The 57,671-nt window shown below is 44.2% G+C and carries 26 protein-coding genes (1 of these 26 running past the window's edge); 6 read left to right on the top strand and 20 right to left on the bottom strand.

Annotated features, from left to right (window positions below; translation table 11 throughout):
- The 10 genes from POF51_RS30015 to POF51_RS29970 all read right to left on the bottom strand — a co-directional run.
- Positions 1–6,575, bottom strand: partial view of a non-ribosomal peptide synthetase gene (locus tag POF51_RS30015; RefSeq protein WP_271756685.1) — the 5' portion only. The gene continues 2,188 nt to the left of window position 1, outside the view; the window shows 6,575 of its 8,763 coding nt (coding positions 1–6,575); it begins with the start codon at positions 6,573–6,575; its stop codon lies beyond the left edge, outside the window.
- Positions 6,576–6,593: 18 nt separating this feature from the next.
- The gene (locus tag POF51_RS30010; RefSeq protein ID WP_069851610.1) at positions 6,594–8,621 is read right to left on the bottom strand and encodes a condensation domain-containing protein; all 2,028 of its coding nucleotides are present in this window, start codon (positions 8,619–8,621) and stop codon (positions 6,594–6,596) included.
- Positions 8,622–8,700: 79 nt separating this feature from the next.
- A complete protein-coding gene (locus POF51_RS30005) occupies positions 8,701–18,267 on the bottom strand; it encodes a non-ribosomal peptide synthetase (RefSeq protein WP_271756684.1) in 9,567 nt (3,188 codons plus the stop codon).
- Between the two features lie 10 nt (positions 18,268–18,277).
- A complete protein-coding gene (locus POF51_RS30000; protein ID WP_271756683.1) occupies positions 18,278–25,393 on the bottom strand; it encodes an amino acid adenylation domain-containing protein in 7,116 nt (2,371 codons plus the stop codon).
- A gap of 936 nt (positions 25,394–26,329) precedes the next feature.
- Complete coding sequence (locus POF51_RS29995; RefSeq protein ID WP_271756682.1) at positions 26,330–31,288, bottom strand: Ig-like domain-containing protein; 4,959 nt, start codon at positions 31,286–31,288, stop codon at positions 26,330–26,332.
- 233 nt (positions 31,289–31,521) lie between these two features.
- Positions 31,522–32,049 carry a hypothetical protein gene (locus tag POF51_RS29990; RefSeq protein ID WP_069851600.1) on the bottom strand — a complete coding sequence of 176 codons (528 nt, stop codon included), beginning with the start codon at positions 32,047–32,049 and terminating at the stop codon, positions 31,522–31,524.
- Entirely contained in the window at positions 32,030–33,814 is a 1,785-nt protein-coding gene (locus tag POF51_RS29985; RefSeq protein ID WP_271756681.1) for a sensor histidine kinase, read from the bottom strand. The genes POF51_RS29990 and POF51_RS29985 overlap by 20 nt, the downstream gene beginning before the upstream one ends.
- Positions 33,811–34,491 carry a response regulator transcription factor gene (locus tag POF51_RS29980; protein WP_017251702.1) on the bottom strand — a complete coding sequence of 227 codons (681 nt, stop codon included), beginning with the start codon at positions 34,489–34,491 and terminating at the stop codon, positions 33,811–33,813. The genes POF51_RS29985 and POF51_RS29980 overlap by 4 nt, the downstream gene beginning before the upstream one ends.
- 251 nt (positions 34,492–34,742) lie before the next feature.
- Positions 34,743–37,313 (bottom strand): LuxR C-terminal-related transcriptional regulator, encoded by a 2,571-nt coding sequence (locus tag POF51_RS29975; RefSeq protein WP_271756678.1) that lies wholly within the window; start codon positions 37,311–37,313, stop codon positions 34,743–34,745.
- Positions 37,314–37,552: 239 nt separating this feature from the next.
- Positions 37,553–38,671, bottom strand: a complete 1,119-nt coding sequence (locus POF51_RS29970; protein ID WP_069851594.1) for a hypothetical protein — start codon at positions 38,669–38,671, stop codon at positions 37,553–37,555.
- A gap of 137 nt (positions 38,672–38,808) precedes the next feature.
- On the opposite strand from POF51_RS29970, the gene POF51_RS29965 reads away from it, so the two are divergent.
- A complete protein-coding gene (locus POF51_RS29965) occupies positions 38,809–39,882 on the top strand; it encodes an RDD family protein (RefSeq protein ID WP_069851592.1) in 1,074 nt (357 codons plus the stop codon).
- Positions 39,883–39,990: 108 nt separating this feature from the next.
- Here POF51_RS29965 and POF51_RS29960 read toward each other — a convergent pair whose 3' ends face one another.
- The 4 genes from POF51_RS29960 to brnQ form a co-directional block, all read right to left on the bottom strand.
- Positions 39,991–42,312 carry a S9 family peptidase gene (locus tag POF51_RS29960; protein WP_069851590.1) on the bottom strand — a complete coding sequence of 774 codons (2,322 nt, stop codon included), beginning with the start codon at positions 42,310–42,312 and terminating at the stop codon, positions 39,991–39,993.
- Between the two features lie 204 nt (positions 42,313–42,516).
- Positions 42,517–44,109 carry a sensor domain-containing diguanylate cyclase gene (locus tag POF51_RS29955; RefSeq protein WP_069851587.1) on the bottom strand — a complete coding sequence of 531 codons (1,593 nt, stop codon included), beginning with the start codon at positions 44,107–44,109 and terminating at the stop codon, positions 42,517–42,519.
- Between the two features lie 166 nt (positions 44,110–44,275).
- Positions 44,276–44,923 carry a 2OG-Fe(II) oxygenase gene (locus tag POF51_RS29950; RefSeq protein WP_271756677.1) on the bottom strand — a complete coding sequence of 216 codons (648 nt, stop codon included), beginning with the start codon at positions 44,921–44,923 and terminating at the stop codon, positions 44,276–44,278.
- A gap of 175 nt (positions 44,924–45,098) precedes the next feature.
- The gene (gene brnQ / locus POF51_RS29945; RefSeq protein ID WP_271756675.1) at positions 45,099–46,445 is read right to left on the bottom strand and encodes a branched-chain amino acid transport system II carrier protein; all 1,347 of its coding nucleotides are present in this window, start codon (positions 46,443–46,445) and stop codon (positions 45,099–45,101) included.
- 778 nt (positions 46,446–47,223) lie between these two features.
- On the opposite strand from brnQ, the gene POF51_RS29940 reads away from it, so the two are divergent.
- The 3 genes from POF51_RS29940 (at position 47,224) to POF51_RS29930 (ending at position 49,923) form a co-directional block, all read left to right on the top strand.
- Positions 47,224–48,702: a hypothetical protein gene (locus POF51_RS29940; protein ID WP_271756674.1), complete on the top strand. Its 1,479-nt coding sequence runs from the start codon at positions 47,224–47,226 to the stop codon at positions 48,700–48,702.
- A 184-nt stretch (positions 48,703–48,886) separates the two neighbouring features.
- Entirely contained in the window at positions 48,887–49,303 is a 417-nt protein-coding gene (locus POF51_RS29935) for a DUF6220 domain-containing protein (protein ID WP_106836126.1), read from the top strand.
- Positions 49,300–49,923: a DUF2306 domain-containing protein gene (locus POF51_RS29930; protein ID WP_271756673.1), complete on the top strand. Its 624-nt coding sequence runs from the start codon at positions 49,300–49,302 to the stop codon at positions 49,921–49,923. The genes POF51_RS29935 and POF51_RS29930 overlap by 4 nt, the downstream gene beginning before the upstream one ends.
- Positions 49,924–50,213: 290 nt before the next feature.
- On the opposite strand, the gene POF51_RS29925 is transcribed toward POF51_RS29930, so the two are convergent.
- The 4 genes from POF51_RS29925 to POF51_RS29910 form a co-directional block, all read right to left on the bottom strand.
- Entirely contained in the window at positions 50,214–50,510 is a 297-nt protein-coding gene (locus POF51_RS29925; RefSeq protein WP_271756672.1) for a hypothetical protein, read from the bottom strand.
- The gene (locus POF51_RS29920) at positions 50,504–50,851 is read right to left on the bottom strand and encodes a hypothetical protein (protein ID WP_271756671.1); all 348 of its coding nucleotides are present in this window, start codon (positions 50,849–50,851) and stop codon (positions 50,504–50,506) included. The genes POF51_RS29925 and POF51_RS29920 overlap by 7 nt, the downstream gene beginning before the upstream one ends.
- A 483-nt stretch (positions 50,852–51,334) precedes the next feature.
- A complete protein-coding gene (locus tag POF51_RS29915) occupies positions 51,335–52,675 on the bottom strand; it encodes a serine/threonine protein kinase (protein WP_271756669.1) in 1,341 nt (446 codons plus the stop codon).
- Between the two features lie 44 nt (positions 52,676–52,719).
- On the bottom strand, positions 52,720–53,319 hold the full coding sequence (locus POF51_RS29910; protein ID WP_271756667.1) for a hypothetical protein: 600 nt from the start codon (positions 53,317–53,319) through the stop codon (positions 52,720–52,722).
- Positions 53,320–53,485: 166 nt separating this feature from the next.
- On the opposite strand from POF51_RS29910, the gene POF51_RS29905 reads away from it, so the two are divergent.
- Positions 53,486–54,709 carry a DNA-methyltransferase gene (locus tag POF51_RS29905; RefSeq protein WP_271756666.1) on the top strand — a complete coding sequence of 408 codons (1,224 nt, stop codon included), beginning with the start codon at positions 53,486–53,488 and terminating at the stop codon, positions 54,707–54,709.
- A gap of 195 nt (positions 54,710–54,904) precedes the next feature.
- Here the strand turns inward: POF51_RS29905 and POF51_RS29900 are convergent, their stop codons facing one another.
- Together POF51_RS29900 and POF51_RS29895 are read right to left on the bottom strand one after the other, a co-directional pair.
- A complete protein-coding gene (locus POF51_RS29900) occupies positions 54,905–55,765 on the bottom strand; it encodes an SIR2 family NAD-dependent protein deacylase (protein WP_271756665.1) in 861 nt (286 codons plus the stop codon).
- A complete protein-coding gene (locus tag POF51_RS29895) occupies positions 55,755–56,789 on the bottom strand; it encodes a ParA family protein (protein WP_271756664.1) in 1,035 nt (344 codons plus the stop codon). The genes POF51_RS29900 and POF51_RS29895 overlap by 11 nt, the downstream gene beginning before the upstream one ends.
- A 447-nt stretch (positions 56,790–57,236) precedes the next feature.
- Here POF51_RS29895 and POF51_RS29890 point away from each other — a divergent pair, with 447 nt between their 5' ends.
- On the top strand, positions 57,237–57,647 hold the full coding sequence (locus tag POF51_RS29890; RefSeq protein WP_271756663.1) for a hypothetical protein: 411 nt from the start codon (positions 57,237–57,239) through the stop codon (positions 57,645–57,647).
- The last annotated feature ends 24 nt before the right edge of the window (positions 57,648–57,671 follow it).

Raw genomic sequence — 57,671 nt, 5'->3', positions numbered from 1 at the left:
TTGACGCCTCGATTATAAGCCTCATAACCTGTCTCGGTTTGGCGGAAAATCATTCGCAGTGCATCATGGTGCTGTACGAGCTTATCAATGACTTTGCTAACCATCTCCTCGTCAAACCGCTCTTTGCGGTACAACACAAAAGATTGGTTATAGTGATGGAGATACTGACTGTGTTCTTGTATCAACCAATGCTGAATCGGGGTCAGCGGTACAACGCCTTCAATATCCTTCTGGTCAATTTTCCTATTCATCAGTTTCAGTTTTGTACTGAGTTCTGCGATCGTTGGATATTTGAAAAGATCTCGAATCTCCATCTTGTATCCCAAAGCTGCTAATTGCGATGAAACTTGAATCGATTTGATAGAGTCGCCACCAAGTTCAAAGAAATGATCCAAAGTCCCAATCTTTTTCTCATGTAAAACGTCTTGCCACACAGCTACCAATATCTTCTCGTTGTCCGTTTGGGGCTCCACATATTCCATTTCACTCTGCAAGACGATGTTGATATCCACTAACGCTTTTCGATCAATCTTTCCATTCGGCGTTACTGGTATTTCATCTAGCTGAACAAAATGGGCTGGGACCATAAATGCCGGTAACGACTTCCGCAACGACTCTCTCAATACGTTCGATTCCACAGCTTTTGCAGCTACATAGAATGCAACCAGCCTTTTTTGACCGGATTCATCCGCTCTTGCGATAACGACCGCGTCGCGAATATCGCCTATCTTTCGTAATTCCGCTTCGATTTCTTCTAATTCGATTCGATTCCCACGTATTTTTACCTGATTATCCAATCGCCTTAAAAATTCAATATCTCCGCTGGGGAGCCATCGAGCCATATCCCCTGTCTTATACATGCTTTCACCGATACAAAACGGATTGGGAACGAATTTTTCATTCGTCAAATCTGGCCGCTTGAAATATCCTTTTCCTACTCCCAAGCCTCCAATATACAGTTCTCCTGGGACACCCACAGGCTGCACATGAAGATTGGCGTCCAGAATATACATCTTCACCCCTGGCAAAGGCTTGCCAATCGGCAAAAATTTGTAATCTTGCTGTTTATCTCTTTCAAAATAGGAGGAATCAATGGTAGCCTCCGTCACTCCATAGCTGTTTAAGATTCTCATTGTGCTTCCGTATCGATCAACAAGCTTGTGAAAGGCATGTAACGGGCATTGATCCGAGCCAAGAATCAATATTTTCATGAAGTCTATGTTGAGCCCATTTTCATAGAGATAGTCCATGAAAGGAATCACCAGGACGGGAGTCGATTCAAACAGATTAATCTCATGCTTTTCCATCAGGTGGTAAAGGCGCTCCAAATCCACTCTCGCATCTTTTGGGCAAATAACCAGTTTCCCACCGTTTAACAGACATCTTATATAATCACCCGTAAACACATCAAAAGAAAAACTTGCCCATTGCAAACTCCTGACGGGGAATTCATCCAGCTTGTATTCTTGTTTCCATGCCTGCGCAAGCGAATGAAGCTGTCGGTGTTCAATCATGACTCCCTTTGGCGTTCCCGTAGTGCCTGATGTATAAATCACATAAGCAAGCTGATCAAACGGAACAGGTAACCCCAGATTCGTATTCTCCTGATGATAGGACTCCTCATCGTCAAGCATGATCATTTTTTTGTCAGCATTCACTTTGTTGCGTACCGACTGATGCAACAGTAAAACTTCTGCTCCCGAATGTTCCAGCATGTACCGTATGCGCTCTTCCGGATAATCAGGGTCAATGGGGACGTAGGCTCCACCCGCTTTCACAATCGCCAATACGCCAACGATCATCTCTATGGACCGTTCTGCGATGATCCCCACCATTTGATTTGCATGGACGCCCGCAGCTACCAATGTCCGCGCCAGCTGATTCACCCGTTTATTCAGTTCTGAATAAGACAGTTCTTGCTCTTCAAAAGCGAGAGCAATGCGATCCGGGGTTTTCTCTGTTTGCTCCTCGAATAGCTCGATGATTGTTTTATGCTCATCCCCATTGGTAAAAGAAACTTCCTTATAGGCAGAGATCATTGCCTGTTTTTCTTCCACTGACAACAATTCGATATGCTTGAAATGGATATCTGGTTGATTGGCTACCTGTTCGATGATGTTGCCCAAATATTTGAGCATCCGTTGAACCGTTTCTGGCTTACATAAATCCGTGCGATATTCGACAGTCAAACCCGTTCCATTTTCTAGGTCCATGCATACGAGCGATAAATCGAAATTCGTCATGGAGTTATAGGATTGAACAGCTGTCATTTCCAAGCCATTTATTTCATTTTCCTCTTCCGTTTTTTCAATATATTGGAACATGAAAGAAAAAATAGGATTGCGGCTAACATCTCTTTCCGGATTAATTTTTTCGACCAATTTATCGAATGGATACTCATGATGCATGTAAGACTCCAGTGCTTGCTGGCGCCAAACCTGCAACGCCTCGATAAAGGTATGCTCCTGATTGACTTCTAGTCTCAACGGGAGTGTGTTAATAAAAAATCCAATGACCTGTTCAATATCCATGTGGTTCCGGCCAGCCTCCGGAGTACCGATGATGATATCCTGTTGATTGGTCAGCTTGGACAGCCAAATGCCTATCGTTGATAAAATCACCATAAACATGGATGCATCATGTTGCTGAGCAATCTCTTTCATGCGGCTAAACGCTTTTTCCGGAATTTGATAAGATTCCGTTGCCGAAAAATACGTTTGTACAGGCTGTCGCTGGAAATCTGTCGGCAAGTCCAATACTGGGATCTCTTTTTCGAATGTCTTCAGCCAATACGCTTCTGATTCTGCCAGCTCTCCATGATGAATCGACTGATTTTGCCAGACTGCGTAATCTTTATACTGGATGCTCAACTCCGGCAATTCGAGGTCTATCCCTTGATGCAAGGATTCGTAGATGGTGCCCAAATCCTTCATCAATATCCCCCACGACCATTGATCACTGATCATGTGATGCATGTTCATTAACAATACGTATTTTTCTTTCGCAGCCTTGCATAACTTCACCCGAAACAATGTATCCCTGTCAAAATCAAAGCTGGTTTCCGTCTCTTTTTGGATAATCAGATCAATCGCTTCTTGCTTCGACGCTTCTGACTCCTTGGAAAGATCGACAAATGCATAGGTGAAGTCATTGCTCGGCAGCACCTGTTGAACGGGGCGTCCGTCTCTTAACAGGAACTTTGTTCGCAGCACTTCATGTCTTTTTACGAGCAACCCGAATGCCTGATGCAGGACACGCTCCTTCAATGGTCCCGTGATATGGTAGATCGTCGGCATATTATAAGCCGTATTCTCAGGCTCTAGCTGCTGAATGAAAAACAGTCTCCTCTGCGCATGTGACACCGGGTAATACGCTTGCTCTGTTGCCTTGGGGATCGTTAATCGATCATGTTGCGTATGGAGCTCACCTGCGGACAGCGCTTCCTCGTGATGAAACAGGGAGGATAATTCCCGAATGGTTCGATGCTCGAATAAGTCCTTGATGGTAACTTCTATGCCCATCTCTCTTTTCATGCGCAAGCGAACCTGAATCGTTTTCATAGAATGCCCGCCAAGCTGGAAAAAGTCATCGTCAATCCCAATGTCCTCTATGTTTAGTACGGTACGCCAGATAGCTGCCAAGCTTCGTTCCAGATCGTTGCGCGGAGCGACGAATGCTTCAGACTTCTTTTGAATCACGTCTGTCTCTGGCAATGCTTTTTTGTCTACTTTTCCGTTGCGATTCAGTGGCATTGCATCCAGAATGACGATTCGCTCCGGAATCATATACTCCGGCAAGATCGTTCTGAGATAGGCTTGCAGCTCATGCTCACTCTGCTGTTCATGCATGACCACATAGCAAGCAATTCCGTTCTGCCCATTTTCATCTTCCCGTGCAACCGCTACACACTGTCTCACCAGCGTGTGACGTAAAAGGGCATTTTCTATCTCGCCGAGCTCTATGCGATGTCCGCGTACTTTCACCTGAAAATCAGCACGCGTAACAAATACGAGTCTCCCATTTGACAAATAACGTCCCAAATCGCCTGTTTTATATAGCCGTTCTTTTCTACCCTGCAAAAATGGATTTTCTGAAAATGCTAGCTCAGTGCGTTCAGCATCATGGAGATACCCCCGCCCTACGCCAGTTCCAGAAATGTAGATTTCCCCGACACAACCAACCGGAACGGAGCGCATCCATTTGTCCAGCACATAGTGCTTCATATTGGCGATCGAGCTTCCCAAGGCCACATAAGGATAATCATCATGCGAATACGAACGATCAATGATTTCATGCATCGTATCATCTGAGCACTCCGTAGCTCCATACGTGTTCACTACAATCACATCGGGATACAGGCTTTGCCACTTTTGGCACAGGGTTACCGGCAATCCTTCACCAGTAGAAATCATGTATTGCAATTGAGGTAACACATGCTGTTCCGGTGGAAGAGTCAGTGCAGCATTGTGCAATGCTTCTATCATCGCCGGTACCATTTGAATTACGGTGACACCGTCTCGATTCAAGGCTTGGAGCAATGCATCCGGATCAGTAGCCGTCTCGTTGTCGTAAATCACTAGCTTACCCCCTGCCATCAAGGGAGCCAGGAATTGCCACACCGATATATCAAAGCAATGAGAAGCATTCTGCGCTACGATGCTATCTTCATTCAGTCCAAGGACATCCATTTTGGCGTAAAGATGATTCAGCATGCCGCTATGCTCGATCATTGCCCCTTTTGGCATACCAGTGGAGCCTGAGGTAAAAAAGACGTTTGCCAAATCAGCATGCGCATGGATGATCTCTGGATTCGATGTATCCGACGCTTGCAAGGAAGAAATGTCCGAGCTTGTCCCGTCCCCCTTGTTCAGGCAAAACACAACTGGCTTGTGCTCCAATCTGTCTGCCAAGGCCATGCTACGCGATTGGAAACGCGCCTCGGTCAGTAAAACCTTCGCCTTGCTGTTATCAAGAATCGTAAGGAGTCGTTGATCGGGATGGGCTGTGTCAAGCGGGACATAGGCCCCTCCTGCTTTCAGTACAGCCAGAATGCCAAGCAGCATGTCGACGCTTCTCTCAGCAAATAGGCAAGCAAGATCATTTCGGCCAAATCCTTGTCTTCGCAACCAATGCGCCAATCGGTTCGAATCCTCATTCAATTCCCGGTAGGTGATGGATTGCTTCCCATCGATAGCAGCAACAGCGTCAGGATTGCGCTTGACCTGCTCTTCTATGATATGGTGCGCAAATTGCTCCATATTGCGATTCGACATGGCGAAATTGCCCATCACCTTCGTCATGATCTCTTGTTCTTCATCCGTCACGATGTTCAGATCGCTGATGTTCCTGTCTGCCTCTGAGCAAATCTGCTCGAGCATATGGATGTAATGGGACTGCAATCGTTCCAGATCGCTCGTAGTGGACGCATTCATATGGAAAATTTGAATTTTCATGAGCTGCCCGACCGTCACCACTATCTCCACTGTTTGGAGACCGCCGCGATAAAGCATGGCAGATTCCTGGTGATCTTCTGCACCATTCCGTATCGTCAATGTCGTTCCAAATATAAGATCAGTTTCTCGGATGCCTGCATAGTTACGGACCATGTCTAGTGTGGCCATATCATTTTGCTGTAGTTGTTCCCAGCTTTCCTCGACATCCTTTACGACATCACGCACTTTTTGATTCGCGTGCACGGTCTGGAAAACAGGTAAGCTGTGAGCCAGTGGCCCAATAATGGTATTCGCCTCTTTCCATGTTTCCGGTCTGCCAGAGACGGTAACCCCAATGACCAGCTTGTCCTCGCCACTGTACATATTCTCCAAGAGGAGCCAAGCAGCCTGAAAGATGGCCTCTATGGATACTCGCTGCTCGAATGCCATCCTTCTGATGGACGTGGTTACCGCTTCGGAAAGAACAGCGTTGCAAGTGATCGGATGGCTCGCATCCTTCTGTGCCCCTTGTACTGGATAAAACACATTCTCGCTTTCATAGCCTTGGAATTGATCTGCCCAAAAGCTTTTGACTTTGGAGCCATCTTGGCTTGACTCCCAAGCAACGTACTCTTTGAATGAGGCCCGCTGGTCGGCAGATGGCTGATTACCCCGTACCCGTTTCAGCCATTCCGCTACAAGAAGCTCGCGACTGGCATCGTCCATACATAATGCATGATGAGTCCAGATGAGGACGGATTGATTGGCGTCCATCTGCAAAATCGATACCCGGATTAATGGCCCCTCCTCATACGGAATGGGCTCCTGATGGGATGTAAGTGTAGAGAGATACACTTGCTCTTGCTGTTCAGGAGATAATTCCCGTACATCGTGCCAGTCAATAGGAATGGGTAGCTCCTTCAATACGACTTGTACATGTTTATTTTTAAGCTGGCGGAAAACTGTTCGCATCACCGGCGTCTGGCTGACTAATTCCTTCCACGTTTCTTGAATGCGTTCCAGTTCGAGACGGTGCTCGATGAGATAGCGCATGGTTGTCATCTTGTCAGGACGTAATAATTGCTTTTGCACCATGGAAAGCTCTATGACTTCCAGTACGTTCTCTTTTGTTAAATGCTTCAAGCCAGTGCACCTCTTTCGCTACAGAAATAATTGTTCAAAATCATCACTGGTTAGAAATTGGCTGTTCAGATGACTGACAATCTCGCGGATTCTTTGATGCGACTCGGCTGTCACACTTTCCAACAAGTATTCATATTGGGTGCAGATCCGTTGCACTGTCTCCCTCTTGAATACATTCGATTTATAGGTAATGGTGCCATGTATGTGATTGTTAGATTCATGGATGCGGAGTTGAAAATCAATCGTGGAGGGATATTCATTCTTACTCATTTCAAATAAGAGTTGAGGCTCGTGAGTTTTAGGAAAGGACGCTTGATGATAATGGGCTTCTTTTAACTTGCTTTGTATTTGCAAAACCAAATCGCCAAGTAGTGGATTGCCTGTCAGATCAGCTCGTAAAAGCAGGGCGCTTGGGACATCCTCGCTCTCGTCCCACCCCGCACGAAATGCCAAAGCCAAACCCTCCTTCTCGGTTTCTGCATACAAAAGTACGAGAAATACGGTCATGAATATCGCATAGGAAGAGGCATCCCAAACTTTAGCCAGATGAGATATCCCAGCCTCCCGCAAGCATGTCCATTCAAACGTCACTTCCTCGAACTTTATTGAGTCGGTAGAGAGTGGGATGACGTCCTCTGGCAATATCTTGAGGGAAGGCAAAGTGGAAAGACTCTCCATCCAATCAGCGGGCTTGCCTGCAAGTGCAGGGATGTTTTCACCATCATTTTTCAAAAGAGAAAGACTGGTGCGTTCAAAGTCGGAAACCCATTTGGCAATGGTTTCTTCATCCAAAATATCCGAATTGTATTCGAATCCTGCCAGTATGTCATGATGGTTGTCCTTTTCAACGACCAAACATAAATCATACTGGGACACATCTTTGCCAATCGGATAGGTGCTTACGGTAAGATCATTGCTATGAAAAGTATTTTGCGCATTGCCCAGCATAATCGCTGCATCTTGCTTAATCGCTTTTTGATGGACGAAAGCTGTTGAAAAAAAGGAAGCATATTTTTTATCGCGCTCATATTGCAATTCAGCTGTAATCAAAGAGATTGGATAGTTTTGATACTGTGAACATAAAGACAATTCTTCATGAATCTGCTTTGCCAACTCACGAAGCGAGCTGTTCTTAGGAATTTTGATTCGCAGGGGAAGCATTACCATACACGGTCCCATGATCGTATGAAACTCTCTTTTTGGCCTGCCGTATCTCGGTACGCCAACAATGAGGTCGTCTTGCCCAGTTATCCGATAAAGAAAAGCACTAAAAAGGGATAAATAAATGACATCCGTAGGATATTTGTGATGTTTATGATAAGCAATCAACTCATCCCGGAGTTGGCGGGTAAACGTAAAGAATGATATCCCCCCTTTAAACGAAGGGGTACTCGGACGCTTTTTATCTGCCGGTACTTCTACCCTCTCAAGAGTCCCACCCAATTTCTTTTTCCAAAAACCTCTCGCAGCTTCGCCTTCTGGGCTCGCTATGTAATTCTGTTCCCACTCCACAAAGTCCGCGTATTGGTGTATTTGTGGTTGCAACTCGTGATCATTGCCCTTGATCAGTAGTTGGTAGATCATCGTAAATTCATCGAGCGTGAGCGAAACACTCCACCCATCAAAGCAGATATGGTGATACTTGAAATATAAAATACTGCCGCTTTCTTTATAATCCAGCAATCTGCAACTGAATAACGGCCCCTCTTCCAGCGTAAAAGGCTTGCTGAACTCCTCATTGAAATATTCTCTAATCATCGTGTCGTCCCAGGTCGTGGAAGACACATGTTCAAAATCCAATACGGGTTCGCTATATACTTTTTGGATGGGCTCATCTTCCAAAACAAAAATGGAACGATAGATTTCGTGGCGTTTCACGATCTCGTAAAGTGTACGAATCGTAACCGATACATCCAATCGGCTTTCGAAGTGGAACAGATACTGCTCCTGATAATATGGACTCATTGGATAGACTAAATAGTGTAGATAGTAATCTTTTTGAGCCTCAGACAGAGGGATGGTTTTGATAAAAGTTTTATCCATCATTCGTAGTCTCCCCGATACGCAACTGCGTAATGGTTGGGCATGCGGCTCTCACCAGCATGCCCCAACAGCCATAAACTAGTTAGCTGAATAGTTCATTGAAATCATATTCTTCCACCAAGTTTATTTGAGACAAGCGCTGCATTGGATTGTCAATCATTTGGCAAATGACATGCTTTAACTGATCCAGTAACGTATCCATGGCATATTCACTGAATGCTTCCGTGTTGTAATGTGCAGTTAACGTCAGTTGGTCATGACGCGTGGACAAAAATAACATCATATCCAATTGATCGTCTTGAACAAAGTGACTGCCTTCATATGCTTTGATAATCGTTTCATCCAGAAAACGACGTAACGGACATTCTGTAAAGGTCATTTCATCTGATTCAGGCTGATTGTTCGATACATGTTGTCCAATAAAAACAAGGGAATACAAACTCTTCTTATCGCCTGTGGCAGCTAGTTGATCCTCTACAACCAAATTGTACGGATACTCTTGATTCTCGTACGCACCATATGCGGTTTCTCTTGTTCTGTTCATCATTTCCAATACAGTCGGGTTGCCAGACAAGTCTGTACGCATGGCGACCGGATTGATTAGCGGACCAATAATTCCTTCTAGATCCGTCTGCGTGCGGCCAGATAATGTCGAGCCGACAGTTATGATGGTTTGATCTGTGAGGAGTGACAGCCAAATGTTGATCGCCGCAAGCAAGCTCGTATAGACGGTACCACCAGTCATTCGAGTCAATTCTAAAAGCGATTGTCCCTTCACTTGCTCGATTGGAAGCGAAGCTACGTTTGAAATTCGGTTGCCGTGTGCGAACGATTGTGTCTCTCGCGGTATGAACGGTGCATCTACATTTTGTTGCAGTTGTTTTAACCAATAGTCCCGTTGTCGGTTCAGTTCTCCATTTTGCAACCGTGCTTGCTGCCACAAGGTGTAATCCATATAATCCAATGGTTTGGAAAACTCCTGTTGCACCCCACTCTTTACTTGTTGATAAATGCCCGCGAGATCATTCATAAACACATCTAACGACCAGCCATCAAATCCAATATGATGCGCGCTCAAAATGAAGAAGTGCTTCGTTGATGAGATTCGATACAAAGTCATCCGGAAGAAAGACTCTCGCGAAAAATCAAATGGTTTGTACAGAGCGGATTGCAAATCCATTTTGATACGCTGCTCGCCTTCCGTCACAGATAACGAAGACAAATCTACAAACTCATTCTCCACCTCAAGGTCGTCATGCACCTTTTGATACAATTGCCCTTCGTTTTCTATAATCGTCGTGCGCATGATTCTGTGACGTTCAAACATGAGGCCCATAGATCTGTGCAGAGAATGACTATCAACGGGACCGTCTACTTCAAAGAGGTACACCCCTCCTACTGCTTCTTGGTCACTGAATTTTGCATGGAACCATTGTCTCCTTTGCCCGTGGGATACTTCGAATAAGGAGACATCTGTCTGATTTTCCACGCGCGATACTTCATGGATGCGGGTATTCGTCTCACTGCCTTGCTTAATCTCAGAAATACGGGCGGCAATCGCTTCAATGGTTGGAAACTCAAAAATCGTGCGCAAAGGTATGTCCATCCCCAAAACATTTCGCATGCGGGAAATGACTTGCGTAGCCAATAAGGAATGTCCACCCCTATCAAAGAATGAGTCCTTGATCGAAATCCGATCCACCTGTAATATATCGCACCAGATGGAGTGGATAAGTTCTTCAGGTATCGTGCGCGGCTCAATGATCGAGCAATCGCTTGGTTTCATGACTGGTAATTTCAGTCTATTTCGGTCAATTTTTCCACTCGTGGTTTTAGGAATGCTGTCCAACTTCATGAAATAAGTTGGAATCATATAAGCAGGCAAATGCTCCTTCAGGAATGCCCGCCATTCGTTTACATCCCCGTCCCCCACGATATAAGCAGCCAATTCGGTAGCTGACCTGTCGTTTTTCACAGAAATAACGGCTGCTTCACGAACGGACGGATGCCTGCTTAATGTGGATTCAATTTCACCCAATTCAACCCGCATGCCTCTAATCTTGATTTGATTATCTTGTCTGCCTACGAATTTAATGTTGCCCGAAGGCAGGAAGTACCCCTTGTCGCCGGTTCGATATATTCTTTCCCCAGGTACAAACGGATTCTCCATAAATACTTCTTGGGTTTTCTCGCTATTATGCAGATAGCCTCTGGCCAATCCAAGGCCACCAATATAAAGGTCGCCAATGACGCCAATTGGGACAGCCTTCCTATTTTGGTCAAGAACATAGACTCTGTTGTTATCAATCGGCCTGCCTACACTCACACAATCCTTTTCCAGCACGTCCATTGGTGAGCATGTGTAAATGGTGGAGTCGATCGATACTTCTGTGGCCCCCCACGTATTATGGAGTTTGGCATTTAGCTTTTTAAAGAACTTGCCTACTGTTTCGGGTAATAGCGCCTCACCACTGGAGATGACATTTTTTAATTTGTGCAATTTAGATGCATCTTCTGGAGTAAGGGCGTCCACAAACATATTGAGCATGCTCGGTACAAATTGAATGCACGCTACCTGATAGTGAATAGCAGCCTGGATAATCGCCTCAGGGTCCCGATGCAGCCATGGTTCCAAGAATGATATCCGTCCCCCTACAGACAATGGCCAAAAAAACTCAACAGCTGCATCATCAAATGTTAAGGTTGTTTTTTGCAGTACAGACTCGCCCTGCCCCAAGCCATGTTGTCGCTGCATCCATAACATGCGATTTACCCAACCATAATGGAGGTTTTCAACGCCTTTCGGATTTCCGGTCGAACCTGACGTGTAATAAATCGAAACTAAATCTGTCGGTTTTACGGTTTGCTCCGGCAATCCCTCCGGCATGCTTGCTATTTTTTCTTTTTCCGCTTGGGAATCTATACATCTCACATGAGTGGCTTGTCCAAACAGGTTCATGAACTCCAGCTCGGATATACAAATGTTGGTTTTGGAGCTTTCCAACAGTTTCGCCATCCTCGCTTGTGGCATTTCGGTATCCAAGGGGAGAAATGCTCCGCCAGCCTTTACGATGCCGAGAATCGAAATGACAAGCTCGATGGAGCGATTCATACATATCCCGACAGGCGTATTGGGTCCAACCCCCAGCATAATCAGGTAGTGCGCCAACTGGTTAGAACGTCTGTCCAGTTCTCGATAGGTCATCTTTTCACTGCCATATTCAGCTGCAATGAGTTCCGGTGTCTTTTTTGCTTGTTCGATAAACAAATCATGCAGGCATGTATTCTCTGGAATGGCGACTGCTGTATCATTCCACTCCACGAGGATTTTGTGACGTTCTTTCTCGCTCAACAATTCTAGCAAGGCCATCGGCACGTCCGGTGCATTCACAAGCTCTTGCAACCAATTTGCGAAGTGCTCTGTCATTTTTTCAATCGTGGATGCATCAAATAAATCCGTGTTGTAGATCATGTTCATCACGAGACCGTCCTCAGACTCACCCATAGATAACTGAAGATCAAATTTCGCCACATTGATCTGAACCGGCATTTTTTCTAATTGCCCACTGAACGAATGATAGACATCCTCTTTCATTTCTGCCCATGTGAACACTGTCTGAAATACCGGGGAGTAGCTTGTATTGCGTTCCAGTTGCAGCATTTCTACGATTTTTTCAAACGGGACATCCTGGTACTCCTGTGCCTGTAGAGCTTTTTCTTTTACTTGGGCAAGTAATTGCTGGAACGTTGGATTGTCTTGGAAGTTCGTCCGGTAGACGAGCGTATTGACGAAAAAGCCAATCAATCCTTCGATTTCCTTTACATGTCGATTCGCTATGGGGCTTCCCACCAAAATATCGGTCTGTCCGGTATATCTGGATAAAAAGCCTTGGTAAGCGGCCATCAGGGTCATAAATAAGGTGGTATTCTCTTGCCGACTAAACGCTTTCAGCTTCTCAAGCAATTCGGATGTCAGCACCATCTTATGCATACTTCCAGCGTAGGTTTGAATGCTTGGTCTTGGTCGATCAATCGGCAATTGCAAGACAGGAAGCTCTCCAGACAACTCCGCTTTCCAATAGTCCAGTTGTCGGCCCATCACTTCATCCGTCAGCCATTCACGCTGCCATACCGCGAAATCAGCGTATTGAATCGGCAATTCTCTCAGCTCCGTACGTGTTCCACTTTCTACTTCCTCGTAAAAGGCCAACCATTCTTCCAATAAGATATCCTCAGACCAGCCATCCGTAATGACATGATGCATCGTGCACAGCAAAAGGAACTGATCCTCTTCGACGACGATTAACTTTGCTTGAATCAAGGGTCCCCGCTGTAGATCAAACCTTCTGTCTGCTTCCTGCATGATAATATCGTGAATTTGCTCTTCTTTTTCGGCGGCAGGTCGATCGCGTAGATCAGTCACTGGCAACGTTCGAGAAGCATGGGGTTCAATGACTTGGAAAGGTTGACCCCCTTCATTCGAAAACACAGTGCGCAAGATGTCATGGCGTTGAAGAAGCGCATTCCATCCCGTTTCCAACGCCTGCGCATTCCACTGCCCTGTTAAGCGCCACATGTGAGGAACATTGTACGCCGTACTCTCCGGTTCTAATTGATGTAAAAACCATAGACGCTGCTGGGCATGCGATAACGGCAGCTTTTCAAGATGCGAGGCTTTCACAATAGCTGGTGTCCGTTCTTTTTTTCCATCCCGGCCAAGCTCCATCATTTTGGCATCTAGACTTGCGATTGTCGGGCATTCAAACAGGATGCGCAACGGGATCGACAGATGAAAGGCTTCCTGCAAGCGGGATATGACCTGCGTCGCAAGCAACGAGTGTCCACCCAAATCGAAAAAGGAATCGTGGATACTCAATCGTTCCGTTTCCGTTTTTAAAACTTCACGCCAAATCTCTGCGATCTTATTCTCTGTATCCGTACGTGGTGCGACAAATTCGTCCTTCATCGTGCGCATTTCTGGAAGCGGCAATGCTTGACGGTCCACCTTCCCGTTAGCTGTAAGTGGGAAAACGTCCATTTTCACAAAATAGGAAGGGACCATGAAAGATGGCAATTGTTCACTCGCATACCGTTTCCATTCATCGACATCCCCGTCTCCCGCGATATAAGCAATCAGACGTTTATCGTCCGCTCCATATTCATGTATAAGGACGACGGCGTCTCTTACGCTCTCATGATGACTGAGGACAGCTACAATCTCACCGAGCTCAATCCTGTTCCCTCTTATTTTCACTTGATTATCTTTTCGACCGATAAATTCGATTCCTCGCCCCGGCACATATTTCACCAGGTCGCCCGTCCTGTATAATCTCGCTTCAGAGTCTTGTTGAAAAGGATGCGGAATAAACTTCTCTTGGCTCATTTCCGGTCGGTTCCAGTATCCGAAAGCTAGTCCCTTGCCTCCCACATACAACTCCCCCACGAGACCGTCAGGAACTACCTTTAACATTTCGCTTAAGATATACACCTCCGTATCATTGATCGGTCGACCGATCGGAACGGAGTGCTGGATTTCGCTCTTATTTTTTATAGGATAATAGCAAGTAAATGTCGTGTTTTCTGTCGGGCCATACCCGTTAATCACCAATGTATCTGGTAACATATCCAAGGCACGTTGCGCATGCTTGGCAGACACGATGTCGCCGCCAGCCAACAATTGACGCACCCCTTTTAAATACTCGATCCGGTAATCGATCATTTGATGAAAAACGCCTGCGGTTAGCCATAACGTGCTGATTTCCTCGTCACGCAGCACTTGTCCCAACTCTTCAAGAGACAGGCCGTGAAATGGATAAATCACCAATTTCGCGCCATTGAGCAAGCTCCCCCATATTTCGAAGGTAGCTGCATCAAATGAGATCGACGCGAGTTGCAGCATGGTTTCTTCCGGTGTGAGTGATACATAAGAGGCATGCTTCGTAAGTCGGATCACCCCTCGATGAGGGATGAGTACCCCCTTCGGATTTCCTGTCGAACCGGACGTATACATCAAATAGGCAAGGCTTTCCGAAGTCGTACTCTCGCCTAGATTTGTATCTGATTCCTTGTTGATCTCACGAGCTTGCAGGTCGGGACAAACGATTTTCAATCCATCTGGCAGTCTGGACATCAAGCTTTCTTGTGTAAGTACAATCGAGATGCTTGCATCTTGCAGCATATAAAGCAAGCGTTGCTCAGGGTAAGCAGGGTCAAGCGGAACATAGGCACCGCCTGCCTTTAAAATAGCGACCATACTGATGATCATTTCAAACGAGCGATCCATGTACAAACCAACTCGGCTATCTGCGCCTACTCCGCACGATTTTAAATAATGCGCCAATTGATTCGCTCTGCTATTAAGCTCTCTATAGGACAAGCTCGTGCCTTTGTATGCTAATGCAGTGGCGTCAGGATGAAGCTCCACTTGTTCTTCAAATAATGTGGAGATGGAATCTTGCATAAAGACTGTAGCCCCATCATTTTTTCCAAAGTCACCACTAGTATGATTCCATTCGAGTAAGAGTTTGTGACGTTCTTCCTCAGTCAACAATTCCAGCAAGGCAATCGGCACATCCGGTGTGTTTACAAGCTCTTGCAACCAATGCGCGAAGCGGGCTGTCATTTTTTCAATGGTGGATGGATCAAATAGATCCGTGTTGTAGATCATGTTCATCACGAGGCCGTCTTCGGACTCACCCATGGATAACTGAAGATCAAATTTCGCCACATTGATCTGAACCGGCATTTTTTCTAATTGCCCACTGGACGTGCGATAGACATCCGCTGTCATTTCCGCCCATGTGAACACCGTCTGAAATACCGGGGAGTAGCTTGTATTGCGCTCCAGTTGCAGCATTTCTACGATTTTTTCAAACGGGACATCTTGGTATTCCTGTGCCTGTAGAGCTTTTTCTTTTACTTGGGCAAGTAATTGCTTGAACGTAGGATTGTCTTGGAGGTTCGCCCGGTAGACGAGCGTATTGACGAAAAAGCCAATCAATCCTTCGATTTCCTTTACATTACGGTTCGCTATCGGGCTGCCCACCAAAATATCGTTTTGCCCGGTATATCTGGATAAAAAGCCTTGGTATGCGGCCATTAGGGTCATAAATAGGGTGGTATTCTCTTGCCGACTGAACGCTTTCAGCTTCTCAAGCAATTCGGATGCCAGTACAATTTTATGCATATCTCCGGCATAGGTTTGAATGCTTGGTCTTGGTCGATCGATCGGCAATTGCAAGGCAGGTAGCTCCCCGGACAACTCCGCTTTCCAATAGTCGAGTTGTTGGCTCATCACTTCATCCGTCAGCCATTCGCGCTGCCATACCGAGAAATCAGCGTATTGAATCGACAATTCTGGTAGTTCCGCACGTGCCCCGCTCTCTGCTTCCTCATAAAAGGCCAGCCATTCTTCCAATAAGATATCTTCAGACCAACCATCCGTAATGACGTGATGCATCGTGCACAGCAAAAGGAACTGATCCTCTTCGACGACGATTAATTTGACTTGAATCAAGGGTCCTCGCTGTAGATCAAATCTTGTGTCTGCTTCCTGTTTGATATAGTCGTGGATTTGCTCTTCTTTTTCGGCAGCAGGTCGATCGCGTAGATCAATCACTGGTAACGTTTGATACACATAGGGTTCAATGGCCTGGAAAGGTTGACCCCCTTCATTCGGAAACACAGTACGCAAGATGTCATGGCGTTGAAGGAGCGCATTCCATCCCGTTTCCAACGCACGCACATTCCACTGCCCTGTTAAGCGCCACATGTGAGGAACGTTGTAGGCCGTACTTTCCGGTTCCAATTGATGCAAAAACCATAGACGCTGCTGGGCATGCGATAACGGCAGCTTGTCTCGATGAGAGACTCTCGCAATAGCTGGTGTCCGTTCTCTTTTGCCATCCCGGCCAAGCTCCATGATTTTGGCATCTAGGCTTGCGATTGTCGGGCATTCAAACAAGATGCGCAACGGGATCGACAGATGAAAGGCATCCTGCAAGCGAGATATGACCTGCGTCGCAAGCAGCGAGTGTCCACCCAAATCAAAGAAGGAGTCATGGATGCTAAGACGCTCCACCTTTAAAATTTCATACCAAATCTCTGCGATCCGATTCTCGTTACCCGTACGTGGTGCGACAAATTCATCCCTCATCGTGCGCATTTCTGGCAACGGCAATGCTTGACGGTCTACCTTCCCGTTAGCTGTAAGCGGGAAAGCGTCCATTTTCACAAAATGGGAAGGGACCATGAAAGGCGGCAATTGTTCATTCGCATACCGCTTCCATTCATCGACATCCCCATCTCCCGTGATATAAGCAATCAGGCGTTTATCATCGGATCCATATTCATGTACAAGGACGACGGCTTCCCTTACGCTCTCATGCTGATTGAGAACAGCTACGATCTCACCGAGCTCAATCCGGTTTCCTCTTATTTTTACTTGATTATCTTTTCGACCGATAAATTCGATTCCTCGCCCTGGCACATATTTCACCAGGTCGCCCGTCCTGTATAATCTCGCTTCAGGGTCTTGTTGAAATGGATGCGGAATAAATTTCTCTTGATTCAACTCCGGTCGATTCCAGTATCCGAAAGCGAGTCCCTTGCCCCCCACGTATAATTCGCCCACAAGTCCAACAGGAACGAGCTTTTGCTTATCGTTTAGGATAAAGACCTCGGTATCATTGATCGGTCGGCCGATTGGAACGGAATGTTGAATCTCACTCTTCTCTTTTATGTGATAGTAACACGTAAATGTCGTATTCTCTGTCGGACCATACCCATTAATCACCAGTGTTTCTGGTAACATGTCTAAAGCTCGTTGCGCATGTTTGGCGGACACGATGTCGCCACCAGTCAACAATTGACGCACTCCTCTTAAGTCTTCGATCCGATAATCGATCATTTGATGAAAAATGCCTGCGGTTAGCCATAGCGTACTGATTTTTTCGTCACGCAGCACTTGTCCCAACTCGTCAAGAGAAAGGCCGTGAAATGGATAAATCACCAATCTCGCGCCATTGAGCAAGCTCCCCCATATCTCGAAGGTAGCCGCATCGAATGAGATCGACGCTAGTTGCAATATCGTTTCTTCCGGTGTGAGTGATACATAGGAGGCGTGCTTCGTAAGTCGGATCACCCCTCGGTGAGGGATGAGTACTCCTTTGGGATTTCCTGTCGAACCGGACGTATACATCAAATAGGCTAGACTTTCCGAAGTCGTACTCTCGCCTACATTCGCATCTGATTCCTTGTTGATCTTGCTAGCGTCCAGATCAGGACAAACGATTTTCATTCCGTCCGGCAGTCTGGACTTCAAGCTTTCTTGTGTCAGCACAATCGAAATGCTTGCATCTTGCAGCATATAAAGCAAGCGTTGCTCAGGGTAGGCAGGGTCAAGCGGGACATAGGCCCCGCCTGCCTTTAAAATAGCGACCATACTGATGATCATTTCAAACGAGCGATCCATGTACAAGCCAACTCGGCTCTCTGCTCCAACCCCGCACGATTTTAAATAATGTGCCAATCGATTCGCTCTGCTGTTAAGCTCCTTGTAGGTAAGGCTTGCATCTTTGTATACCAATGCAATGGCATCAGGATGAAGTTCCACTTGTTCTTCCAATAATGCGGTAAGGGAATCTTGCATACAGCACCTCCTAATGATTACTCCACATTTCCAGCAGTTGTTTTTCTTCCTCTTCTGAAATCAATCGCAAGCCTTCTATTGACTCCTCAGGATATGCCATCACTTGTTCGAGCCAATTCACAAAATGTCCGATCATTCGTTCTATGCTGGACGGATTAAATAGGTCTGTATTGTAGCCGAATGAAATCGTCAACGAGTGCTCTGAATGGACTTCTATTGAAATGGACAAATCAAATTTGGCAACCTTGATGGTGCTTTTCACTGGCTCAATTTTTCTATTTGGCCATTGCTTTACGTTTCTCAGGTGGGTTTGCATCGTAAAAATCGTTTGGAAAACAGGGGAGTAACTTGCATTTCGCTCTGGCTGGAGAGCCTCTACTATTTTTTCAAAGGGCACATCCTGATTTTCTTGTCCGCGCAACGTTTTTTCTTTGACTTGGGCGACCAATTCCCTGAAGCTTGGATTGTCTTCGACGTTCACTCTGTAAACCAGCGTGTTTACAAAGCACCCGATTAACCCTTCCATTTCTTTTCGAGTGCGATTCGCAACCGGGCTTCCTACTAAAATGTCTGTTTGTCCGGTATACCGAGAGAGAAAGCTCTGATAGGCAGCCAGTAATGTCATGAATAGGGAAGCGCCCTCTTGCTTGCTGAAAGCTTTTAGTTTTTCTAATAATGAAGGGGCCAAATCGATATGCTGCATGTCTCCTGCATACGTTTGAATGGCTGGTCGTGGACGATCGAATGGCAACTGAAGCACCGTAAGATCGTCTGCAAGTTCATTTTCCCAATACGCCACTTGCTCTTTCATCGTCTCGTCTGATAGCCATTGTCTTTGCCAGACAGCAAAGTCCCCGTATTGAATGGATAACGGTGGCAGATCAGCAGGTGTTCCGCTGACTGCTTCTTCATAAAATACCATCCACTCGTCCAACAAGATATCCTCTGACCAGCCATCGAATACAATATGATGTACGGTACAAAGCAGAACATACTCCGATTCATCCTGCCTAATCAACTCGGCTTCAATCAACGGTCCTTGGCTCAAGTCAAATACGCGATCAGCACTCTGTTGAATATAATGCTGGACCTGCTTTTCACTTTCATCCGCGGAGAGACTACTTACATCTATGACAGGCAATGATCTTGATTGATGCGGCTGAACGAGCTGTACAGGAACGCCATTTTGTTTTGCGAATACGGTACGAAGCATTTCATGACGTTCAACCAATTGGTTAAATCCTTTTTCTAATCCGGCAACATCCCATGAACCGCTTAAGCGCCATACATAAGGAATGTTATAGACGTTGCTTCCTGGCTCCAGTTGGTCAAAAAACCACAACCGCTGCTGCGCAAAAGATAACGGAATGGTTTCCGTTCTATCCACTTGCAGGAGCGCAGGCAGTTGAACCATTTTTTCGCCTTGTCGCAATTCGGTTAGCCGCTTAGCCAACCCCTCAATGGTCGGGCAATCGAAGATCGCTCGGAGAGGTAGATGTTGACCAAACACTTCTCGTATGCGCGATACAACCTGTGTTGCCAACAGGGAATGCCCTCCCAATTCAAAGAACGAATCAAATACCCCTATTTGGTTTACTCTTAAAATTTCACTCCATATGAGTGCGAGCAATTCTTCCGTTGAGTTTCGCGGCGCTGTGTAGTGATGGCTTACTATGTGGATCTCAGGCAGTGGCAATGCTTTACGATCCAATTTGCCACTCGATGTGAGCGGCATTTCCCCCACCCGTACAAAATAAGAAGGAATCATATAAGGCGGTAACTGTTTCTGTAAATGGCTTTTTACTGTCTCTGCCTCTGATGCCCCACTGTAATAAGCAATTAATCGTTTATCCCCCGGCTCATATTCATAGGCAATGATTGCCACTTCTCCTGCCCCTTGCTGCTTCCTCATAACCGCTTCGATTTCACCTAATTCAATCCGATAACCGCGAATTTTCACTTGATTATCCATACGGCCGATGTATTCAATATTGCCGTCTGGCATCCACCGAGCGTAATCACCTGTCTTGTATAACCTTTCAGATGGATTGCCAAAAGGATTCGGGACAAAACGTTCAGCTGTTAACTCAGGCTTTCCGATATACCCTCGTGCAAGACCAATGCCCCCAATAACCAATTCGCCCATCACGCCTATTGGTTGCAGGTCCCCTTCCTTATTGAGGATGTAGGCTTGAATATTATCCATAGGCTTACCAATGGGGATTACCTTGCTATCGGTCTGGCAATCATAGTAGGTCACTTCAATGGTCGTTTCCGTAGGACCATACAGATTAATAAGAGTCGTATGATTCCTTTGCCCGATTAATCGATGAAAACGTTGAACCTGTTCCGCACTCAAAGCTTCCCCGGTTGTATAGACTCGCTGTAAAGTTTTGATTTCCTCTGCGCAATCCACGTTTTCCAAATGGTCTAAAAAGATGCTGAGCATAGATGGAACAAAATGAATATAAGTTATCTGATGCTGGGCAACCGTTTTGACAATAAGCTCCGGGTCTTTCTCTGCATGGGGTGCGAGGAAACATAATTTACTACCAGTGAAAAACCATAGGACTAATTCCGTTACGGAAACATCAAAACAATAGGGAGTCTTTTGCAAGATGGTGTCATGCTCGTTCATAGGGTAGCGATGAACCATCCAGTTCATCCGATTGACAACCGAGCAATGTTCGATCATGACTCCTTTTGGTGCTCCCGTCGAACCTGAGGTATAGATGACGTACGCCAAATTTTTCGAATGGGCAATGGACTCCAGATTATCGCACTCTACATCCTGATCCGGCCTATTCTCTTCCAATAACAGGACAGGTCCATTGAAATCGATCGCTGTCTTGAATTTCTCTTGCATGACGACGACCTTCGTATCGCTATCCCGGAGAATATAGGACAGTCTTTCTTTCGGAGCCACTGTGTCCATCGGCATATAGGCTCCACCCGCTTTTAGAATGGCAAGAATACCAATCATCATGTCGGGAGAACGCTCACTCAGTAATCCTACTAATGTATCCGGCTTCACTCCCTGATATCGCAATTTGCTTGCCAGGAAGTTTGCCCTGTTGTTTATTTGCCTGTAGGTCCATTGTTCGTTGCCGAATACAACCGCCATTCGCTCTGGCGTCCGGGCAGCTTGCTCTTCGAATATTTGATGGAGCGTTTTTTGATCCTCAAACGCAACTTCCGTGTCATTCCACTCTTGGAGAATTTGGTTCTCTTCAGAAGCGGTCAGCATAGGCATGGAATGCAACGTCTGGTCACTGTGCGTAAGAACGCTTTTCAGCAATTCAATATAATGCGCAAACATGCGGCGCATAGTAGATTCGTCATACAGATCCGTATTGTATTCCCAGTCAAGACTTATACTTCCGTATTCATCCTTTGTTAAAAGGGAAGAGGAGAGCTCCTCATGATTCGTCACTACTACGTTGATATCAAATTTGGCCGATCCGTTGCTAATGCCTTCGGTGAGTTGAATATTCAGATTGGATACAGGTAAATGCGTGACTTTTGCATCCTGGAAACTAAACATGACTTGGAATAGAGGGTTACGGCTTTGATCACGCTTCAGTTTTAAGGCATCGACTACTTGGTCAAAAGGAATCTCTTGATTTTCGTACGCTTCCAAGGCCGATCTCTTCACATCTTGCAATACATCCTGGAACGTCATATTGTCGGTAAATTGCGTACGGATCACAATATTGTTGACAAACATCCCGATCAATTCTTCCGTGTCTTTCCAGCGGCGATTCGCGATGCCCGAACCTACAATAATGTCTTCTTGATTGGAATAACGATGGAGCAAGGTTTGAAACGCAGACATCATGACCATGAATAAGGTCGTATTTGTTTTCATGCAGTAATCACGCAATTGAAGATACAGTTCTTCCGGTATTAATTGGGTGAACATATTCCCGTGAAAGGTTTGATTTACTGGTCGTGGCCTGTCAGTGGGCAGTTCCAGAACCCCATTGGCCCCTTGCAGTAGATTCTTCCAGTACGTTAACTGCTTGTTTTCCTTGCCGCGCTTAAACAGCTCATTCTGCCATACGCAATAGTCTGCGAATTGAATCGGCAACTCAGCCAGTGGAGATGGTTTCTTTTCAAGATAGGCACTGTATAGCGTAAACAGTTCTTTTAAAAATTTGCGGAATGACCATCCATCATGAATCAGATGATGCTCCACAAACAAAATGACAGACTCCAACTCAGAAATCTTATAAACAATCCATCGCGCCAATGGCAGCTGCGCGATATCAATCGGATTTTTGATCTCCATTTGAATGAGTCTTTGGACTTCAGCGGCACGATCACTCTCAGGTAAGTGCGAAACATCTATAACAGGCAATTCCACATCGAATGGTTCATAGATCACCTGATAGGGTTGTCCATTTTTCTCATGAAAAACCGTTCGGAATATTTCATGTCTGCGCACAATATCTGTAAAACACTTATTGAGTATGGGGAGATCCAGCATCCCGCGCACTTTCATTGTGGCTTGAAAAATATAAGCCAAATTATTCGCGCTTAACTGTTCTAAAAACCACACTCTTTCTTGCGAATAAGACAGCGGCAATTCTCGATCTCGTGATACCCTCTTGATGGCAGGTAACGCATCCACTGCATCTACCTCATCTGCGGCAGTTACGATCGGCACGATGCTCCGAATCGTCGGATGGGTAAACAGAGCAGACAACGGAATCTCTTTCTTGAAAAGAGCACGGATTCTGGCAATAACCTGAGTCCCCAACAGCGAATGTCCGCCTAATTCAAAGAAATTATCCTCGACTCCAATCTCATCGTATCCGAACAAATCCTTCCAAATGTCCAGGAGCTTCGTTTCCCATTCTGTTTCCGGTTTTACATATTCCGTCGAAACATGCGGACGACTATTACCTACCTCTGGCAGTGACTTCAGGTCAATTTTTCCACTGGGAGTAAGCGGGAAAACATCCATTTTCACAAAATACGCTGGAACCATGAACTCTGGAAGCTGAGCCTTCAGATAATCACGCCATTCTGTTACCGTTCCAGACCCTATCACATAAGCGATCAGCTTGTTATTTTCATAGGCGTCTTTTTTCGCGACAATGATTGCTTGCTCAACAGTCGAATGATTGCCTAAAGTGACTTCAATTTCCTCCAGCTCAATTCTGTACCCTCTCACTTTTACCTGGTTGTCATTGCGCCCGATATACTCCAAGTTTCCGTCGGCCAAGTACCGAACCAAATCTCCCGTTCGATACAAACGCGAGTCTGATTCTGGACAATACGGGTTGGAAATAAATCGTTCCTCTGTCAATTCAGGACGGTTCAAGTAACCTCTTGCTACGCCTGATCCGCCGACATACAGTTCTCCGGCAACTCCGACAGGTTGCATTTGCAAATGCTCGTTCAACACGTATAACTGTGTATTGGCATTCGGTTTTCCAATGGGTATTTGCGCGTGTTTTTCATCTAGATGGCATTTGAAGCTGGCAACCTCGACTGTCGTCTCTGTCGGCCCATATGTGTTGTATAAGGTTGTACCATGAGGAATGGTCAACAGATCGGTACATTTCGTAACAATAGGAGGCGGAAGTACTTCCCCTCCAACTGTGACGTATTTCAAGGAGGATAATGCAAAAGAAGAATCCTGATTTTCTATATAATCCAATACAGCTTTCAACATAGATGGCACAAACTCGAGATGGGTAATTTTATGCATCTCGACTGCTTTCACAAGCAAGGCAGGGTCTTTCTCATCGCTGTTCGGGAGGATGTACAAGCTAGCGCCTTTCAACATCCACCAAAAGAGCTCCCAAACAGAAGCATCAAAGGAAACAGACGTTTTTTGTAAAAGCCTGTCCGTTTGTAAAAGCGGACTGCGACTCTCCAGCGTTTGAAGAAAATTCATAACGGAATAGTGCTCAATCATTACCCCTTTCGGATTTCCTGTCGAGCCGGAGGTATAGATGACATAAGCAAGATTGTGGCCGTTTACTTCCATTGCAGGGGGCTCCGTGCTTTCATTCGACAAAATTTCGAAATAATCCGACAATTTTACCACTTTTATTCCGTCAGGCACTTTCGTCGCGGACGCTTCATCCGCAATCACTACTTGTAAAGCAGCATCTTCCATAATATAGTGGAGTCTTTGAACGGGATAAGCAGGATCGATCGGTACATAAGCGCCTCCTGCTTTCAACACACCTAATATACTCACGATCATTTCCATGGAACGCTCTTGGCATATTCCCACCAGCACTTCACTCGTTACACCAATCTTTCGGAGGTAATTCGCCAATTGATTTGAGCGGATATCCAATTCCCGATAGGTCATCTTCTCTTGCTTAAATACCAGCGCGATGGCATCGGGATTCCGATTGGCTTGGAAATCAAAGGCATTCAAGATTGTGTCAGGAACATTCGTGGGTTCATCATTCCTGCACCACTCGTCTACCAGTTCTCTCTCCTGGTTTTTGGTTATTAGTCTCAATAAATCGATAGGAGTTTCGACATCCGTGATTACTTGTTCGATCCAGTTACAAAAGTTCTCGATCATTCGTCGTATCGTCTGTTGTGTAAACAGGAAGGTATTATATGTAAATGTGATGCGCATTCCCTCAGCTTCTTCGACATCAACACGCAGCTCTACCTTTGCTATTTGGGAATCGACAAAAAGTTTGTTATCCCCATCCCCGGCTTTTCCCATTCTTAAAAAGGTATGAAATAATTTCGTAGTTTCGGAGTTGCTGGTAAGCTTCTCCTCCATCCTATTCTCTTTGACCTCGTTCAACAGCTGCTTAAAATTCGTCGTTCCACCCATAATCACTCGACTTGCAAAAAAGGCAGAGCTATCACTCGCTATCGCACCAATCCGAATGTCGTTTTGCCCCGTATATCTGTAAAGATAGCTATGGTATGCAGCCAAGAATAGCGTAAACATGTCAGTCTCTTCTTGCATGCAAAGTAATCTTGCTTTCTCCCCCACTGGTTTTGACAGATCAATCGATTGCCACTCTTCTTCATAGCGAACATTTTTTTGTCTGGGGATATCAAACGGAAGCTGTAGCAATGGAGCCTCTCCTGCCAATTCTGAAAGCCAATGACTCACTTGATCTTCCATGGTCATGGTTATCCTCCCTTTTTGAGCTTGATAATGAAGGGGGAACCCTCTAAAATTATGAAGTTCCTCACCCGCTCTGCTTGATCAGACTTTTAAAATGGATAGTAGTCGGTAAGCCTCCCCCTCCTTTACAAAGTAGGCGTTGACTCATCGAATCGTCCACGATAAAGACTGGACACCCGATTAGTTAAGGTGAAGCAAATAGAAAAAGGGAAAAACATAGGAATAGTTGACCAAACAAACATGTTGCTATCAAATTTTATCGTGCATGTTCAAAGCGGCTACAAACGAGATGTGAAAGGGAAGGTAACTGAATCGAATTGCTATGAATTCGCGAAAAAAGTGGAGTAGTGTTTGAATACAGTTGAGTATGAAACACCTATGCAGGGAAGCCTTGCAATTGAATGGTGAATTGTTCTTTCGAATCGTGGAAAGGCAGCTTCAGATTCTACTAAGAAAAGGGTAATTTTTAGAACAATTACCTATTAAGAGTATAAAATGTAATAGATTACCATTTAAGGGCATTATATCATATCTGAATTTTATGTCAAATATTAGCCTAGACATTGGTTTATCATCAAACAAAAATAGACATGTTTACCTTCTCGGGTAGGCTGGTGTAGAAATTGATCGATACCTGAGAAGGTTGAACATGTCTATTTTTCTTTGTAGAAATTTGCTTACTCGATACGTTATATCATTACCCTTGAAAAAGGGTATACCCTCCTACTACTATCGAGACTGCAAATAAAATACCGAAGTACCACTTCGTAAACCGAAGACTGAACCACGAGCCTTCCCACCATAAAATTCCAAAGAAAATAGCCCCAACCATCATGCTAGTGACAAAAGCAATGAATGCGTTTTCCATATTTCTTCACCTTTGAAAACAGAATGGAAAAGAGGCTGCCCTCCACAGTAGATCGAACAGCCCCTTTTCATTTACCAGACCGTAATGTTAATCGTAATGGTCTCGCCGCCGTATTCCACTGTAATCGTTGTTTTACCAGATTCCAGTGCGGTCACAACACCATTTTCTACGGTCGCAATCTCAGGATCTTCCACTGTCCATTCGGCATCCTTGGTGACGATCTCCTCGTATCTATTTTCATAGACCGCATACAGGACGATCTCTCCAGTATTGTCTGCCTTCAAGCGCAGCGAAGAGCGCGATACTCGCAAATCTTTTACTTTCTTTTCCTCTACTACGAGCACACGATTGGTTACCTTTTTACCGCCATATTTCGCAGTAATGACAGCCTTCCCTTCAGCCAGCGCTGTCACTTTTCCCTCTTTTGTTACTTCGATGACCTCTTCGTCGCTTGAGGACCAAGTTGCTTTTTCTGTCACCTCTTCGGTGTTCTTGTCACTGAAGACGGCTGTCAGAGTTAGTTGCTTCTCCTCATCGATCTCCAGCACCAAATCCTTGAAGGAAGTCGTCAACGAACGAATCGTTTTCTTAGAAACCGTCACCGGAATCTCCAGTTCTTCGCCCATATAGCGAACGGTAACGATGTCTTCTCCCTCTTCTTTTCCTGCCGTAATGCGGCCCTGCTTGACGGTAACCAACCCGTTTTCCGTGTCGTATTCAACATTTTTGTCTCGCGTGATGTCTTTGCGTTTTTTGCCTTCTACTTTATAAAGGCGTAAGGTCGTGGTTCCCTTTGGCTTCATCCAGAAGGATGGTTCGTTTGTTTCCAACTGGAAGGTGGCTATTTCCTTAACGGTTACTTCCACCGAATCGGTTTTGTTCCCATCCTCGGTCGTCACTGTAATCGTCGCGGTCCCAGGAGCTACAGCCGTGATCTTGCCTTCCTTATCTACCTCGACGATCTCAGAGTCGCTGCTTTCCCACTTGACTCGTTTGTTGGTGGCGTTCGTTGGTTTTACAGTGGCACGAAGGCTTTCTGTATCGCCAACACGCAGCGTTAACTCCTCTTCCTCCAACTCAACTCCGGTGACAGGCTCTCCCGTTGGCGGATTCGACACATATAGCTCAATGGAATCATCCAGTTCGACGGTGTTTCCTGCCTGGTCGCGAAGCTGGATCAGAACTTTTTTCGTGCCATTGCCATACGTCAAGTTCCACGGCACTGTTCCCGTCACTTTTTCCCAGCTGCTCCACTTGCCTTGGTCATTGGAGATGCGCATGTCGACATCTCCCAAATTGTCCGTAGCAGTAACATGCAGTCTCACGCTGGTGGAGCTAGTTAGACGATCATCATTGTTGATGACGAACGTTCCCGTTGGTGCTGTCTTATCCAAGGTAAACGTGATCTTGGTTTCGTTTCCGGAAGAATCTACGACCCGCAGTTCATGCTTGCCTTCACTTGTTACCTGGTCGCCACTTGCGAACGGAGCACTATTCAATGTCGCGGTTCCTTCATTGAAGGTGATGGTCACGTCATCTTTGTAAATGCCTTTGTCCTCGACTCCTGTAACAACTGGCGCATCTGCATCCAGCTCGATCGTATCGGAAACGGTTGTGATGTGCCCTGCCTTGTCCGTAATCTGCATTTCGACAGTCTTGGTTCCATCACCGGACTTCAATTGCCATGCTTTGGTCGCAGTAACTGCCTCCCAATCGCTCCAGTCGTTGTCACCATTGGCGAAGCGGATTTGCACATCGCTCGTACTGTCATTCGCTGTTATGGCGAGCGTAACATCACGAGACTTGGTATAGTTGTCTCCGTTATTAATCGTGATAGATCCAGTTGGCGCCACCACATCTAGCTCAATCGTATCGCTTAGCTTTGTGACGTTCCCCGCTTTGTCCCGCAGCTTGACATAAACCGTTTTGGTGCCGTTTGTACTGCCATTAGCCAGCTTCCATGCTTTTGACTCTGCGAAACGCTCCCACGTACCCGAATTGTCATCCGCGTTAGAGACCAGCATTTCGATATCGTCTGTATTCCCTGAGGAAGTAAGGTGTAGCGTCACATCTTCTGTTTTCGCAAATTCGGCTCCGTTATCGATGCTGAGCGTTCCTGTCGGTGGTGTTTTATCCAGCGTGAAACGAATCGTCGTGCGATTTTGTGCCTCATCTGTGACGACCAACTCATACGATCCTTCCACAGTGACGACAGAACCGCTCGTAAACGGACTGCCATTCAGTAATGCCGTTCCCTCGTTGAAGGAAATCGTTACGTCGCTCGCATAGACACCATTCTGGGCGACTCCTGTGACGACTGGTCCAGCTGAATCCAGCGTGATTTGCTTTTGAAGGGCCAATTGGTTTCCGGCTGGATCTCTCAGCTCGACATAGACCGTTTTGGCTCCATCAACACCGCTCAGCTCCCATGGAACGTCGCCTTTTGATGGTGCCGTTTTCCAATCGCTCCACGTCAGGTTGTCATTGGACAAGCGCATTTCCACACCATGAGCATCAGCCGACTCCACACTCAACGTAACCTTGCTCGAGTTGGTATACAACTGACCTTGATTGATTTCGAAGGCACCCGTAGGGCTGGTCATATCGAGTGTGATCTCATCGGTAAAGCTGGCAATATTCCCTGCTTTGTCCTTTACTTCCATGTAAACCGACTTGGTTCCGTCCCCAGTCGGCAAAGTCCACGCCTTTGTCGTGGTCAGCGTTTCCCAGGAAGTCCAATTGGCTGGATCACTCGTATCATGGGAAAAACGCATCTGTAGTTCATTACTGAAATCGGTAACGGCAATTTGTAATGTAGTTGCCAGTGTATGGGTATAATTGGCGTCACCATTGATCTTGAGACTGCCTGACGGCTTCGTTTGATCGATGGAAAATGGAAGGATAGTCGTATTGCCCGCTTCATCTGTGACAATCAGCGTATAGGCTCCATCCTCATTGACGATTTCTCCGTCAGCTATCGGCTTTCCGTTCAAGGTCGCCTTTCCTTCGTTGAAGCTGATCGTAACACTCTGATTGTACAGCTTGTTGTTCTCTACCCCTGTGACAACAGGTGCAACCGTGTCGAGTGTAATCGATGCCTGTAAATCATGGGTGTTGCCCGCTTCGTCGATCAACTGTACATAGACCGTTTTCTGTCCATCCCCAGTTGTTAGCTTCCAAGCCTTGGTGGTCGCAACATCCTCTGGAGCACTCCAGCTGGTGTTATCGTTGGACAGCTTCATTTTTACCTTGCTGGTAGCGTCCGTGCCATCAATTTGCAAAGTAACATCCTGGTTATTCGTATGAGTGGCTCCGTTATTGATCGCAAGAGTTCCAGTAGGTGCGGTTTTATCCAAGGTAAAGGTTACCGCCGTCGTATTCCCCGCTGTATCCGTCACAACCAACGTGTACTTGCCCTCCACACTCACCTTTGTCCCGCTGGCAAAAGGAGCACCATTCAATGTTGCTGTGCCATCGTCGAAGATAGGGGTGACATCCGCCGTGTAGAAGCTGTCATTCGCAACCCCCGTCACAATAGGCGGCGTTTTGTCTAACACGATGGTATCGGATGTCGTAAACAGATTCCCTACACCATCACGGAACTTCGCGTAGACTGTTTTTTGTCCGTCTCCACTAGCCAAGTTCCATTCCAGCTTGTTGTTGGCTGGGATTGGCAGCCAACTACCTGTAAAGTTGTTATCATTCGATAACATCAGTTCTACCGGGCCGTTCACATCGCTTCCCTGAATGGTCAGCTCTACCTTTTCTGATGAAGTGGCTACGTTCCCGTTATTGATCTCGATTGTCCCTACCGGAGGCGTCGTATCCAGTACAATGCTATCCTGCGCTTGCAAGACAGTTCCTGTTCCGTCACGCAGCTCCATGAAGACCGATTTGGTCCCTTCTCCTGTCGTGAGGGTCCACGTTACAGGTGTCACAAACGACTTCCATTCGCTCCAAGGACCACCTTCCACGTTCGTCAAACGGTACTCAGGCTTGGCCGCGTCAGGGTCATCATGGGTCATAGTGAGCGTCACATTTGCTGAATTCGTAATCGCAGCACCGCCATTGATGGTAACCGTCGCCGTCGTAGGTGGTTCATTTACATCTGTCACCTGGATGGTCATCATCTTGGTAAAGAAATTGCCAGCCGAGTCTGTTGCGGTTATCGGTACGTAGTAAGTCGACTTCGTTTCAAAATCAAATTTTTCCGTTACCTTCAGTTGATTTCCCTCAACAGTAAATGGCACCGGATTGTTTAGAATGCTGAACGTAACAGTATCTCCTTGATCAGGATCTACTGCCGACAGCGTACCAACTACCGCTCCTATTTGATTGTTTTCAGGAATCGAATTGGACGATAAGAGGATATCGGTTGGTGGAGTGTTAGCAGCATAAGTGATTTCCAGCTGAGAAGCATAGCTACTATTTCTTTTGTCGTAGAAAACGATTTGAGGCTGATACAAAATTGGTACTGGCGGCGCTGTTTGTCGTCCTCTTAAAACAAAGGTAGCTTTTTTGTCTGGAATCTGGCTCTTAACAAAGCTGGTTACATCAAACGATTTCCACCCTGTGAAATTATCGGGAAGCATCTCATTTGCTATGATTCTTTCTTGATGCATCGGTATCGTCACCGTAGAATCATCGTTCCAGCTGTCATCAGACGAGCCCCATAGATCAATAAAGGGCTTATCTCCACCTGTTGATTCTACCTTATGCACATAAATTTTCAGGGAAGCAGACTCAATTTTCTTCTCACTTTTCACGCTGCTCAGGTCAAAACGCAGGGCAGCATTCGCAGCCCCATAATCCCCGCCAGAGTCTCGCGCATAGCCGACGATCAACGCGTTCTGAATCAATTCATACTGCATTCCCTCTGGATAGGCACCAGACGCATCCACGAACTTGTCCGCCTCTACTCCAATCACATCTGTAAGACCGGCTGCATTCACTTTTTCATGAATAAACACAGGTTGGACAATTGCAAACAGCAAAGTAAATACCAACAAACGAGCAATCATTCTTTTCATCAATAACACTGTCCTCCTTCCTTCTTCATTTGAACTCCCACTACTGTCGACACACTCCCCTAGCAAAACATCTAGGTGAAACAAAAATATGGTAACAACAGTCTATTGCAAAAAATACTAACTAAAGTTATGTCTTTTCGTGATTATTTTCTTCCCAATAAAAAGCCCCACCGTAAACATGTGCCAAACAAAATAAAAAGAACCCCAAAAATGAGGTTCCAATTGATCGGGCGCTATTTAAGGGTTAGCTCCTTCTCCCATGTCTTTTCATTGCCTTGCTCATTTTGAAAGACCAAAATCAATTTCCCCTTTTCCCCCTTCAACTCATCCTTGTAAAAGAAACCAGTGAACTGTCCATTGCCGCTGATGTAAAATCCATTCCCACCAGGGATACCTTCTGTGTCGTTTTTGATCGCTTGCTCTATCGTGCTTACGATGTCAGTTTTCTCAGACTTCCACTGCATGCTAGCTAACGAATAGCCGGCAGGTACCTGTTCGATAAAGAAATCGAAGCTATTCCCATCGATGGGTTTCGGTTCCTGATCGACCACGACGAGAATTTCTTTTTCCTGCTGTTCTGCGGCTATGTCTTGTGCAACGTTCTCCGGTTGTTTCTCCTTGTTTTCTTTGTTTTCCTGAGGAACTTGCGGCGGCACTTGAGCATTCGATTCTGGAGGAAGCGGTGTGCCACAAGCACTCGTAACGAGTGATAGGACCAATACAGCCAGTAAGCTTTTCATTTTATTCTTTTTCAGATTCATTGTCATTTCCACCTTTGTTTTCATTTTCAACCAACGTGAAGGAAAAAGCGACTCCATTCACGGTATTTTCCGCACCATAATCACTGCCATGCAGATCGAGAATATGTTTACAGATCGCCAATCCGAGACCCGTGCCGCCAGATTTCCGCCAGCGAGAGCTATCTACTCGATAAAATTGCTCCCATATCCGCGTGAGTTGATCGTCTGGGATGTGCGCTCCTTCATTTTCGATTCGAAACCGGATGCACTCCCGCTCGCGGGCCCCCGTAATCCGAATCTCACTTGATGGATTGGCGTGCCGGACTGCATTGCCGAGCAAATTCACGATCACTTGCTCGATACGTCTTGGATCTGCCCATACGTTGTTCTCTTCAGGTAAGGTGAGACATAGTCGTACCTGCTTGTTTGCCAGCTGTAGTTGAAAGGAAGCGGCTACACGATCTATTACTTCCGATACGGGAAACGATTGTCTACGAAGCAAAATGGCTTTGGCTTCGAATTTGGACAACTCCAGCATATCCATAATGAGCTCGTTCATCTTGTCGACTTCGCTTAAAATGACGTCCATGTATCGCTCCCGCTTTTCATGTGCGACGTCATCTTTTAACCCTTCCGCAAAGCCCTTCACAATGCCAAGCGGGGTCTTGAGTTCATGAGAGATGTTTGCAATCAATTCTTTGCGAAGCTGCTCCATTTTTTCCTTATGCTCTAGATCCTCGCGAAGAGTGACGTTGGCATTCGTCAGGTCTTTTAATGTCTGATCTAGCTTGCCAGCTAACGTATTCAGATGGCGAGAGAGCTCACCGAATTCATCCTGAGAATGAATCGAAGCATGTTCTGTGAAGTCCAGATTAGCCATACGTGAAGCGGAATGATTCAGCGTAACTAATGGTTTCGTGATAATCTTCGAAAAGACAAAGGACAGCAGCAATAAGATGACGAGGATGACTGGCGTCGCGTATAGGGAATAGCTGGTCAGCATACTTACCGCATCGCTCACTGGTTGCAACGTCGTCACCGCCAGTATGAAACTCGCCCCGCCCTGATAGGAGAACCGATGAATCACGATGGCATAGTTTACACCACTCCACGGATCAGTCCACTTCCGCTGGATGAATGATCCGCTTTTCATCTGTGTAATCTCGTCGTATTGCTGCTCCAGCCATGGTCCTATTTGATCCGCTACGAGAGAATCCTGATAAAAAGGGTTATGTGCCCGCTGCTGACTAGGCAGCATGAGTTCAGAAATAACAGCCGTGACCCGGGTTAGTCCATTCTCGGATACATTTGTGGATGGACTTTGCCTTGCAATCCGTATCGGCTTCATGATCGTATCGTTCTCATCCATATAGATTCCGTCGATGGTAATCGTATCTCCAACACGGAGTCCTTCAGGGAGATCGGTGCTTTGCATTTCTTTTAGCGGTAAGGTAATCACTTGATTTTTATTTGCTACTTTTATTTCTAGAAAATAGGGGGTGAGATTCAATTGCCTGAGCTGCTCATCTACGATCGCGATGCTGGCATCTGTGCGATTCATCAATGTACCCACCAGCTTATCCAGCTTGTGCTTGTCGGGAGGGAGTTGGGCGTACTCATCTGGAAAAGATACCATTGCTTGCGAGACCTCGCTTACTTTCGTATTTAAATAAAAGCGCTCAAAGAAAATCTTTTCCCCTATCAAAATCAAAGCGTAGAGCAAAAAGACAAAAACAAAAGTGGCGGCAAATAATTTTGTCACAACGTTTAGTCGAAGGCGTTTCATCGTTTTGCCTCAAACTTATATCCAAAACGGATCATCGTCTGAATCAGATGCTGCTCTGTATCCAGCTTGGCACGCAGTTTTTTCACGTGGGTATCAACGGTGCGATGGTCGCCAAAGTAGTCCATCCCCCAAACCCCATTCAAAATGCTATCTCGGGACAAGACCGTCCCTTCATGCTTAATGAAGAACAGAAGCAGCTCATACTCTTTTGGTGTCAATGAAATCGGGACGCCTGCAATCGTAACGGTGTGAGCTCGTTTGTTTACCGTCAATGCTCCAAACTGAGCGATATCATCTCCCCTCCCGATGCTCCCCTCTGCCCTTTTCATCAGAGCTTTGGCACGGGCCACTAATACTTTTGGGCTAAACGGTTTGGTGACGTATTCGTCCGCGCCAAGCTCGAAACCCATCAACTGGTCATCATCGTCTACTCTTGCTGTAATGATCATGATGGGAATGTCGGATTGTTGGCGGATTTTTCTGCACACCGACCAGCCATCCATCTCGGGCATCATAATATCTAGCACAACTAAATCGACAGGGTGCAGAGCGAAAAGTTCCATCGCCATTTTACCGTGCTGCGCTTCGTACACTTCCCAAGCTTCTTTTTTAAAATAATCCGATACAAATTCACGTATGAGCTCGTCGTCCTCTACGAGTAACACTTTCCGTTTCATTTCCGCACTCCTTACTCGTGGTTGTGCATTTATTGCATAGATTACCAGTTTATTGTGAAACTTACGAATCCATATCTCACCGTCGCCATTCCGATGACCGCCAACCTTGGTTTTACAAGATGAGTATAGATGGCTGATGTGACCGTTGTGTGTACATGAGATGGATTTGTAAAGAAAACAAACACCCGAAAATGGCTGAGGCCACTGAAAGAGTGGACTTTTTCAGTGGCCTCCGTATAGGCGGGGTGATTCTAATGGTCGATCTCACTTTCTCTTAATCTGACGATGGCTTGTGCCCGATTTTTCACCTGGAGCTTGCTAAAAACTTGATGCACATGCCCTTTTACCGTCCCCAGTGTGAGATGCAGCTTGTCCGCAATCTCCGAGTTGGATAACCCTTCACCGATCAGTGCCAGTACTTCCGACTCTCTTTCCGTCAATTTTTCCAATGCAGGGGATACCCGGATTTGAATATCAAGCGTAGGAAATTCCTTCTCTACACTTTTGAGCAGCATCGAAAGATAAGTCATCTCTTGCTTGGATACGTTTTTGCTTTTATAGAGCGAATAGAGCATTTTGGCAACGCCAGGGCCTTCATCCAAAAAAGTGCGTACATAGTCTTCTGGCGCGGCTAACGTTACCGCCATGCGCATACACGCCATTGCTTCATGATGCTGTTTTTGGATCATGTAAGCTTGGCTGAGCAGAAGAAAGGCTTCAATCCTACTCCCGAGCCGATCCTTTATTTCCGCTTCGTGCTTTAAGCTGGTTAGTAGCATGATGGCTGCACTGTCGTTTTTTAAATAGATGTATACCCGGGCCAACGTCATTCGCTCAAATTCATGTCGGGAAGCGACAATATCGACATTCATTTTCGTATAGGGCTCGGCCCATTTTTCTATTTCTTCCCGTCGATTTTCTTCGATCCATAATCGGACGCGGAATGTTTCTACAAAAGACATCCAATGGGGAGGCGCATCGTGCTGGCGGCATAGCAATGTGATTTCCTCCATGGCCAGCCACATCTCTTCGTGACGACGCTCTGCTTTTCTCCATCGGGCCAAAGTCAGATACACGGGGACCAATACGCCAAAATTCAAGGAGATGGTGCCTAACTGGATTGCTCGCGGTACGAAATATTTTAACTGCTCAAAATCATTTTTCTCATAATAGAGCTCAGCCATCACGATGGAACCGTAGGCTAATATGCCAAGACCACTGTGCTTCCAGATCGCCCGTAGTTTTGGATAGTATTCATTCACGTTGGACAAATACCCGCTCAAGGCCACACGACTACGCAGCACGTACGGCTCATCTGAATTCAGCTCTATGCCGACGATGAAGTAGCGGCTGAATTTTGGCTTCATTTGAACTGATTCTTCCATATATTTGAGGGAAAGATCTACATTTCCCCGCATCACTTCGATATATCCCCGAAGCACACACATTTCTACTCGACAGTCGTCAAAGCTCCCATGATTGGTCCGTGTTGCTTCGTCAGCCAATTGAAGGAGGATTTCCGCCTGATCAATTTCGTTGGATACAGCATGCAGCCAAGCAAAAGCAATGCACAGCTCAGGGTTGCATTCCAACCAAGACTTCTCAAAGTATTTCATCCATCTGCGCAATGTTATATTTTCGTACTGTTTCAACATCCACGGCGCATGTGCAACGATCAAACGGCTCGCTCGGGTCCAATCTTTTCCGAGAAACGCATGCTCAGTCGCCTCCATGATCCACCCGTGACTTTCAAACCAACAGCTTGCAGAGATATGTAGGGCAGGAAGCAATTCGTTATAGGTTTTTCTTACATGGGAAAGCAGAAGTTCTGCGAACAAATGGTGATAACGATACCACTCATTTACGCCATCCAGTGCGATGACAAATGAATTCGTTCTCTCCAGCATGCGAAGGATGTCGTGAGCATCCGACTCTCCCGTAACGGCTGCGCATAGATCGCCTGTCAGACGCGGCAGTATGGACGTTTTCAACAAAAACTTCTGCACCTTTTCTGGAAGTCGTTTCAATACTTCTTCCGACAAATATTCCCCGACATACTTGTCATTACCGGAAAATTGATGAATGACCTTAGACGCTTCGGGCTTTCCTTGCATGGACAAGGCTGCTAACTGCAAACCGGCCACCCATCCCTCCGTTCGTTTGCTTAGCATGCCAATATCTTGTTCCGACAGACTCAGACCCAGCTGCTCATGGAATAAGCGTCGACACTCCTCCTCATTGAACCGTAGAGTGTCAGAGCCCAGTTGCTTCAACTGTTTCCGAACGCGTAGACGGTGTAGGGCAAAAGGAGGTTCCTCCCGCGTAATTAGAACGACATGCATATATAAGGAAGCATGCTGGATCAGTGTCTGCAGTCCTTCATGAATGGAAGGCTCCTTAATGAGATGGTAATCGTCCAATACCAGATAAAAATCACGTTCAAATCCCGCAATTTCTTCGAGTAACACGGACATCAACTGCTCAGCAGAAGCCGTGTACTGTGGATGAAGTACCGAGGAGGCTTCTTTGCCCAAGCCTTCCTGTGCCCTATCAATCGCCCTAGCAAAATATCGCCAAAAGCGCACGGGATCATTATCGGATTCATCCAGGGAGATCCAACCGGTCGGTTTGCCTGAATTTTGCGTCCATTGACTGACTGCTGTCGTTTTACCGAAACCGGCTGGCGCGCACACGAGAATCAATCTTGCAGCGCCCGCGTCATCGATTTCTTTCAATATTTGATGCCGAAGCAACAAGTCCGAACCATACTTCGGAACATGAAGCTTGGTTGCGATAAGTGGACTGTACGTTATTAAATCCATACGCATCTCCTGCCTAGAAGTAAAATGACATTCATGAAGGAAACATGGAAAGTAGCCTTACTATCGATGACCTGAAGCGCAATGAGGTTGGCTAACGGGGAAAAAGAGTCTATATAAAGATAGGAAATATTGCTCAGATTAAAGATACAGCAAAGTGATCTCTGAGTGGATATTTTTTTTATGAACGTCGCTTCCAAACAGAGAAAAACCCGACCGTTACAAATGTCGGGTTTACTTTGTCATCGAAGCATTCTGTTGATTCGTCTGGCTTCTATCGCGACTTTTTTACTGTACAGCCTTTTATCCTGTTTGAGTTGCAGCACCTTGGCACACTGATGCGCCTTTTTCAAAACATTACTGCTGTAGTTGTTAGTCGATTTCAATATCTGGTCGGCCCAGCGGTACGCTTCTCTAGCCAAAACCTCGTCGCTATCCTTTGCCTTCAAGCTGATATCCAACAAGGTCTCGCTCAAACTTCTGCCCAAACCGGCACTCCTCCAGGAAGAAAAGAGCTTGAGCTCTGGTTCGCACTGCTTAACGCTGGCAAAAGCCTGGACCCAGTCCTGCTTGAGCAAATGGATTTCGGCCATTTTTAACCAAAGAAATACTTTGTCAAACGAATCTTCTTGTTCCGGGAGATCCTGTGTGAGATAGTGAAGCGCTTTGTCGTACTCTTCCAATTCCTTTGCACGATGATACAGCAGAGAATAATTCCTTTTGTCAGAGCCTAGCTGCTCCTCCAGCTTCTCCAGTAATTTTCTGGCTTCTTCCCTGTTACCAAAATCGATTGCTCTGTCCATTAACGTAATCAAGGAGTCATCCTCTAGATTGGCGGGATAATTCCTTGCCTTGGCTTGAAACCATCGTTCCATATGTTCAGCCGTATACATCGTTTCCAGCTCCTCTTTCTTATTCTGAAAGAAAGAGCTGATTCGGTACAGATCGTTCTCTTCGATATACGTGATCGCCTCTTCAATCCCCGCCGAAATGATATACTCGGTATCAAAACCATAGTAGGTATCAAAATTGCTTAATTTTGCCTGCTCAAACAGTCGGATATGGTTGACATCCTTAAACTTCGCCAACAAATAAGCTACGATGTCCATCGATTCATGGAATCCCTGATACGGATGGGACTTATGCATCTCAATCTCTTGGCTCATCAAATAGTGCAGGAATTCCTTGTCTGCTTCTGTCACAGTCTGATCGTATTGAAGCTGAATGATCAGCGCGTATCTTTTCAGCCCGTTCTTGTCATAACCATAAGCATCCTTACATTTGCTGTATGCAAAAGAGCTCCAGAGGTCTTTTGAACGTTTGACCAATGGCAATTGCTCGGGTATTTGGTGGATTTCCATCTGCTATTCTCCTCTCACCGGAATGGGCTGGCAGCACCTACCTCATCAATTCCCATTCTAATCGTCTACAATTGACAATACAATTTTCAAAGTGGTTAAATGTAATATGTTTACATTTTTTTAGGAGGTGCACAAAATTGGAGCAACAACCGTCATCATCATCGGTACCGACAGAATTTTCTCCTCTTGTCCAGCAAGAGCCACCAAAAAACATGGGGGATTTATCGAAATCGTACGACAGGGCGACGATTTTTTTCACGAGATGGGGAGCCCATATTCTGGATCATATTCTTCTCGCTTGTTTTCTACTTGGACTCCTCTCCCTTGGGATTTCCATTGCTAAAGACGCCAACGCACTTTACTTCTTCATCCTAGCCGCCATTATCCTATGTTCTTATTATGTACTGTTAGAAGGACTTACCGGATATACGATCGGAAAATTTACTTTTCGCATCATTGCTGTCAATGCAGAAGGACGGCCGCCGGGGTTATGGAAATCATTCATCCGTTCCCTCATTCGTCTATTCGAAGCAAATGCGTTTCTTCTAGGCGGGTTGCCTGCCGGTATCAGTGTGTTGGCTTCCGACAAAAGACAACGGTTAGGCGATCTAGCAGCGAATACATACGTCGTTAAGGTGAAGGATCTGAACAACGTCAGCAAAAAGCAAACAACCGTACTCGCTGTTGTCTTCTCCAGCGTAGCTGTTTTATCCATCATTAGTATGATTTTTGGGATAATCGATCTCGCATCAAAAACGCCTACCGAAGAAATTTTCTATAGCAAGGATAAAAAGCTTCAAATAACAGCCCCTTCCAATTGGAGCAAGGATTCAGCCCTTCATGATGAGGCTGATATAGCCATCTCCAATCGAATCAGCGAAAAGTATTTACTCATACTATCAGATGCCAAACAGAATCTCGACAGTTCATTCACACTTCAGGACTATGCAGACTTCGTTGAAGCAAACATTGAAGATTCAGTAGAAAATGTATCCGTTGATAAACCGATTCGTACCGTAGTAAATAACCAGGTCGCCATCCAATTCAATGCCAAAGGGGAAGGAGACGGCGTCAAAATCGCGTATATTGTGACAGTGTTCGAAACGCCTACGCATTTTTATCAAATCATGGCTTGGACTGAGCAGAAAAGGTTTGATTCGCTCAAACAAGAACTGCAAAAGGTCAGTGCAAGTTTTCGCGAGGTAAAATAGCGACTGCCTTCTCCTCGGAAAAACACTCCATAGTTTTAATAAAAAATGAAAAGAGGAGCTCTTCTTAGGGCTCCTCTTCGCAGTTCACCGTTTTCTTTCCCACACACACTATTTCTCTATCGGCTCTTTATCAATGGCCTTTTTGCTGGCTATTTGATTCCCCCACGGAGGCTCTGCTCTCATTAAGTGCCGTACAAAATAATCCCACTTTCTGCGAATAAAGTACGGTTCCAAAGAAAAGCCGTGATGTCGGTTGGGCAATAGCAGCATATCAAAATCTTTATCCGCTTTAATCAGCGCATTCGCCATCCGAATCGTTTGGGAAGGATGCACATTTTCATCCATATCTCCGCTCACCAGTAAGAGCTTTCCTGTCAGATTGGCTGCCAGACGTGCATTGTCTTGATCCTTGTACAAGTCCGGGTCATACAGACCTTGATAGCGTTCCGCCCATGCTGCTATATACAGCCGTTGATCATGATTACCACACGCGGAAACCGCAGCTTTGTAAAACGCTGGAAATGAGAGCATGGCCCTTGTTGAAGCGTAGCCTCCCCCTGACGAGCCCCAAATGCCTACCCGATCAACATCCACATACGGGTAGCGCTCAGCCAATTGCCTTACCGCAGTCACATGGTCAAGCAAACCTCCTGCTTCCTCCAATTTTCCGTTCGAGATATCATGGAACCATTTGGAACGATAAGGTGTCCCCATTCCATCTAGGATCAATACGATAAAACCCAACTGCGCCAAAGATTGTCCACCACCCAGCGGGTCATGGCTTCGACCAGGATCGAGCGCGAAAGCTTTCGGCGTATTGATGATCTGTGGTCCCCCGTAAATGTAATCGACGACCGGATACTTGCGTGAAGGATCAAACGGGAATGGACGCAGCATCACCCCATAAAGATCGGTCACACCGTCTCGTGCTTTAACGGTAATCCTTTCTGGAAATTGGTACCCCATCTCGAGCAGCATTTCTACATCAGCGTGCTCCAATTCGCGAATCAGGGTGCCATCTATCGAGCGGAGAACAGAAACAGGCGGCAAATCAACTCGCGAAAACGTATCGACGAAATACTTCAGATTGGGAGAAAACACAACATCATGCTCTGCATCTTCTGGCGTCAGCAACGACAGATCCGTTCCATCCAGACGAACGCGATACAGGTGTTGATAATAAGGATCGCGCCCCTCTTCTAGCCCCCCTCCAGTGATATACACCCATCCCTGCTGCTCGTCCACTGCCATCAATTTTCGTACCGTCCAGGAACCCGATGTGATCGGATTGCGAATTTCCCCCGTTTTGCCATCGCAATGGTAGAGGTGGCTCCACCCATCACGCTCTGAGTGCCAGATGAACGAACCATCAGTCAATAACCGAATATTCGGATTAGTTTCTCCGAGATTATGCAGGTCTTGATTCAAAAACGTATCGCTTTGTTCCCGGAGTAGTGTGCAAACCTCACCGGAGCAAGGATCAGCCACGGAAAAATCGACAGAGCGAGCATCACGGGACATCCGGGCAAAATATACCTGTTTACTGTCGGCTGACCATCCGGCCATTTGCATCCCCGGAGTGAGGGGTGAGACTGGACATGCCAGTAAAGGCTCGCTTTCAATCTTAACTGTGGTTCGCCTTTCCAAATCACAGACGACCAGCTCTGCCAACGGTACGTGTGGATCGCCAACTAGTGGATAACGGTACGAGTGGAGTACCGGTCTGACTTCTTCGCCTTTCGGAACCGATTGAATCAGATACAAATCGCGCACCTTTCTTTGATCAAGCCGATGGGTCAACAGCATCTTGGAATCGGGTGACCAAATCGCTACTGGAGGAAGCTTTATGTTATTCAATCGCTCCCCCACCGTCGAGAGCCGACATTCAGGTTGGGTTCCGTAATCATAGTAAGCCTTGCCGTCGCGAGTTAGCCTGAAACGCTTTCCGGTCTCGAGTGACCGAACATACAAGTTGTGATCATATACGAACGCCACCCACTTTCCATCTGGAGACGGCAGTTCATCCATCGACGGCTTATCCATATGATCTATCGGCTTGCAGCTGTATTCCTGTAAATCACAGTTCCAGACAGTACCGCCCACCTTAAACTGGAATGACGATCCATTCTCGGTAAATAAAAGTTCCCCGAGTGGCAATGTTTCTGCGCTATACGTTTCTCCTGCCCTTCTTGACAAACAGACAGCTAATCGTGCGTGATCGAATGCTGGCTGACTCGTATTCTGTTCAGCATCCACGATCACATATTGCCTGCCAGTCCCCTTTTCCAAACGGATTTCTCGGATGTACCAGAACCGATTCCCACTGATCCAGTTTGGCCTGACAAAAGCATTGAATACTGCGTCGTAATAATTGGCAGGATGCAAGCGTTGTGCCCTCTCATACTGTTCCCCTGTGACAACATTCTCCATATGAATCCCCCTCTTCCAAAGTGAGATACAAGAATCATGTGCTTCACAATTTCGAACCAGAAGTTTCCTTAATTATCCATTTGTTACATGCATATGTAAATCGCGAGATAATATATCTCTGAATTTACTTTTTTAGCACCGAACAAGTGATTTTTTTTTCAAAAAGAAAGAGGCGCTCTCTCGCCTCTTCGCTCCTCACATAGATTACTCCACTTCCGCTATCATTGTTTGGTTCCTACCCGATCTCTTCGCCTTGTACATGGCCTCGTCAGCTACATGCATCAGATCTTCAGCAGAAACAGCATGGGAAGGATAGTGGGCAATGCCTTGTGACACGGTTAGCGGCTGCCCGATTGGATTTGTACTTGTTTCTAAGGTATGGCGTATTCGTTCGGCCACCTGATAGGCCTCCTCCAAGCCAGCATGGGAAACAAGGACAACAAATTCCTCACCGCCAAAGCGACTGCTCACATCTTCGGGCCGAAGTGATGAAGAAATCATTTTCGCAAAATGTTTCAACACCTCATCTCCAGACTGATGACCATACGTATCATTAATGGATTTAAATCGATCAAGGTCCATCATAATAAGAGAAAAGGGGATTTGCTCCATCATCCATTTTTGCATGGTTTCCTCGAGCGTTCTTCGGTTTGTTAGCCCTGTCAACGGATCTGTTCGCGCATCATGAGCCAACTGATCTGTCTGTTTTTTGATATCGTTTAATGTAAAGCGAATGGCTCGAGTTAACAGCTCAGCCTCTCGATTCCAATGCTGTTTACCTTCCGAGAACTCCACCTCTTCTCTACCTGCCTTGCTCACAAGATCGGCCAGGGAAACGAAAGGTCTTGCTACTTTGCGCGCAAGCCCAATCACAACTAGCATTAATAGTAGAAAGGGAGGCAGCGTATACAACAAAACGAATTGAATATCACGATTTATTTGTTCATAAACAACACTGATAGGGGACACAACAATGACACCCCAGTCATTCTCTGGAACCTTCACGTAAGCGGCCAATTCCGTCTGTCCCCTCAAGTTGACGATCTGTTCATAACCACTTTGTCCTTGAATGAGCTTGTGCACAGCTGGATTCGCACTGATATCCTCTCCGATCCGGCTTGCATCACGATGGAACAACAAATGACCATCAGATCCTACGATGTAGAAAGATGAACCTAGTTCATCTGTTGGGTTGCTCCCTAAGATCGCATTCAATATGTTATCTTCATGAAGATAAATCGTTCCCCCGATAAACCCCCGGTAGAGCCCGTCCTTATCAAATATGGGCTCGCTCATCAGTACGATGAGTCGCTTGGTGTTTGCAGTTACGTAAGGCTTAGAAATGTATGGCTTTTGTAAAGCCAATGCCGATTTCGCTGTTTCCGTTTTAATATAGCTTCCTACGGTACCAATATATCCGGGAGACACACTTCGAACCGACCCGGTTTCATCTATCACGGTAACCGAATTAAAATAGTTGTTTGTACGGCGGATCAATTCAAGCTTTGAATATACCTCATCTGCATTCATCTCGTTCCTATTGGAAAAGATGCTCGCCGAATACTGTAAGCTACTGCGCATGGATTTTATCAAAGAGTCTATGGTGTGGCTCATTTTGGTTGCACTTGTGTGATTCAAGGTCAACGTGGTGTGAATCAGTGCCTGTTTTTTGGACTGATAGAATGAGATAAGGAGAATGGTAACAGTCAGAACAACGGATAAAGAGACTAGTCCTGTTAATAGTGTCACGAGGCTAATCTTTTTCGAGTGGTTTGCTTTTTTTTGTAAGACAGGCATTGGATGCCCCCTTATATTTTGCATGTAGCTTATGCAATAAATAAAAAACAGTCTAACACTTGATAATATTCATTTCAAGTACATAAGATGGTTCAAACTGCCAACTCTTGGCATTTGGACATAAAAAAGCCACCTTTGTCAGGTGGTAGTTTTAGTACATCATTATCTAGGAAACCCGAAAGCTTTGTCTTCTCATCCACATCGTTGCGACCCACTTTTCCCCATGGATCACTTGTGTCCCAGCATGCAAAGTGAACTCGTTTAATTCTTGATTGCTATAAAAATATTCAAAGTAGACAGCCATGCCTTTGGTAGGGAAAACAGATAAATTAAGCAAAGGGAACACCGTTCCTCCGCCCTGCTCCACATCATTCAAATACATTACGAGCGTACTAATGCGATTGTTCGTACTTGCTCGACTCGTTTCTGCAAAGAAATCATAATGGGGTTTATATTCTTGGCCAGGGGTATATCGTAGAACTTGCAAGCCATCACCATGCTCAATCGGAATGTTCATGATTTGGGAGATACGCTTCTCGATTCTTGTAATCGTCTCCGTCTGCTCGCAGAACACCCCGCTGCTCGTTCGAATAGAATTGACTGAACGATCTTCGCCTATTTTTGAACGGTGCAATCGTTCTCTGGAATGTTCGATTAGCTCATCGCATTCGCTATCACTAAGCACATTTCCTAACACGACAACCAGTGGTTCCTCATACTTAGCAAGAATTCGAATCTCTCGATCTTCTGTCTTGATCCTATTTCCAGTATGATCAAAAATCGTCCGTTCTTTCTCTGCCGTGTGCCCTTTCACCCTATGCACCCCATATATATGACATCCATCGCAAAAAATAGAATAACATAAAATGGGTAATTCCAATCTGTAAACTTTAGAAAAATAAAAATATTTTTAACTCTCACTCGATGCTGATTGACTTATGAACAAAACCCGTCTCCTATATGGTAAGAGACGGGTTTGTAAGTTATTTTCATGCCTCTTTTTGTTTTTGAACGTGGTACGTATTCTTCCGGAATACACTGATCATGTATCCGCATACCCCGCCTATAAGAGAAGGCAGCAGCCAGCCCAAACCTACGTCATACAGTGGTAGGTACTGAGCAAAATAATGATGGACAACACTGTTTTCGAGTCCAGCAGCCTTTAAGCCATCAAACAGACTAATCAGAAAAGTGAAAAGTAAACTTCCTTGATACACTTCTGGTCTGCCATTGAATGCTTTGTGCAGAAACGTCAAGAAGAGTAACGAGATCGCAATCGGATACATGGTCATTAAGATCGGAACGGAGACCTTAATGAGTTGCGTTAATCCAATATTGGCAACGAGTGTACTGAAAACAGACAAAATAACCGCGAATTTTTTGTAAGAGATCTTCGGAAACCATGCATGAAAAAATGAAGAGCAGGCTGTAATAAGTCCTACACTAGTAGTTAGACATGCCACTGTAATCATTAATCCCAATAAAATGGCACCATAAGAACCAAAGTAGTAATTCGAAACTTTCGCCAAAACTTCAGCACCATTTTCTAAGTGGCCCAACTTTTCTACACTAGAAGCACCCATAAAGGAAAGTGCGGTATAGAAAAGTGCGAGAAGTAAACCAGCTATCATCGTTGCTTTTGCGCACGCAGCCAAAATTTGTTTTTTGGCAGTAACTCCCTTTTCTTTAATCGCATTCACGATGATCATTCCAAAAACAAAAGCTACAAGCGCATCCAATGTTAAATACCCTTCTTGAAAACCCTTGAAAAATACTTGGGATGTGTAATCTGCTTGCGGGGCTTGAAGGGCTCCAATTGGATAAATAATAGCCGTTACTGCAATAATTCCAATAAACGTTAATTTAATTGGAGTTAAGATTTTTCCGACTACATGGATAATTTTCATAGGATTGAGCGATAAGAAGCAGGCAATTGCGAAAAACAGGATGGTAAATAGAATCAGCGGTGCCGGACCTGCCTGTTCTGATAGGAAAGGCTTTACCCCAATATCAAACGATACATTGCCTGATCTCGGTATCGCAAAAAACGGACCGATTGCTAGATATAGAACAATCGTGAATACCATTCCGAATACGGGATGCACGCGACTGGCTAAAGAGCGCAAGTCGTCTTTTCCCGAATAAACAAAGGCTGTGATCGCTAACAAAGGTAACCCGACCCCTGTAACTAAAAAACCTGCATTGGCTATCCATACATTTGTTCCTGCTAATTGGCCAAGCATGGGCGGAAAAATTAAATTACCCGCTCCAAAAAACAAAGCAAATAACATGAATCCTATCGTAACTACAAAAGAAAATGGCGCTTTCTGTGACACAACAATCCTCCTAATTGTTCTCTATCTCTCATTCATAAATGTTCATTCAAATGGTTGCTTACCCAACCCTCATTTATTCATTCTGATACTATACTCTAAATAAACATTCTTTTCAAACATACATAACTCAAAGTACCGCTCCGCTTGCAAGAGAAAGCCACTCCAATCGCTATGGGCTTAGTTACTCCAAGTTGCCAGAAATCAAGCTTACACCCCTGATACAGTTTACTACAAGCACCCCTATTGTCGCAGCAGGAAGTACCTTCCCTGGAATAAGCCTCCATTAACAAAATTTATATATTTCAGAAAATATTTATTTTTCTTAACTTGAAATGAATTGTCAATTTTCCTTATAATTACAATTAAGCCTTTTGTTGATAGAGAGGTCATATAATTCCACTTTCATGGAAAGGAGGTATAGACTCATGAAAAAGGTCGTAAAAGTAGCAGTAAACAAGAACAAACAAGTGCAAGAAATGAAAGCGCTGAAATGGCGTGTAGTTGTTGATGTGTGCTTGTAAGAGAATCAAAAAGCATTCGTGATTTCCATAAAATTATAAAAACTAGGAAGGACGGGATTGCCCATGAAAAAGGTAGTGAAAGCACAACTTTCTAATAATCAAAACGTTCAAGAAATGAAATTGCTTCCTCTTCCAATTTTAACAATTGCATGTAGAATGTAATCAATTGTTCAAGAGCACCTCGTGTGCTCTTGAATTTTTTGCATAAAGTTCTCACTTTCCAGGCAGTAAGCAAACATGACGGGATGGTGCAGTTTATGAATCAAGCGCATTTGTTGGAAAGATATCATCAGTTGAGAGAGCTTGCCGAGGACGCAGACGCATGGCTAGAATCAGAGATCGGTTCCGATCTTTGGGTGGATGGAATTAACGTATTTTTAACGGTATCACCAGAGGATTTCATTGAGGGACTTGAGCAATTCGAGGGTAACTACGGTTTTAACAACCATGGAATTGTAAGCGATATACGTCAATTTCAACGTTATTGTAGAGAGGCAGCAGCGGATGGTGAATTTCCTTTATATCAGGCTCTAGCAGTTGGGATGACCTGGTTAAGCTTGCAGCCTCAAATAAACGGCGGCTATTTCAATTTGCCCGTTCAAATTACCAATCACTCCATCGCTTTGTTGTTAAGCCCAACCTATTTAGCTGTTTGGGCACATAGTTACAATGAAGGGATTGGATTATACTTAGATTTACACTCGACGCTACCAACGTTATTCCGACCAGAACATGGACGGATCTATCAAAATGCAGGATCGTATTTGGAAGGAAGTCACATCAAGTTTCCTTTTCAAAATTACTTCCACGAAATTGCTCATATCCTCTTCTTCCATGATGTCTATCAACGTGTACTGGGGAGCGAAGACGAATGCAGAAGCTACTGGACACATATCGAAGCATGCATTTATGGACTTGAGGAGCAGGTGCTCGCTGAAATGATGGAAGTGCAACCAGATTTGCATGCCATTGATGATGGATTCGGAAGTAGTAAAGGATTCGAGGAGTTTATCTCTTATCGATTTGGAATTCTCGGCGCTCTAGAGGATAGATTGATACCAAAAGACACGGTTCGAACGTACATCAAAAGAAACATGCAATTAGGCGAAGCGAATGAAAACATCCCTGATAATGAGGTAAAAGCGAGGATTCTTGCTAGTCATAAGCTAGATGAGGAACAATTACAAGAACTCGATACTCACTGCAAGTCATTTGCTACGGCATTGCAGGTACATAGCTTGTGGGGAATCAAAAGCTATCAACGAAACTCGATTCCAGCGTTTCGTGAAGTGGTAGAGTTACTCTCTCCTGATGCGTACTGCCTTCAAAAACTCGAAGAATCCCTGCGACCAGATTCATGGAGTACATTAGAAGATTTGTTATCGAAAAATCCTTTTGTTGAGATATGCTCTCAAACAAGAGAAAAAAATATTCAAGTATGGAACTGGCGTGATACCCTGTCTCGATTGGCAGAAATGCGCGGATATTTGGCAAACGCTAATGAACCTGGTTATGGTGAGACCAATCAAGAGCTATTTGGGATAGCGAAGCGTTTGGCTAGCGTCATTCACGAGGAGAAACAAAAAGTGGGCCTGGAAGAGCAGTATGAAATCCAGTACGCCGACATGAACCGAGAAATTAGCGAATCATTAAACCGACTGCCTAACGTGGAAGTACGCGATCATTTGCACAATCTCCTCTCCAAACCGTATTACTTTGTGTTAGAGCCCAATTAATAACTGATTATGAGTCAAAGACCGGCGATATTTACTATGTTGGTCTTTGTTTTTTTATGCATGTGTACATAATTCGTTATGAGGTTCAGATTTTATCCTTTTTTTAGAAATCGTTTAGGGTTTGTTTTGAACTCGCGTTTAGGATGGGGGTAATACAAATTATTCAGATGGGAGAGGTTTTTACATGCTTGAGATGAATGAGAAGATTCCCCTTCCCCCTCCTCGTGTGAAAATATGGAGGTACATGTTTATTGTCCTCGCGTGGGTATTTTTTGCTTTCATTATTGTTCAGGTATCACTGGCAGGTCTTGGGCTATTCGTCAACGGAGAACATTGGGAACTGCATAGAACCCTGGCTCACTATTTTGCATGGATTCCAGTCGGCATGTTGGTTCTCTCTTTCCTTGGAAAGCTGCCCGTACATCTTCGTTGGATTTGTCTCGGATTATACCTAATGATCGTTGCGCAGTTCCTTACCGTTATTTATTCCTCTCACTTAGGAATCCTCTCTGCGCTTCATCCTGTTATTGCCTTGTTTCTCTCCTGGGGCTCTCTCTCCACCGTAAAACATTCTCATAATCTAGGGGGGAAGAAGGTATGAAAATCCCTAAAATTTGGTGGGTATTATTTCTTGTATCTCTATTGGTTATCGTTCCATTTCTATTTCCCTATTTAACATTAGATCCTGCAAACAGTCGAATAACGATTATTCCAGGCACTATTCACTATCCTTTATTAGTTGCTCATATCGTTGCTGCTTTCATTGCTCTTCTCACTGGTTTTTTCCAATTTGTCGACCGAATTCGCCTAAAGAACCCAAGGATACATCGTTTTCTTGGGAGGATTTATGTGTACAGTGTGTTTATCAGCGGACTCCTCTCTTTAGCGAGTATCTTTTATGCAGAAAATTTCATGAAGGCAACAAGCTTCCTTGTGTTATCTTTCGCTTGGCTTTTCACATGCTGGAAAGGGTACCGTACCGCAATCAACAGGGAATATGAGGAACACCGAAAGTGGATGATTCGCAGTTTTGGAATGACATTAGTTGCCATAAGCGCGCGTCTATTAGTGCCAGTACTACTCCTTCTATACTATATTTTTCATGGTTTTTCTCTTCCGAATGGTATGGAAACCGTCATTGGAGAGGTATTGAATGTAAACATTTGGGCTGGTCTCATTCTTAATTTTGTGATAGTCGAGTGGGTTATATTGAAGAAATAGACCTCCTGAGTCACGCCACATGGGCGATGGAGTCGTAGCGCAAAGAAGGACTGTCTCGATCGTTCAATCGGGACAGTCCTTCTTGTAGATGAAAAACGCAAATCTAGATATGTTTTACCGGCACACAAATACCGACGACGTACCTGTCCCCTACTTGCCCACCTGTATAGGATTCTCATCCGGTACATAACCACTCTGTGGCCGCCATGTGACGACGCGGTTGATTCGTGATCGGTATTCGTGAGACTCGGCTTTCCCTCCCGGAATCAGAAACGCAGTAGGAAAGTGACCTAGAAGTATGAATTCCGATTCAGACTGCGTTTGCTTTTTTCAAGTGTCTTGATCATTAAATACTTTTGTACGCCCTGGGATTCGGCAATGGCTAGTTGACCGTATTGTTCTGCTTCTGCCATGTTTCCTTGGTGATAGGCCACTTCAGTATCGAGTGACAACTGGTAGATACGATTTTTGATCTCGGATCGGTGTTGGTTGTAGGCATCTTGGCTGTTTTTTAGGAGTGCTACATGTGCGGAGTAATAATGGCGATGCTCTGATGAATCAATCTTACCGAGTGCTATTTCTACCAAATCGTAGTTGCCGCGATGAGTTCTACCACTATGGTGATGTAGGCGCGGAGTTTATCGGAAGTAATTTTTGCTAGTTCTTTCTCGTCTTCCGCCTCGGTGTCGTGTTGATAGGCGTACAAGAAACGATAGTAAGGTTGTTTTGAATGTTTTACGTAGTGTTCAACTGTATTCATGTTGAATTTTAAAATATACAGGTCTTTGCTGATGAGAATGACGAAAGCGATCAGGAAAAAGGTGATCCATACGATAGGCATAGGTTCTATGTCTAGGAAGGAGATCGTTAAGCCACCTATAGCTCCGAGAAGGACCATGGTTAGTAGGTTACTTAGAGTGGAAGACATGGTGGTGCTCCTATGCTTTTGGGAGTATTCCTTTAATTTAGCATAAGGGAAAAACTCTGCATCCCAAAATTGGGGAAAGGGTCTTTTGTGGGTTTTATGGGACGCTCCTTAAAACTGCACAAAGTTTCTCACATCCCTGCGCCCAGCGACTCGAATCGCATTAGATTTCAGTATATCTGGGCTGAAGCTCTATAACATTTGTTATATCGCTTTTCCCAAACCGTAATTTATAGTGGACAGCTCCCCCATAAACGAAAAAGCCCCCTCATCAGGTGGCTTCACTTTATGTATTTGGTGGAGGCGGGTCGTGGCAGTTTAAAACCACAATCCAAAGAGAAATACTCATAAGAACTTTTATTTCTGTTGCATAACTTGCTTAGATTGTTCCCTAAGAAGATTCCAAATACCCACCTTTTGCAAAACACTTATTCTAATTAAAAAAGGAGACTGTACATTTTAGCACTGTCTCCTTTTGTATAACCTTTATTTATGACATTGTTCCCATACAGTTTGAATAGCTGGATGGAGTTCCTTCTTCGGTATACGATCACACAGTCGCATGTAATCAGAGATTTCTTCACGAAGTCCATCAGCAACAGCGTACGCATCAGAATCATCGCGAATGGACCTTAACATCTGATCGAAATCTCCCATTGCAGAAAATCGATTTAAACGAACTGCTGCAAATAACACACTTATAACTGCAAGCCTTTTTAAATCAGGTAGAATAGCATTTCTAAAAACGATATTCATTCTATAAGCTACTGTCTCAGCATGGTGAAATGCATATCCACCTATCATGTTATCAATCGCACTCGTGTATCTTTTCAATACCGGTTCAAACTCTGCCCCCATATTTGCAGCATAAACTTGTAGTAATCTATCAGGGATTTTATGAAATAATTCAATACAGTCATCGTCATCTTCAGTGCTGTAAACTAGTTGAATTATTTTAGATGCATTTTCAGGATCATACAGATTTTCCTTTAGTTTTTCTTCTGCAATGTTAACAAGTTGAGTAAAAACATTCTTAGGGTTCATAGCTGGGTCACTTGCTCTTCTAGCATCATAGAGAGCGTCCAACATTTGATCAATCGATCTATACCGTTCGTCAGGATTCTGTCGAGTTGCCTTTTGTATCACATACCAAATCCCCGCTGATACGGCTCCTGAATTTAATACAGTTGGTCGATTTCCAGTAATTAAATGGTATAAAGTTTTTCCGAGTTGAAAAATATCACCACGATGATCCAAATCTCTTGTACCACCGTAAGTCATTTGTTCCGGAGGCATATAGTCATATGTCCCCATGTAGATGCTGGCTCGAGTTAATACAGTACTATCTCGTTCGTCAAATTTTGCGAGACCTAAGTCCGAAACAACAATTTTTCCTCCTTCAAAAACAAGAGCATTATCAGGTTTTATATCACGATGAGTAAAGCCACTTGAATGTACCGCACTAATTCCTTTGCAAATGGACTCAAATACGGCTATTGCCTGATCAATATTGTTTTCAAGTATTGGAATTAATTGAGTAACTGAATGTAATGCCAATGGCATCGTGAAGTACGGTGGTGAATGCTCAAGATTTGAGTTCATAATGTTAATTACATTTTCATGGTCTAAGTTGCTCATTATTCGTACCTCACGTGCAAATCGACGAATGTGTTCGGGATCGGTTTCGGTACAGTATTTAAGGGCAATAATTTGATCTGTTTGTAAATCTTTTACACTTACAACTCTTCCAAAACCTCCGCCTCCCTTCTTTTCGACTACTTCGTACCTTCCATCGATAATATTGCCACTATGGAACTCGCCAACCATAAACACCCTCTCCTTTTAAAAATATTTAAAAGTATTAGTTTTCGCTACACTAGTGCCCTACCGTCAGTTCCCTTAGTCAGTTTAACTTTTTCATCATTAGTTGTTCCATCATGTTCAATTTCAATTACCCCTACATATCCCTCAGCAACATCATATCTTGCTTTAGACCAGACATTAAAATACGGGCTTAGCTCTCTGAAATTTCCTACCCTGTCAGTCAAATATTCATACATCTCACGTGATGGAAGGATTAGAACCCCTCCAATTAGTTTTCCATTTAGAATTCCTGTAACAATTTTGTTGATTGCTCTATGGGATGAACTAATGTTTCCAGTTTCCCACTCTACAGCAAAGAATTTGTCACCTACTGGATAAACAGCATCGATAGGTCCCGGTTTCGAATTAGTAACGCCAACATCAAGCCTATATTCAAGTAGCCACTCATTTTGGCGAAGATACTGCATGAAAGTATCTTTTATTGGTTTGACTCCATTACACTTCTTTTCACCATAGAGCAAAAATTCACCTGAGCCAACTGGGTTTTCCATTTTTGAAATTCCGTCTCGGATTTGGCTAAGTAAAGGTTGAATTTTCGAGCTACTACCCTCGATGTCAATGAGATTAATCGTTTGCTTCAGTTTCATTAAAATACCCCCATCATGAGATCCTCATGTAATTTTATCCCTATCTGGATCTCATGATAAATACTGAATATTCATTTGTCAATGTTTATTTTTGGATGCATTAAGCATGCACGGTTTATCCCTATCAACCTTTAACTTCTGGTATTATTGAAATGGAGGTACAACTATGCTAAATGAACTTTATCAAGCTATTAGAGTTAACAATGATTTGGAACTAAAAGAATTTGCAAAGAGATCTGGTGTTTCAGTAAAAAGATTAAAATACTACGCAGATGAATTAAAACTCCCATCAAGAGATGACCTAGACAAGATTTTAAAAACCTCCGGGCTTAGCGAGTTAGAGTTTAAACTTAAATTAGGAATTTTAGATAAAAAAATCATCTCACTACTTGGAGAAAAATCTTCCGAAATCTCCATGTTGTTAGGAGATGACGTCCCTGAGAAATTACCTGATGAAATATCTATGGTGCCAGGTTTTCAAACTAGCCTTGGAAAACTCTATCAAGCTGATTGTTTAGAACTTATGCGTACAATAGATAAGGGATCAGTTGATCTAATTTTTGCAGACCCCCCATTTAATTTAAACAAATCTTATGAATCAGGAATAAACGATAAACTTAGCAAGAGGGAGTATTTAGAGTGGACTGAGGAATGGATTTTAGGCTGTGTTGAATTATTAAAAGAGGGTGGGTCACTTTTTGTTTGGAATTTACCAATGTGGAATACTTATGCTGCCGATATTTTAAACAAACACCTTACTTTTAGACATTGGATAGCCGTTGATATTAAATATAGATTACCTATACAAAATAGACTATATCCTTCACATTACTCACTCCTTTATTATACAAAAGGAGCCAAACCAACTACCTTTAACACACAACGTATTCCATTAGAGGTTTGTAGGCATTGCGGTGGTGATCATCGTGATTACGGGGGATATAAAGATAAGTTAAACATTAACGGAATCAATCTTACTGATGTTTGGTACGATATTCCTCCAGTTAGACATAGCAAATATAAAACAAGAGATAGTAATGAGCTATCTATGAAACTCTTGGAACGAATTATTAGTTTGGCATCCAAGCCAGGCGACCTAGTTTTTGACCCTTTTGGAGGTAGTGGTACAACGTTTATTACTAGTGAGTTATTAGGTAGAAATTGGATTGGTTGCGAGATTGGGCCGATCGATTCTATTGCAAAGAGATTTGAAGATATTTCCTCTCATAAAGAGTATCTTGACAGAATAATGTCTAATTCTAATAAGCTATTTACGGTAGAGACTAGGAAGCTAAGAGAAAAATATAATCATTGGTTACCTGAAACTTTAGGTAAAAAAACTAAAAAAAATGAGCAAAATTCTGAACAACTTGGTATTTTCAACGACTAAAAAGCACTCCCTTCGGGAGAACGCTGCAAAAGTCCACTTTTTTCTGAACAACAAAACAGTCAAAGAAAAACGAGCCTCTAGAATCGCTTCTAAGGCTCGTTTCGCGTTAAGGGAGACATATTTGAACCCCCTAAAATCTTTCGCTTTTCTAAAAAGACGACTTTTGCAGTAGTCTCATCGGGGGTGCTTTTTTTCTTACGGTATCCCTTTCCAATTCCTATAAGAGGCAACCTTATCCTGTAGTTCTAATAAGTTCTGTTCTAAATCCTCATACATAGGTCCAAATTCAAGTGCATAAATGTTATAACAATCTCTCCAGTGTCTCTTTATTTCTTCATCGATTCCTTGCTTAAGTACTACATAGTGAGGACTTGCTGGGGAACTCGAATTAGCTACTAGTTCTAAAACCAAATTTATATCAGGATCATTTAAACTATACCCTAAAAATACTATAGTATTAGTCATAAATAACGAATTAAGTACATTGTAAAAAATTGGATGCTTTTTCTTGACCTCATAATATTGTCTTTGTGTAAAGATCAGGCTATCAAGATCATCGATTGTACCGTGAGCTTTTATAATGAGATTTTCAGTTGACTTAATGCTATTAAGCATCTTCTGAAACTCGTCATATCTTGCAATTGTATACCCGTGATCATTGCATAAATTATCATATATTTTGTCAAAATTCGTTGTGACAACAATTTTAGAATCAATCTCTTTAATTATACTATGGGTAGTGGATGCTCTAAAATTCGGTCTACTAAATGATTGTCTCAAGAAGTGTCCGTATCTACCTGGATCAGCATAATCTGCAATTGTTTGAAGAGCCAATAGATAGTTACCTTGGGAGAGCATTTTATCTACAAAATCTATCTTTTCTTGATTAACTTGAGGATTTATTAGTGACTTTGCTTCAATAATGAATTCTCCCCATTTTTTAGGACTTTCATTTTGATCGTTTTTTGCCGTTGCAGAAATACCAGCCCCTAGAAAAATGACACAGCGTCGATATGCTATTTCTTCTACCAAATTGTCTGGCCAATTAATCTGCATCTAAATCACCCATGTTTTTTAATATCTTAGTAGATATAATATTCAACATCTCTTTATATTGCCTAATAGAGTCATACTGGGCTCCGACTACTCCATCTTCACGTGTAAGATTATACATCGGCGCTTTACCTGACTGAGCTAATGGAACAAGACTATATAGATAAGGAACATCCCCTAAATTTAAGTCATTTATATCTAACCCATTATGGATTAGATAACCCAAATTGGTAGTAATGGCATCGGGTACTTTTTGGATAATCCGGTCGTATGCCCCAATTGGACGTCTTCCCGTTTTAAAGGTTCGTGTTACATATTGCTGAATTGAGAATCCTATAAGCCTTGTTGTTGAATTAATATTAAAATTGATAGGGTATTTTTGTACGGCTTGTTGACCATGTTTATGTAAGACTATCGGTATTGCATTCTCATAAACATCCATCCAGTTTTTAATCCACTTTGAAATGTTTGAAACCCCAATCAAACTAAAAATATCTGATCCCATTGGGGTAATTATATAGTCTGTATTTAATAAAATGCTTCGGTTTAACGCTCCTAATGAGGGACCAACGTCAATTAGCATATAATCATACTTATCACTGTAATGCTCCTTCATAAAATTTAACCAATTTGTTTTTCTGAAGCCTCCTAGATCACCACCTGTACACTTATTCCAAGCATCACTAAGGATATCTTCAATTATTGATAAACTCGGATGACCAGGGATTAAATCAACTTCAAATCTATTTATTTCTTTCGAAAATACATAATCTACGAAAGTAATTCCTGCATCTCCTTCAATTAGAGGGGCAAGATAATCCATAATTGTGGATGCAGTAGCTTGTTCTCCATAATAATTTTCCCAATCGTCCTCAGGGATCATCATTTGTGTAGAATTACCTTGCGGATCTGCGTCCAAAAATAATATATTTTTCTTATATTCAGTCGCAAGAAATGACGCAACATTTACAGCAAGTGTTGTTTTACCAACTCCACCTTTGTTATTAAAAAAAGTAATAATTTTCACCTAACTACACCTCCAATAAGTAATCAATATTCATGTTGTTTTTCTATCAATAAACGCTTTTTCTACGAGATTACATCGCGCGGTGACAAGCTAATTATCCATTCGATATTTTTCAATGATGTTCTCTTTCCTTCTTAAATGCGCCATAAGTCTATAGGCTAAGGAATATTTTACTATAAATAACTAAGATTTGCAGTCCCCCATAAAATGATGTATCATTAATTTAAATAATGAATGTGACACTTCAGCACCAGAGCCAGTAGGACAACCTCTAACAGCAGAGGATAACCGTAAGGCAGGACGAAGTTATTTGGTAAAACCTAAATTTCAGGTTTGGATAATAACGCTGATTACAAAAGTATCTCAGACTACTTTGGGATGTTTTTGTAATGAGTGTTTTTTTGTGTTCAAAAAGAAGTGCTTCTATCTTTAAATTGAGGAGGATGAATGCAAGTGAGCAAAAATTTACAAGTTTTGAGTAAGGTGTTACAAGATGACAAGGAAACTAGTTACATTGATAGAATCAGACATGTGTATCGCAAATACGGATTCTCTGATCGACAAAAGAGAGCATGTGAACAATTCTTATTCGATCCAACAAAGGAACATGCTGTTAATGCATTAGAAATAACACCAAAGGCATGGGTGTTCATAAGAAATTTTTTAAGCTCCAGAGAGCTGATAGAAGTTATGACTACAATTATTGAAAAGAAGAAACCCAACAGCCAATATTTAAATGTACTGATAGCTAATAATTTTTTGTCTACGCTTGTTAATCAACTACTTGATGCCCCATGCGCAGAAAAGATAAAACGCTGCATTAAAAAACGTGATATGGAAATCAAATTACGCACGTAAGCTCTGACCCCCCCCTTACTCGTT

The organism is Brevibacillus sp. AG, assembly GCF_028369215.1.
Classification (GTDB): domain Bacteria; phylum Bacillota; class Bacilli; order Brevibacillales; family Brevibacillaceae; genus Brevibacillus; species Brevibacillus porteri.
This window is presented reverse-complemented; position numbering and strand designations above follow the sequence as displayed.

Coding starts and splice junctions, on each gene's coding strand:
- POF51_RS30010 (WP_069851610.1), bottom strand. CDS start 8,621: ATGATGGATAAAACTTTTATCAAAACCATCCCTCTGTCTGAGGCTCAA.
- POF51_RS30005 (WP_271756684.1), bottom strand. CDS start 18,267: ATGCAAGATTCCCTTACCGCATTATTGGAAGAACAAGTGGAACTTCAT.
- POF51_RS30000 (WP_271756683.1), bottom strand. CDS start 25,393: ATGACCATGGAAGATCAAGTGAGTCATTGGCTTTCAGAATTGGCAGGA.
- POF51_RS29995 (WP_271756682.1), bottom strand. CDS start 31,288: ATGAAAAGAATGATTGCTCGTTTGTTGGTATTTACTTTGCTGTTTGCA.
- POF51_RS29990 (WP_069851600.1), bottom strand. CDS start 32,049: ATGAATCTGAAAAAGAATAAAATGAAAAGCTTACTGGCTGTATTGGTC.
- POF51_RS29985 (WP_271756681.1), bottom strand. CDS start 33,814: ATGAAACGCCTTCGACTAAACGTTGTGACAAAATTATTTGCCGCCACT.
- POF51_RS29980 (WP_017251702.1), bottom strand. CDS start 34,491: ATGAAACGGAAAGTGTTACTCGTAGAGGACGACGAGCTCATACGTGAA.
- POF51_RS29975 (WP_271756678.1), bottom strand. CDS start 37,313: ATGGATTTAATAACGTACAGTCCACTTATCGCAACCAAGCTTCATGTT.
- POF51_RS29970 (WP_069851594.1), bottom strand. CDS start 38,671: ATGGAAATCCACCAAATACCCGAGCAATTGCCATTGGTCAAACGTTCA.
- POF51_RS29960 (WP_069851590.1), bottom strand. CDS start 42,312: ATGGAGAATGTTGTCACAGGGGAACAGTATGAGAGGGCACAACGCTTG.
- POF51_RS29955 (WP_069851587.1), bottom strand. CDS start 44,109: ATGCCTGTCTTACAAAAAAAAGCAAACCACTCGAAAAAGATTAGCCTC.
- POF51_RS29940 (WP_271756674.1), top strand. CDS start 47,224: ATGAATCAAGCGCATTTGTTGGAAAGATATCATCAGTTGAGAGAGCTT.
- POF51_RS29935 (WP_106836126.1), top strand. CDS start 48,887: ATGCTTGAGATGAATGAGAAGATTCCCCTTCCCCCTCCTCGTGTGAAA.
- POF51_RS29930 (WP_271756673.1), top strand. CDS start 49,300: ATGAAAATCCCTAAAATTTGGTGGGTATTATTTCTTGTATCTCTATTG.
- POF51_RS29920 (WP_271756671.1), bottom strand. CDS start 50,851: ATGTCTTCCACTCTAAGTAACCTACTAACCATGGTCCTTCTCGGAGCT.
- POF51_RS29915 (WP_271756669.1), bottom strand. CDS start 52,675: ATGGTTGGCGAGTTCCATAGTGGCAATATTATCGATGGAAGGTACGAA.
- POF51_RS29910 (WP_271756667.1), bottom strand. CDS start 53,319: ATGAAACTGAAGCAAACGATTAATCTCATTGACATCGAGGGTAGTAGC.
- POF51_RS29905 (WP_271756666.1), top strand. CDS start 53,486: ATGCTAAATGAACTTTATCAAGCTATTAGAGTTAACAATGATTTGGAA.
- POF51_RS29900 (WP_271756665.1), bottom strand. CDS start 55,765: ATGCAGATTAATTGGCCAGACAATTTGGTAGAAGAAATAGCATATCGA.
- POF51_RS29890 (WP_271756663.1), top strand. CDS start 57,237: ATGCAAGTGAGCAAAAATTTACAAGTTTTGAGTAAGGTGTTACAAGAT.